General features: G+C 61.4%; 50 protein-coding genes and 3 pseudogenes (2 of these 53 running past the window's edge). 14 read left to right on the forward strand and 39 right to left on the reverse strand.

Annotation, left to right across the window (positions count from 1 at the left end):
- The 8 genes from QN085_RS13455 to QN085_RS13490 form a co-directional block, all read right to left on the reverse strand.
- On the reverse strand, nucleotides 1-198 hold the 5' end (the start) of the coding sequence (locus tag QN085_RS13455; protein ID WP_023660600.1) for a glycosyltransferase. The gene continues 1005 nt to the left of window position 1, outside the view; only the first 198 of its 1203 coding nucleotides appear in the window; the start codon lies at nucleotides 196-198; its stop codon lies off the left edge, out of view.
- 60 nt (nucleotides 199-258) lie between these two features.
- The gene (locus QN085_RS13460; RefSeq protein WP_023660599.1) at nucleotides 259-1263 is read right to left on the reverse strand and encodes a VirK/YbjX family protein; all 1005 of its coding nucleotides are present in this window, start codon (nucleotides 1261-1263) and stop codon (nucleotides 259-261) included.
- A 9-nt stretch (nucleotides 1264-1272) separates the two neighbouring features.
- Nucleotides 1273-2250, reverse strand: coding sequence for a glycosyltransferase family 2 protein (locus tag QN085_RS13465; RefSeq protein ID WP_023660598.1), 978 nt, complete (start codon nucleotides 2248-2250; stop codon nucleotides 1273-1275).
- Nucleotides 2251-2255: 5 nt separating this feature from the next.
- Nucleotides 2256-2780 (reverse strand): serine O-acetyltransferase, encoded by a 525-nt coding sequence (locus tag QN085_RS13470; protein ID WP_013972705.1) that lies wholly within the window; start codon nucleotides 2778-2780, stop codon nucleotides 2256-2258.
- A gap of 8 nt (nucleotides 2781-2788) precedes the next feature.
- Entirely contained in the window at nucleotides 2789-3745 is a 957-nt protein-coding gene (locus QN085_RS13475; protein ID WP_003259801.1) for a glycosyltransferase family 2 protein, read from the reverse strand.
- Nucleotides 3738-4355 (reverse strand): acyltransferase, encoded by a 618-nt coding sequence (locus tag QN085_RS13480; RefSeq protein ID WP_024087161.1) that lies wholly within the window; start codon nucleotides 4353-4355, stop codon nucleotides 3738-3740. The genes QN085_RS13475 and QN085_RS13480 overlap by 8 nt, the downstream gene beginning before the upstream one ends.
- 105 nt (nucleotides 4356-4460) lie before the next feature.
- Nucleotides 4461-5927, reverse strand: coding sequence for an FAD-dependent oxidoreductase (locus tag QN085_RS13485; RefSeq protein ID WP_013972708.1), 1467 nt, complete (start codon nucleotides 5925-5927; stop codon nucleotides 4461-4463).
- 236 nt (nucleotides 5928-6163) lie between these two features.
- Nucleotides 6164-7540, reverse strand: a complete 1377-nt coding sequence (locus QN085_RS13490; protein WP_023660597.1) for an oligosaccharide flippase family protein — start codon at nucleotides 7538-7540, stop codon at nucleotides 6164-6166.
- A gap of 96 nt (nucleotides 7541-7636) precedes the next feature.
- Here QN085_RS13490 and QN085_RS13495 point away from each other — a divergent pair, with 96 nt between their 5' ends.
- From QN085_RS13495 to galE, 3 genes are all read left to right on the forward strand, one after another.
- Complete coding sequence (locus QN085_RS13495) at nucleotides 7637-9163, forward strand: O-antigen ligase family protein (RefSeq protein WP_041505918.1); 1527 nt, start codon at nucleotides 7637-7639, stop codon at nucleotides 9161-9163.
- Nucleotides 9164-9168: 5 nt separating this feature from the next.
- The gene (locus QN085_RS13500; RefSeq protein ID WP_041505917.1) at nucleotides 9169-11784 is read left to right on the forward strand and encodes a cellulase family glycosylhydrolase; all 2616 of its coding nucleotides are present in this window, start codon (nucleotides 9169-9171) and stop codon (nucleotides 11782-11784) included.
- A gap of 79 nt (nucleotides 11785-11863) precedes the next feature.
- Nucleotides 11864-12841: a UDP-glucose 4-epimerase GalE gene (gene galE / locus QN085_RS13505; protein ID WP_013972713.1), complete on the forward strand. Its 978-nt coding sequence runs from the start codon at nucleotides 11864-11866 to the stop codon at nucleotides 12839-12841.
- A gap of 189 nt (nucleotides 12842-13030) precedes the next feature.
- On the opposite strand, the gene QN085_RS13510 is transcribed toward galE, so the two are convergent.
- The 9 genes from QN085_RS13510 to QN085_RS13550 form a co-directional block, all read right to left on the reverse strand.
- Nucleotides 13031-13837, reverse strand: coding sequence for a CpsD/CapB family tyrosine-protein kinase (locus QN085_RS13510; protein ID WP_023661897.1), 807 nt, complete (start codon nucleotides 13835-13837; stop codon nucleotides 13031-13033).
- A gap of 10 nt (nucleotides 13838-13847) precedes the next feature.
- Nucleotides 13848-15410, reverse strand: a complete 1563-nt coding sequence (locus QN085_RS13515; RefSeq protein WP_285686726.1) for a GumC family protein — start codon at nucleotides 15408-15410, stop codon at nucleotides 13848-13850.
- Between the two features lie 19 nt (nucleotides 15411-15429).
- Nucleotides 15430-16545 (reverse strand): hypothetical protein, encoded by a 1116-nt coding sequence (locus tag QN085_RS13520; RefSeq protein WP_024087164.1) that lies wholly within the window; start codon nucleotides 16543-16545, stop codon nucleotides 15430-15432.
- A 24-nt stretch (nucleotides 16546-16569) separates the two neighbouring features.
- A complete protein-coding gene (locus QN085_RS13525; RefSeq protein WP_015270418.1) occupies nucleotides 16570-17127 on the reverse strand; it encodes a polysaccharide biosynthesis/export family protein in 558 nt (185 codons plus the stop codon).
- Nucleotides 17128-17385: 258 nt separating this feature from the next.
- Nucleotides 17386-17562 (reverse strand): EPS-associated small membrane protein EppA, encoded by a 177-nt coding sequence (gene eppA, locus QN085_RS13530; protein ID WP_013972718.1) that lies wholly within the window; start codon nucleotides 17560-17562, stop codon nucleotides 17386-17388.
- A 250-nt stretch (nucleotides 17563-17812) separates the two neighbouring features.
- Nucleotides 17813-18355 (reverse strand): helix-turn-helix domain-containing protein, encoded by a 543-nt coding sequence (locus tag QN085_RS13535; RefSeq protein ID WP_015270419.1) that lies wholly within the window; start codon nucleotides 18353-18355, stop codon nucleotides 17813-17815.
- 87 nt (nucleotides 18356-18442) lie between these two features.
- The gene (locus tag QN085_RS13540) at nucleotides 18443-19861 is read right to left on the reverse strand and encodes a short-chain fatty acid transporter (RefSeq protein WP_013972720.1); all 1419 of its coding nucleotides are present in this window, start codon (nucleotides 19859-19861) and stop codon (nucleotides 18443-18445) included.
- 154 nt (nucleotides 19862-20015) lie between these two features.
- On the reverse strand, nucleotides 20016-20672 hold the full coding sequence (locus QN085_RS13545) for a CoA transferase subunit B (RefSeq protein WP_003260585.1): 657 nt from the start codon (nucleotides 20670-20672) through the stop codon (nucleotides 20016-20018).
- Between the two features lie 35 nt (nucleotides 20673-20707).
- Nucleotides 20708-21406, reverse strand: a complete 699-nt coding sequence (locus tag QN085_RS13550) for a CoA transferase subunit A (RefSeq protein ID WP_015270421.1) — start codon at nucleotides 21404-21406, stop codon at nucleotides 20708-20710.
- Nucleotides 21407-21546: 140 nt separating this feature from the next.
- On the opposite strand from QN085_RS13550, the gene QN085_RS13555 reads away from it, so the two are divergent.
- Nucleotides 21547-22452, forward strand: coding sequence for a LysR family transcriptional regulator (locus QN085_RS13555; RefSeq protein WP_013972722.1), 906 nt, complete (start codon nucleotides 21547-21549; stop codon nucleotides 22450-22452).
- On the forward strand, nucleotides 22440-23261 hold the full coding sequence (locus tag QN085_RS13560) for an aldo/keto reductase (protein WP_013972723.1): 822 nt from the start codon (nucleotides 22440-22442) through the stop codon (nucleotides 23259-23261). Before QN085_RS13555 ends, QN085_RS13560 begins: the two co-directional genes overlap by 13 nt.
- A 172-nt stretch (nucleotides 23262-23433) precedes the next feature.
- On the opposite strand, the gene QN085_RS13565 is transcribed toward QN085_RS13560, so the two are convergent.
- The 5 genes from QN085_RS13565 to QN085_RS13585 form a co-directional block, all read right to left on the reverse strand.
- The gene (locus QN085_RS13565) at nucleotides 23434-26514 is read right to left on the reverse strand and encodes an error-prone DNA polymerase (RefSeq protein ID WP_041505916.1); all 3081 of its coding nucleotides are present in this window, start codon (nucleotides 26512-26514) and stop codon (nucleotides 23434-23436) included.
- Entirely contained in the window at nucleotides 26511-27929 is a 1419-nt protein-coding gene (locus tag QN085_RS13570; protein ID WP_038409680.1) for a Y-family DNA polymerase, read from the reverse strand. Before QN085_RS13570 ends, QN085_RS13565 begins: the two co-directional genes overlap by 4 nt.
- A gap of 6 nt (nucleotides 27930-27935) precedes the next feature.
- On the reverse strand, nucleotides 27936-28556 hold the full coding sequence (gene imuA / locus QN085_RS13575) for a translesion DNA synthesis-associated protein ImuA (protein ID WP_041505915.1): 621 nt from the start codon (nucleotides 28554-28556) through the stop codon (nucleotides 27936-27938).
- The gene (gene lexA, locus QN085_RS13580; protein WP_013972727.1) at nucleotides 28556-29164 is read right to left on the reverse strand and encodes a transcriptional repressor LexA; all 609 of its coding nucleotides are present in this window, start codon (nucleotides 29162-29164) and stop codon (nucleotides 28556-28558) included. Before lexA ends, imuA begins: the two co-directional genes overlap by 1 nt.
- Nucleotides 29165-29254: 90 nt before the next feature.
- Nucleotides 29255-29863: a LysE family translocator gene (locus QN085_RS13585; RefSeq protein ID WP_024087167.1), complete on the reverse strand. Its 609-nt coding sequence runs from the start codon at nucleotides 29861-29863 to the stop codon at nucleotides 29255-29257.
- Between the two features lie 212 nt (nucleotides 29864-30075).
- Here QN085_RS13585 and QN085_RS13590 point away from each other — a divergent pair, with 212 nt between their 5' ends.
- From QN085_RS13590 to QN085_RS13600, 3 genes are all read left to right on the forward strand, one after another.
- Entirely contained in the window at nucleotides 30076-30975 is a 900-nt protein-coding gene (locus tag QN085_RS13590) for a LysR substrate-binding domain-containing protein (protein ID WP_013972729.1), read from the forward strand.
- Nucleotides 30976-31318: 343 nt separating this feature from the next.
- The gene (locus tag QN085_RS13595) at nucleotides 31319-31975 is read left to right on the forward strand and encodes an HAD family hydrolase (RefSeq protein WP_024087169.1); all 657 of its coding nucleotides are present in this window, start codon (nucleotides 31319-31321) and stop codon (nucleotides 31973-31975) included.
- A gap of 178 nt (nucleotides 31976-32153) precedes the next feature.
- Nucleotides 32154-33065: a LysR family transcriptional regulator gene (locus tag QN085_RS13600; RefSeq protein ID WP_003260483.1), complete on the forward strand. Its 912-nt coding sequence runs from the start codon at nucleotides 32154-32156 to the stop codon at nucleotides 33063-33065.
- Between the two features lie 497 nt (nucleotides 33066-33562).
- Here QN085_RS13600 and QN085_RS13605 read toward each other — a convergent pair whose 3' ends face one another.
- The 17 genes and pseudogenes from QN085_RS13605 to QN085_RS13685 form a co-directional block, all read right to left on the reverse strand.
- The gene (locus QN085_RS13605; protein WP_024087170.1) at nucleotides 33563-34336 is read right to left on the reverse strand and encodes an IclR family transcriptional regulator; all 774 of its coding nucleotides are present in this window, start codon (nucleotides 34334-34336) and stop codon (nucleotides 33563-33565) included.
- Between the two features lie 65 nt (nucleotides 34337-34401).
- On the reverse strand, nucleotides 34402-35856 hold the full coding sequence (locus QN085_RS13610) for an amidase (RefSeq protein WP_041505914.1): 1455 nt from the start codon (nucleotides 35854-35856) through the stop codon (nucleotides 34402-34404).
- Nucleotides 35856-37166, reverse strand: a complete 1311-nt coding sequence (locus QN085_RS13615) for a citrate-proton symporter (protein WP_013972735.1) — start codon at nucleotides 37164-37166, stop codon at nucleotides 35856-35858. Before QN085_RS13615 ends, QN085_RS13610 begins: the two co-directional genes overlap by 1 nt.
- A gap of 83 nt (nucleotides 37167-37249) precedes the next feature.
- Complete coding sequence (locus QN085_RS13620; RefSeq protein WP_013972736.1) at nucleotides 37250-38425, reverse strand: M20 aminoacylase family protein; 1176 nt, start codon at nucleotides 38423-38425, stop codon at nucleotides 37250-37252.
- A 282-nt stretch (nucleotides 38426-38707) separates the two neighbouring features.
- Nucleotides 38708-38962: pseudogene (locus tag QN085_RS25990) on the reverse strand (hypothetical protein); the annotation flags it as partial.
- A 91-nt stretch (nucleotides 38963-39053) separates the two neighbouring features.
- Entirely contained in the window at nucleotides 39054-39755 is a 702-nt protein-coding gene (locus QN085_RS13630) for an SMI1/KNR4 family protein (RefSeq protein ID WP_023662902.1), read from the reverse strand.
- A 45-nt stretch (nucleotides 39756-39800) separates the two neighbouring features.
- Complete coding sequence (locus QN085_RS13635; protein WP_023662903.1) at nucleotides 39801-40070, reverse strand: hypothetical protein; 270 nt, start codon at nucleotides 40068-40070, stop codon at nucleotides 39801-39803.
- Between the two features lie 288 nt (nucleotides 40071-40358).
- A pseudogene (locus QN085_RS13640) lies at nucleotides 40359-41783 on the reverse strand (type IV secretion protein Rhs); the annotation flags it as partial.
- Nucleotides 41784-41973: 190 nt separating this feature from the next.
- Entirely contained in the window at nucleotides 41974-42540 is a 567-nt protein-coding gene (locus QN085_RS13645) for a hypothetical protein (RefSeq protein WP_023662905.1), read from the reverse strand.
- Nucleotides 42540-46754, reverse strand: coding sequence for an RHS repeat-associated core domain-containing protein (locus QN085_RS13650; protein ID WP_285686756.1), 4215 nt, complete (start codon nucleotides 46752-46754; stop codon nucleotides 42540-42542). The genes QN085_RS13645 and QN085_RS13650 overlap by 1 nt, the downstream gene beginning before the upstream one ends.
- A gap of 6 nt (nucleotides 46755-46760) precedes the next feature.
- The gene (locus tag QN085_RS13655; RefSeq protein WP_003260502.1) at nucleotides 46761-47228 is read right to left on the reverse strand and encodes a DcrB-related protein; all 468 of its coding nucleotides are present in this window, start codon (nucleotides 47226-47228) and stop codon (nucleotides 46761-46763) included.
- Nucleotides 47229-47263: 35 nt separating this feature from the next.
- A complete protein-coding gene (locus QN085_RS13660; RefSeq protein ID WP_013972739.1) occupies nucleotides 47264-47848 on the reverse strand; it encodes a hypothetical protein in 585 nt (194 codons plus the stop codon).
- Between the two features lie 10 nt (nucleotides 47849-47858).
- Nucleotides 47859-49552 (reverse strand): annotated as a pseudogene (tssI, locus tag QN085_RS13665) (type VI secretion system tip protein TssI/VgrG); the annotation flags it as partial.
- A 132-nt stretch (nucleotides 49553-49684) separates the two neighbouring features.
- Nucleotides 49685-50404, reverse strand: coding sequence for a hypothetical protein (locus QN085_RS13670; protein WP_023663423.1), 720 nt, complete (start codon nucleotides 50402-50404; stop codon nucleotides 49685-49687).
- A gap of 7 nt (nucleotides 50405-50411) precedes the next feature.
- Nucleotides 50412-51632 (reverse strand): PAAR domain-containing protein, encoded by a 1221-nt coding sequence (locus QN085_RS13675; protein ID WP_082041833.1) that lies wholly within the window; start codon nucleotides 51630-51632, stop codon nucleotides 50412-50414.
- On the reverse strand, nucleotides 51629-52222 hold the full coding sequence (locus QN085_RS13680; RefSeq protein WP_023663421.1) for a DcrB-related protein: 594 nt from the start codon (nucleotides 52220-52222) through the stop codon (nucleotides 51629-51631). The genes QN085_RS13675 and QN085_RS13680 overlap by 4 nt, the downstream gene beginning before the upstream one ends.
- Before the next feature lie 20 nt (nucleotides 52223-52242).
- The gene (locus QN085_RS13685; protein ID WP_031325832.1) at nucleotides 52243-54084 is read right to left on the reverse strand and encodes a type VI secretion system Vgr family protein; all 1842 of its coding nucleotides are present in this window, start codon (nucleotides 54082-54084) and stop codon (nucleotides 52243-52245) included.
- Nucleotides 54085-54796: 712 nt separating this feature from the next.
- Between QN085_RS13685 and QN085_RS13690 the strand changes: the two genes are divergently transcribed.
- The 6 genes from QN085_RS13690 to QN085_RS13715 form a co-directional block, all read left to right on the forward strand.
- Entirely contained in the window at nucleotides 54797-56254 is a 1458-nt protein-coding gene (locus QN085_RS13690) for a polymorphic toxin type 46 domain-containing protein (protein WP_024087173.1), read from the forward strand.
- Nucleotides 56251-56547 (forward strand): immunity protein Tsi6 family protein, encoded by a 297-nt coding sequence (locus QN085_RS13695; RefSeq protein ID WP_003248391.1) that lies wholly within the window; start codon nucleotides 56251-56253, stop codon nucleotides 56545-56547. The genes QN085_RS13690 and QN085_RS13695 overlap by 4 nt, the downstream gene beginning before the upstream one ends.
- Nucleotides 56548-56884: 337 nt before the next feature.
- Entirely contained in the window at nucleotides 56885-57187 is a 303-nt protein-coding gene (locus QN085_RS13700; protein ID WP_024087174.1) for an immunity protein Tsi6 family protein, read from the forward strand.
- Between the two features lie 90 nt (nucleotides 57188-57277).
- Nucleotides 57278-57430, forward strand: a complete 153-nt coding sequence (locus QN085_RS13705) for a hypothetical protein (RefSeq protein WP_023661188.1) — start codon at nucleotides 57278-57280, stop codon at nucleotides 57428-57430.
- Complete coding sequence (locus QN085_RS13710) at nucleotides 57405-57560, forward strand: hypothetical protein (RefSeq protein ID WP_155252251.1); 156 nt, start codon at nucleotides 57405-57407, stop codon at nucleotides 57558-57560. Before QN085_RS13705 ends, QN085_RS13710 begins: the two co-directional genes overlap by 26 nt.
- Nucleotides 57557-57671, forward strand: partial view of a hypothetical protein gene (locus QN085_RS13715; protein WP_023661187.1) — the start only. Its footprint extends 149 nt past the window's final position; the window shows 115 of its 264 coding nt (coding positions 1-115); its start codon is at nucleotides 57557-57559; its stop codon lies off the right edge, out of view. The genes QN085_RS13710 and QN085_RS13715 overlap by 4 nt, the downstream gene beginning before the upstream one ends.

Here is a 57671-nt window from a genome sequence, read left to right on the forward strand (position 1 = left end):
CCCCTTGATGCCATGCTGCAGCACATAGCGGGTCTTGGCCCGTTCGCTCGCGTCGTCGGCATCCTGCAACTCGGCGTCCCACCCGCGCAGGGCAATACGCTGCACCTCTACCCCCTGGCGCTCCAGCGCCAGGATCTCGCGGCGGATGAAACTGTGGCTGACCTTCGGGTACTGGTTTATGAAGTAAGCAATGCGCATAGAAATCCAGATCAAGACCCGCGTAGTGAACATTCAGACCTGCCGCGGCAGGGCTGGCGATTACTTCAGGCTGTCGACTACCGGCGGCCGGGGCCCCGCCGATGCCATCTCGTCAGATACATCCCCCTGTTCCCCTTGTAGTCCAAGGTTGTGACCGCTGCCTGGCAACACGGCCTGCAAGCGGGCGAAAACATCGTCGAGCAGCACCTGGCGGCGGCGGTACATTGCCCGTTTCTTCGCCGGAATATCCTGTTCCGCCCGCTGTACCGCAGCCAGCGGAAGGGCGAAGAAGTCAGCATGGCTCGATGCAGTAGCACCGTGTTCCAGCCAGATCACATCATAATTGGCCGCCAGGTCCTGGCCCTTGTCGCTGCCAAAATACGCGTGCCGATGGTGGCGGCAAGCATCACTGACGGCATACAGGTGCACCACGTCCAGGGTCCTGGCCAGGCACTTCAATGCCTCGAGCAACAGGCTGCGCGGGCGCAGCCCTTCGAAGTCCTTGGTCAGGTCGCGATAGATGGCCAGTGAGGTTTCGCTGTCGATACCCTTGTGGATGCCCTGCACGGCACCAATGAACAGGCAAAGCTCGCCCCGGCTGCGGCACAGGCTGAATGCCAGGGATGCCACGCGCAGGTCGCTCTGGAACAGGTTCAACACCAACTCGCCTTCGCGCTTGAACCAGATCGGTCGGTCCAAAACCAGACGACAACCCGGCGAATGGCTGGACAGCTCGCACAACGTCAGGCTTTCGTCCCGCCCCAGCAGCAACAGCGCCGGAAACTGCCCGGCCAGCACTTCGAAGTGCGAAGCCACCACCTCCAGGCGCTGCGGGGCTTCCCAGCATTTGCTGAGGTAAGGCCACTGCACGACACCGATGCAATCCACCCCTAGCCGCTGCAAGCCTTGCTGGCCCAACGCCGCCGTCATGCGCTGCAGGAAGGCATTCAGTTCAGGCCATTGCCTGGCAATCTGCAGCGCCAACCTGTACTTGTTGTTCAGCGCCCGCAACGAGTAGCCCGGTTGCAAGGTAAACACGCTTTTGACGATCGTGCCGAGCATCATGGGCCTCTCTCACTTGTACTCGATCAACGTCGATTTGCCGGCCGCGATGCGGTGGCGCAGGAACTTCAGTTGCCCGAGCATTTCCGGGAACTTGCCCAATACCAGAAACACCGCCTGTAGCCAGTTCTCCCTCACCGACTTGCCACCACGGCGGGCCAGGCGTACGGCCTGCAGCGGGTAGACCGCCAGCAGCAGCAGGCCCCAGCCGCCCAGCAGCAGGCAGGCCAGCACGATTACCACGGGGATGCCCAGACCCCACAGCCAAGCCCGGCGCGATTCGCGCAACCAGTGCCGCTCGGGTGGCTGACCATGCAGGTAAGCCCCTTCGGCATAGGCGTGGCCAGCGCGCAGGCTACGCCGCCACCACTGGCTGAAACGGGTCATGCCGGCGTCGTGCAGGGTCATCTCGGCGTCCAGGCGCCAGACTTTCCAGCCCTTTGCCCGTAGGCGCACGCACAGCTCGGGCTCCTCTCCGGCAATCAGCTCGGGGCGAAAGCCGCCGACGGCGGCAAAGGCATCTGCTCGCATCAGGGCATCGCCACCACACGCCTTGGCCTCGCCAATGGGGGTGTCCCACTCCAGATCACACAACAGGTTGTACACCGACCGCTGGGGGAAGCGCTCGCGTCGGCGGCCACACACCACGGCCACGTCGGGGTGGTCGTCGAGAAACGCCTGCGCCGCGGCCAGCCAGCCGCCATCCACCTCGCAATCGCCATCGACGAACTGCACCCGTTGCAGCGACGGCAACAGCCGTTGCAAGGCGAGAAAGCCTTCGTTGCGCGCGCGTGCGGCAGTGAACGGGGTGTCCATGTCCAGCGCCAATACCTCTACCCCCAGGCTGCGAGCCAGGTGTGGTGAACCATCGGTAGAGCCGGAGTCGACGTACATGATCTTGTCCGTACCCTGTAGCAGCGAACGCAGGCAACGCTCCAGGCGCAGGCCTTCGTTGCGGCCAATCACCACCACTCCGATGCCGCTCGCCATGGGCCTCACTCGACGGGCGCCGTGGCGGCCGGTTGCCTGGCCTTAATGATGGCCGGCACCCCCACCGCCAGCGAATTGTCCGGCACATCCACCAGCACCACGGCGTTGGCACCGATGATCACGTCGTTGCCGATACGGATGCTTCCCAGCACCTTGGCCCCGGTGCCAATATCGACGTTGTTGCCGAACACTGGTGCAATCGGCTCATCGACGTTCTTCAGGCCCACCACTACCCCGTTGCGGATGCGGCAGTCATCGCCAAACCGGGCATAGCCGCTGACTACGATGCCGCCAAAATGGTCGATGACGAAGTTGCGGCCGATCACCACCTCGCACGGCAGCTCCACACCCGTGATGATCTGCACGAACTTGAACAGGACCTTGTAGATGAGCGAAAACAGTTTTCGCAGCAGTGCCGGGCGCACCCCATAGCGCCAGCGGCCGAAGCGGTACACCAGCAATACCCAGAAGCCCTGGGCGCCCCAATCGCCCCCATGGGCACGCAGGTCGGCACGTATATTCTCGAACATGGCTCCACCTACCTTGTCGGTTGGCTGGCGTACCGGGTCTTGAACAACAGAGACCAGGTCGCCCGGCAGTGACGCCAGCAGGCCTGTATTGCGCCCCGACCGCGTCGTTTCAACAGCGCCTTGAGCGCCAGTACCAGGTCGCCCAAGGTGACCAGCAGCATGTGCAGGGCAAGGCCCGCCAACCCATGATGCTTGCGGAAGTACAGCAGCTCGCTTTCGATCTGGTATGACGAGATCTGCCGGCTGGCCGCCTCCAGTTCGGCCACCGATCTGGAGCTTTCCCCTCCGATGTGCACCACCGTGGTATGCGGGTAGAACACCACCTTCCAGCCCGCCGCCTTCACCCGCTTGCAGTGGTCGACCTCCTCGTAATAAAGAAAGTAGCGCGGGTCGAACAGGCCCACCTGGTCGAGCACTTCGCGGCGCACCAGGTAGAAGCAGCCAGGCAGCCAGTCGCACTCGCGGACAGAAGCGTGGTCCCAATCCATTTCGTCGACCATTTTCAAGCCCGGGAAGAAACGCCCCAGCCCGGTACGCCCGACGAACACGTTGAACGGTGTGGGGAAGTAGCGGCAACTGGGCTGCAGGGCGCCGTCGCGTCCCTCCAGGCGGACCCCCAGCACACCGCACTCCGGGTTGGCTTCCATGTAGTCGAGGGTTTTCTGCAGTGAATCGGCGGCGACAAAGGCGTCGGTGTTCAGCAGCAAGGCGTACTTGCCCTTCAGGTGCGCCAGCAACTGGTTGTTGGCCCGGCCGAACCCCACGTTCTGCTTGTTGCTCAGCAGCAGCGCCTGCGGGCATACCTCGGCCATGCGCTGCAGCGAGTCATCGGCCGAGGCATTGTCCACCACCAGGTAGCTGGCCAGCCGTTCGCTGTCGGCCCGACGCAGTGCATCGAACATCGGCTGCAGCAGCCCGGCCGTGTTGAAGTTGACCACCATGACGTCCACAGGTTTGCTAGCCATTGTTGCCGTCCCCGAAGAAATACTGGCGCCTTTGCGCCATCAGCTGCGGCTCCAGTTGCGGGTCGTAGGCACCATTGCGCTGCTTGACCAGGTCGATCCATGGGTAGGCTTCGCAACGTGCCTCAACCCGCTTGATCAACGCCTCGGTGGTGCATATGAACTCAGCAGGGTTGCCACCGAACACCGTGCCCGGCGGCACATCCTTGGTCACCACGGCACCGGCGGCCACGATCGACTCAGGCCCGATGGTGACGCGAGGCATGACGATTGCACCGTGGCCGATGAAGCAGTTGTCCTTGATGTCGATGAAACCGACCGAATCCAGGTGCTTGCCGAAGCGATGTTCGATCAGCAATACCACCCCGTCATGACCGATCAGGGTGCAGTCGGACAGCCCCACACTGTTGCCGATGCGAACCAGCGAAGGGTCGAGGAACTTGCAGCCTGTATTGACATAGAAGTTGCTGCCTACCGAGTGGAAGTTGCCCCAACGGGCAAGGTATGCCCCCCACTCAAGCCCTGACGGCTTGCAGAACCTCCTGTAGAAGGAGCTTCCTCGCCCCGTTGCATGGACATAGTGCGCCACTGCCTTGCGTATCCATCCCTTCATTCTGCCAGCCTCGCAATCAAAGCCATCTGGACTGTCCCTGAGGCGCATCCGGTCTCGTTCTTGTGGGTGCTGACCGTCGCGCACTCAACCCGTTTACAACATGCATCACCCCACGGCGTCGCTGGCCGCGCTCAGCCTGGCATCGAGGTGGTCGGCCAGGCGTACCGCAAACTGCAGCAGCGGCATGGTCGGATTGCAAGCGCCGCCCGTGGCAAAGATGCTGCTGCCGGCGACATAAAGATTTTCGGTACCGAACACCTTGCAGTTGGTATCGACAACACCAAACTGCGCCGAAGACGCCATGCGCGTGGTACCCATGTGATGGGCATGTGGCGACAGCTTCAGCGGTATCGAGGTGTCGTAAACGAAGTCATTGAGCTTGATGTAGCCCAGGTCCATGGCAACCCACTGCTTGGCCAGCTCGCTTCCGATGCACTTGATGGTGTGCCGGTCATCAGCGGTCAGGGCCCAGTTGACATTGACCTTGGCCACGCCCAGTGCGTCCTTCTCCTCCAGCAGCGAAATACGGCTGTGCAGGTTGGGAAACTGCTCGATCATGGTGCTGATGACGCCATCACCGGGGCAGTTGAACTTGGCCACGAAGGCGATCTTGCTGGCGACTCCCATGTCGCAGACCAGGTTCTCCAGAAAATGCTTCACCTCGGCAGTACGACCATAGGTTTGCACATCAGCCAGCAAGGCGGCCCTGACGTTGCCCTTGCCTGCCTTGTACTCCTCAACGAAGGCATCGGTGGTGTAGTACTCGCGCGGGTCAGGGGCCAGCCCCGAGTTGAGGATGAAGGTGCCCAGGTCAATGTTCAGATGCTCCATGAAACACCCGCCGACCAGCCCGTCCTTGCTCACTATCCCCGCCGCCGCCAACGACTCGCTGTTGAGCAGTTGCCGGGCATTCTCGATGGCACCTGTAGCGAGTACGAAGTTTCTTGCAACCAGGCGCTGGCGATTGCACTCGTAATCGGAAAGCACGACTGCAGCCAGGTGACCGGAGGCCTGGTCGAACTCCAGGTTCACGCAATTGCAGTTGATGAATACGTCCAGGCCCTGGGTCTGCTCCAGGGCCGTGGCGTACTTCTGCGCAAAGCGCGTTGGCGGGCTGAGCAGAAAGCGGTCCGGTTCGAAGTCACCGCCGTCGAGGCCATCATTCAACGCGCGAAAGTCCGCCCCTGGCGGCAGGTCGACGATATCCATGGCAGCAGGCAGGTAGCCTGCGATCTCCGAATAAGGAATGGGCCAGCCAGGCAAGCCGCCAATGGGGGGAACGGCGAAGTCCGAGGGGCTGAACGGCCGGCAACGGCCGGCCCAATGGTTGGATGTGCCGCCCAGATAACGCAGGCGAGCTTCCCCGGCATACAGCTCCAGGCCAGTGGATGCACAGGCGTACAAGGCTTGCGAGTTCGCCGAGTACTCGCGCCCGCCACCTTCGGCAAGCAGGACGCTCCAGCCGGCGGCGGCCAGGCGCAGGCCCAGGGTGATACCGGCCGGGCCGGCGCCGATGATGCAGACATCGTAACTGTCGCGCAGCGCCTTCTGCTGCTGATAGTCCCTGATCATGCGTGCTCGTTCCGGAAGTAACGGGACGGCAGTACCCAGCCGTTGATCACCACGAACCCAGGCCTGCCTGCAGGTTGGCTGGTGATGGCTGGCGTAGCAGCGAACACCACACCACCTACACCCAGCAAGACACAACTCTGGAGAAACCCCCTACGACCCAATTGCGCAGTACAAAACGTAAACTTCCCCATGATCCAATGACCTGCACCTTTGAAAGTTTCACCCGACAAGCAGAATTACAGCCAGTTGAAAAAGGCTGTCAGCAGCGCCCCGCAAAGTGCCCCGACCAGTAGCATCGGCAGTACCACCAGCTCACGCCTCAGGCTGAACATATCCAGCTTGCGATTCACGTACACGATCAACACAAGGGTTGGCACGGTATGCAGGGCAACCCCCCAGATCGCCCAGTCAACTCCACCGATCGCCAGCAACAGTGGCAGCCCCCCCCACAACGAGACCAGGCGGATGATGTTATCCATGGCCTGGTACCTGGTCAGGCCCAGGGCAATCCACACCTGATGAGCCAAGGTATAGCGCAATGTGAGGAACGACAGCGAAAGAATGGCCATCATCGGGCCAGCTTCACGGTAACGATCGTCGTACAGCCAACCGATCAGCAAAGGGCTGGCGGTCAGGAAACCGCCACAGATGAACAGCACCAGCAGGTCGACCAGCAGGCGGAAGCGGTAATACAGCGCCTTGAGGCGCTCCTTGTCATCGGCCCGTGCCGCTTCGCTGAAGGCGGGCAGCGCCACCGCGCCGAAAACCTTCATCAGCGCGGTCTGCACGGCCCCCAGGATCAACACGGCAATCGAATACACACCCAGTTGTGCCGCCGTCATGCTGGCGCCAAACCACATGCGGTCACCGTACATGGCCAGCACGCCGACCATCGACGACAACAGGATCCAGCGGCCGAACACGATCAGTTCGGTCAGCGCGCTACGGTCCCACTGCAGGCGGTTGTCATGCCCCTCCAGGGCGGTGTGACCGAGCAGGGTCCAGGCCACGGCAGACACCAGGCCGGCGATCACCAGTGCCCACACTGAATGGGTCAGGTAGCCCAGCACCAGCATCACCACCAGGCCGACCGCCTGCGAGGCCAGGTCCACCAGCACCACGCGCTTCTGTTGGAAAGTCCGTACCGCGACATCTATCTTGGTGGACTGGAAGCCCCAGATCACCGCCGACAGCCCGGTTGCCGCCAGCACCATCGGCAACACCGGTGCGGCATAGGTGGAGTCCGCCGGCCACAGCTCGGCGAGCTGGGCGAACCAGGCCCCCAAGGCCAGCAGCAAGGTCAGGGCGAACAGCACGAAGCCGCGGATGATCTGCACGGTCCATGCAGTATTGAGAAAATCCGGGTCGTCACCGCGATGGCTCTGGATGATGTTCTGCCGCAGGCCGACATCGGACAGTAGATGCAGGAGTACCGAAACGGTGGTGGCGATGACCATCACCCCGAACATTTCCGGCAGCAGCAAGCGGGCCATGATCAGGTTGCCGCCAAGGCGCATCAACTGTGACGCCACTTGTGCAACCAGGTTCCATGACCCGGCCCTCAGGGCCCGCTTGCGCAGGCTCGCGGTGGCAGACACATCAATCGACGGCATGAGTACAATCTCTGACTGACAGGCTAAAAGGTCACTATAGTTTCAATCAGCCACGACGCTAGCCGTTGCCCACCGATGCAAAGGTGCACATAGCCAATGCCTGAACATTTTCGTGCGTTGATCGTCATCCTTTTTCTGGCGAGCGTGGTCTTCCTGCTGGCGCGGCGGCCTGCCACCGACCTGATTCCGCTGAGCGACTTCAAGCGCCGACGCAACCTGTGGTTCCTGCTTACCCTGCTGGCCTTCTTCTCGCATAGCTTCTGGCTGTACCTGGGTGCTGGCGCCGTCATCCTGTATATCGCCGGGCGCCGCGAACACAACCCCATGGCGCTGTTCTACATGCTGCTGTTCCTGATCCCGCCGGCTTCAGTGCAGGTGCCCGGGTTTGGCGTGGTCAATTACCTGGTCGACCTCAACCATATCCGCCTGCTGGCCCTGTGCGTGCTGTTGCCGGCGGCGCTGGCCCTGCGCCGGCAAGGCGACACCCTGCGCTTCGGCCGCACCTGGCCCGACAGGTTGTTGGCGGCCGGCCTGCTGCTGATGAGCGTGCTGTACCTGCGCGAGACCACCCTGACCGACACCCTGCGCCAGACGCTGTACCTTTTTGTCGACGTGTTACTGCCGTATTACGTGGCCAGCCGTGGCCTGCGCCAGATCAGCGACTTCAAGGACACCCTGCTGGCCTTCGTGCTTGCCTCATTCGTTCTGGCCTTGATCGGCGTGGCCGAGTACGTGCGCCACTGGCTGCTGTACAGTGCCCTGGTCGACGCCATGGGCGTGCCGTGGAGCATGTCCGGCTACCTGAGCCGTGGCGGTTCGCTGCGCGCCAGCGTCACCACCGGGCAGGCGATTGCCCTGGGCTATGTGATGAGCGTGGCCATCGGCCTGTTCCTGTTCGTCCAGGGTTACGTGCGCCGCCCCCTGCAGCGGGCCCTGGGCGCCCTGCTGCTGGCCGCAGGGCTGTTCGCGCCACTGTCCCGCGGCCCGTGGATCGGTGCCGTGGTCATCGTGGTGGTGTTCATCGCCCTGGGCAAAGGTGCGGTCAGGCGCCTGGCGCTGCTCGCTGCGGCCGGCATGCTGGCCCTGCCCTTGCTGACCATCGTGCCCGGTGGCGACAAGGTACTGGACATGCTGCCGTTCATTGGCAACCTCGAGAAAGAGAACATCACTTACCGCGAACGGCTGATGGACAACTCGTGGATCGTCATCCAGCGCAACCCACTGTTCGGCTCGTTCGACTTCCGCAACACCCCGGAAATGCAATCGATGATCCAGGGTGACGGCATCATCGACATCGTCAACACCTACATAAACCTGGCACTGCGGGTCGGGCTGGTCGGGCTGGGCCTGTTCGTGGCGTTCTTCGCTGCCGTACTGCACGGTATCCGCAAGGCCATGCGCAGTTTCCCCGACAAGGACGACGAGCGACGCCAGCTCGGCCGGGCATTGCTGGCGACACTGATCGGCATCCTGGTGATCATCTTCACCGTCAGCAGCATCACCTTCATCCCGGTGGTGTACTGGACGGTCGCCGGACTGGGCGTGGCCTATGTCCAGATGGTTCGCCAGCTGCACGACAGCCAGGCCATCGCGCTGGCCGACCCCGCCCTTCAACCCAGGTGACGCCTATGAACCTGCTCCCCCTGCGCCGCTGGGGTTTTCAAACCCTGCTGCGGGTTTCGGCCATCGCCGGCCTGGCCTCACTGCCGCTCACCGGCTGGGCCTCAGCGTGGCAAGTCAGTGTCGATGAACAGAACGGCCTGCCCTTGGTGACCCGCGGTGGTGGGCCAGTGATGAAAGCCAAGTTCGACTTCTGGGCGGCCAACTGGAGCTGGACCGGTTTTTCCACCACGTTCAAGGTAGTTGGCCCCGACCACTACACGCTGCAGGGCAAGAACAAGGAACTGGACTTCGATCTGGCGGCGGATATCCGCAAGGAGCAGGCGCAAACCCTGGGCTGGGCCTTTGACCTCGAGGCCCACAGTCGGCAGGCCGGAGTAATGGGCGGTGGCATGGTGTTCGAGTTCGACCCTGGGCAAATTGCCGGGGGCATGGGTGCACCGCAGCTGCTGCCCGGCAACCGTGGCTGGTCATGGGGCAAGGCTGACCAGGGCCGACGCATCGAAATGCGCTTCGACCCGCCGCTGGCCAAGGTATATTTCGAGCGCGGCAACCCGTCCGAACTGCGTGCGTTCATTTACAGCGACCCGATCAACGCTGGTCGGCAGCAGATCAAGGCGGTGCTGAACATCACCGGCGACATCGACCTGGGTCCCACGCCCAGCGAACGCTTCGGCCTGGCCGACCCCGCCGGTTGGCCCGACGACCAGCTGGACTGGCGCACCTCGCCCGTGGACCTGTCATTCCTCAACGCCCCGGAAAAGCCTGCCGGCAAGCATGGCTTCGTCAAGGCTGTCGGCGAGCAGCTGGTGTTCGAAAACAACACCCCAGTGCGCTTCTGGGGCACCAACCTGTCCGCCTATTCGCTGTTCAAGAGCCCCGACGAAGAAATCCGCCAACAGGCCAAGCGCCTGTCGGCACTGGGGTTCAACCTGGTGCGTTTGCATCACCACGACTCGCCCTGGGTCAGCCCGAACGTGTTCGGCGACGGCACCCTGGTGCGCGATACCCAGCAGCTCAGTGCCGAATCGCTGCGCAAGCTCGACTTATGGATCAAGGCGCTCAAGGACGAGGGCATCTATATCTGGCTGGACCTGCACGTGCAGCGGGCGCTTACTGCCAATGACAATATCGATGACTTCAAGGAACTGGCCAAGGGTGAGAGCCATGTCGACCTGAAGGGTTACGCCTATGTGAACCGAAGCATCCAACAGGCGATGAAACGCTTTGCCGAGCAGTACCTGACTCATGTGAATGAATACACCGGCCTGGCTTACAAGGACGACCCCGCCATCGCTGCCGTACTGCTCACCAATGAGAACGACCTCACCCAGCATTACGGTAACGCCCTGATGCCGAACAAGGATGTGCCGCGCCATAGCGAGCGCTACATGGAAGCGGCCAAAGCCTTCGCCAAACAATATGACCTGCCCACCGACCTCACCTGGCGCGCCTGGGAGCATGGCCCTTCGAAGCTTTTTCTCAACGACCTGGAACAGCGCTTCAACACCGACATGATCACTCACCTGCGCGGCCTCGGCGTGAAAGTGCCGATCGCCACCACCAGTACCTGGGGCGGCAATGGCCTGAGCGCGCTGCCGGCACTGACCACAGGCGATGTCATCGATGCCCATGGCTACGGTGCCAATGGCCAATTGGAGAAGAACCCGTTGACCAGCGACGGCGTGATCGACTGGCTCGCTGCCGCCCAGGTAGTCGGCAAGCCGCTGACCGTCACCGAGTGGAACGCCGAACCCTTCCCGCTGCCCGACCGCCACTCGCTGCCGCTGTACGTGGCCGGCACCGCCGCCCACCAGGGCTGGGACGCCATGATGCAGTACGCTTACAGCCAGCAGGCCTTCAACCCTGGCTGGCGCACGGCGGATAACTGGCACGCGTACAACGACCCGGCGATGATCGCCACCCTGCCCGCTGCCGCCCTGCTCTATCGCCGTGCGGATGTGAAGCCGGCCACTACCCGATACGTTTTCGCGCCGACGCCCGCCACCCTGTACAACCAGGAGATCACCCCGCGCAACTCGCCACTGCTGCGCACGGCCATGGAAAAGGGCCAACTGCAGATCGCCCTGCCACAGACGCCGGAGTTGCCCTGGCTGAAACCCGCCGCCATCCCTGTCGGTGCGCAGGTACTGCAGGACCCGGAGCAGTCCTTGCTGCCGGCCGACGCCACGGAAGCGGTCAGCGATACGGGCGAACTCAAGCGCAACTGGCAACAGGGCATCTATACCATCGATACACCGCTGACCCAGGCCGCCACCGGATGGCTGGGAGGTCGCTTGATCAGCCTGGGCGACATCCAGGTGCAAGCACGAACGCCGTACGCCAGCGTCGTGGTGCAAAGCCTGGACGGCAACCCCCTGGGCCAGTCGCGTGAACTGCTGCTGTCGCTGGGTACCCGGGCCGTGCCCAAGGCCGATGACAAGACACCGTTCAACGTAGAGCCGTTTGCCGGCACCTTGAACATCAAGGCGCCTGCTGGCCTGAAGCTGTTCGCCCGGGATGCACAGGCCCAGTTGAAACCCTTGCCGATGGCTTACCAGGATGGACGCTATAGCATCACGTTCGACGGCAAGTACATGTCCAACTGGCTGTTCTTGAAATAGGGCATATGGCCATCTACCCTCACAACAGTCCTGTAGCTGAAAAGCGCAGCTGTACAACAGCAGAGTCCAGGAGGCATGGATGAAGTTTCTGGTTGTCGGTGGCGCAGGCTACATTGGCTCGCACATGGTCAAGCACCTGCTCGGTACGGGCCATGAGGTGGTGGTGGCGGACCTCGTCTCGCCCGGCCCCGGCGTCCAGTGGGCGAAACTGGACATCGCCGACGAGCCCGCCCTGGATGTGCTGTTCGGTGTTTGCCGCTTCGATGCCGTGTTCCACTTTGCCTCGTTCATCCAGGTGGGCGAGTCGGTCAGCGTGCCCGGCAAGTACTACCAGAACAATGTCGCGGCCACCCTTTCCCTCCTGCAGGCCATGGTGAATGCCGGTATCAGGCACCTGGTGTTTTCTTCCAGCGCAGCCGTCTACGGCAACCCGCAGTACGTGCCGATCGACGAAGCGCATGCCAAGGGGCCGATCAACCCGTATGGGTTGAGCAAATGGATGGTCGAGCAGATTCTCGAGGACTTCGACCGGGCCTATGGCTTGAAGTCGGTATGCCTGCGTTACTTCAACGCAGCGGGCGCAGACCCGGAGGGCCAGCTGGGAGAGCGTCATGACCCGGAAACCCACCTGATCCCGCTGATCCTGCAGGCCGCTTCGGGCCGCCGTGATGCAGTAACGGTTTTTGGCCGCGACTACGACACGCCGGATGGCACCTGCATACGCGATTATGTGCATGTGGCCGACCTGGCGGCGGCTCATGCACTGGCGGTGGATTACCTGCTGGCGGGTGGCGAGCGAACCGCGTTCAACCTGGGCAACGGGCTGGGCTTTTCCGTGCAGCAGGTGATCGATACGGCCCGGGCGGTGACTGGCCGGCAGATCCGCACCCTCGACGCCCCCCGCCGCCCCGGCGACCCGCCCCGGTTGGTGGCGGATGCTGGCAAGGCCATGCACATGCTGGGCTGGCGGCCGGAGTTTGCCACGCTGGAGTCGATTGTGCGGCATGCGTGGCAGTGGGAGTTGCAGTACCCCTGGGCTCGCTACCCCACCCGCTGAAAGAGTGCGCCATACCTGTGGCAGCAGGCGCGTCCGCGAACACCGGCGCAGCCGGTGCCATCCACCGCGTCGCCTGCTTCGCGGGTAAACCCGCTCCCACAAAGACCCCACCAGCTGAAGGAATGTGCTGTACCTGTGGGAGCGGCCTTGTGTCGCGATGGGCTGCGAAGCAGCCCCAGAATACGAGACTCAATAATAGGTTCGAGGCTGCTCGTCAGCTTTGTTCAATACCGTTCCCACCAGGTTCACCCTTGCCAGGTGATGCAGGCAATCCTCGATCTCCTTCCTGTTGTTCATACCGTTGGCCACCACCAGCAGCACACAGTCGAACTTGGGTATCACGGTGATCGCATCGTCAGAACTGAGCAATGGCGGCAAATCGAAAATGCAGATGCGCGACTCGTAGCGGTTGCGTAGTTCGCTGATCAGGTTGCTCACTTTGGGCGACGACAGCATTTCGGTGGACAACGGCACCGGCACCCGCGTGGGCAGCACCACGAACCGAGGCAAGGTCGGGTTGACCAGGCAGTCCTGCAACTCGGCCTTGTCCGTCAGAAACTCGTTCAACGCCTGGTCCATGGGCAGGCCCAGGCTGCTGCCGACCTTGGGTCGACGCAGGTCGAAGTCCACCAGTAAAGCGGTCTTGGTGGTGTGGTGGGCGATGCTCATGGCCAGGTTGATCGCCAGCACCGTCTTGCCCGCTTCAGGGGTTGGCGAGGTGATGGCCAGGGTTCGCCAGCCATTCTCGTCCATGGTCCTGAGCACCTGCGTGCGCAGCAGGTCGATCGGCCCGTTCATGTTGGAGTTCTTGTTGTAGGCGACGATACGGTGACGCTCCAGGTGCTCCGCGCGCAGCAGCACCACCTTGGTGTTCACGTAATCGAACTGGCCAGGCACTTCCGCCAGTGCCGTACCAGGGGCGGGTGACAAGGCCTGCGGGGTACCCGGGGTAACCTGGTGAAGATTATTGCCGACAGCCTGCTTGGTCCTGTCCATCACTGCTTCCCTATGCAAACCGAGACATGACTTTGAACAACAGCACATCCAGTGGCATGTAGAACACGTGCACCAGCACTACCATGATAGCCGCCAGCGCCAGTGCCGCCACGATCAGCCAGTTGCGCCAACGCTTGCGCCTGGCCACATCGGCCTTGGTATCGATGTATGGCAGCGCCACCAGCACCCGCCTGCCCAGCAGGTTCTCCAGTGCACCGACGCCGCGAATGCGCTGGTTGAACATCTCCAGCAGCATCACCAGCGCACCGCCACCTGCCGGTGCCAGCACCAGGCCCAGCGCAGCGATCTTCTTGCGGTTGGGCTTGATCGGTTTCTCGGGCATCAGTGGTGGCTCAAGCAGTACAAAGCGCTCGGCCTTGTTCTCCTGCTCCAGGCTTTCGGTAATCTTCGCGCCCATTTCCTTGGCGCGGATTTCCTCGTACTTCTTGCGCGCGTTGTCGTGGTCACGCATCAAGGTCACCAGGCCACGCTCGACCTGCGGCGCCTCGAGGATCTCAGCCTCGTAGCCTTCCATCTTGCGGGTCAACTCGCGCTTCTGCTCGGCCAGCGAAGCAATGCGCTCCTGTGCCGCGCTCATCTTGGCGCGCACGCGGGCGACATCGAGGCCGACCGTGGAGGCCGCCGCCGTGCGATTGCCACTGGCTTCGAGCGCCTGGATCCTGCGCTTGACCGCCACCACATCGGGGTGGGCTTCCTTGTAGCGGCTCAGCAGCCGGGCATATTCGGCCTTCAGGCTGGGCAGGTCCTGGGGCTGCTCGGCACCGGCCACCCTGAGGCCTTCGCCGGCCTTGGTTGCCAGCCCGGCATTGGCCGCGGACAGTTCCAGCTCAAGGTAACGCAGTTCTTCCTGGGCGGCCTTGTAATCACGGTCGACCTCGCGGAACTCCAGCTCCGATCGTGACAGCATGTTCATGCGCAAGGTCTGGTGCTCGGGCAAGGCGTTGGCGTGGGCCTGCTTGAAATCCGCCAGCTGGTTTTCCAGGTTGGCCAGCTCGGCACCCAGCTTGTTAGCCTCCTGAGTGAGGAACTCGGTGGTTTCGTTGGCCCGCTCGGTACGCTGCTTGAGGTTCTCGTTGAGGAACAGCGTCACCAACTCGTCGGCGACGTCCTTGGCCACCTCGGGCTGCTTGTGCTCGAAGGACACATTGAACGCCACGGTCGCTTCACCCCGCCCGCGCACGTATGTGGTAAGGGTTTCGACGACGATGGCGCTGCGCATGTGGTCGATCTTGTCGCTATCGCTGAAGCGCTTGTCGGGAAACAGGTTGTACTTGTCGATGATGCGCAGCAGGTTCTCGCGGGTCATCACCCGCTGGCGAATCACTTCGATGCGTTCATCGGCAAAGCTGGTGTTGTTGGTCGACACCAGCTCAGGGGAAATCTGCTGCGACTCCACCAGGATGGTGCCGGTCGATTGGTAGATCGGCGGCACCATCACCGCGACTGCGACGGTCGCGGCCAGGATGACTACGATGCTCACCCCCAATAACAGGGCCCTGTCCTTGATTATGGCAATGTAATCTCTGAGGGAGAGCTCGTAGTCAGACTTCATGGGGCCACCTGCCTGAAGTTCAGATGTCGGGGTACCTGTACGTCAACGTCAAACCCACGATCGTAGCGTTCGCATCGGCTTCGTTATCCTGCTGCCGTTCCTTGTACATCAGCGACAGGCGCAGGTCCCAGTACGGCGAAAACTCGCGGCTGGCCCACACGCTGTAAGTCTGCAGGGTGTTGGGGGTCTGCCCTTTGCTGTCTTGCCAGGCAGCGTCCGCGCCCACCCGGGTCAATTCGCTGACGGCGTAACTCCACACACCGCGCACCTGGTCCAGCTCGGCGAAGCCGCCTTCGGCGCTGGCTACCGTGCTGCGTTCGGCGGTGAAGCTGGCGACGGCGCGCGCACCGGTGTACAGCAGCGCAACCCCACCCTCCCCGCGTCGGCCACCTTCGTCACCGGAAACCTCGGTGACACCCACATGCGCATCGGCGCTGAGGCTTTCGGAAAACTGGTACTTGACCCCGACCGCGGGGCTGTAGCTGTTGGACGCCGTCGCCGTCTGGTCCTCCTCGGGCTCATAGCGCCGGGCACCAAAGCGGCTGTACAGATCGGCTCGCTCGCTCCAGGCGTAGGTCCAGGTGAACACGTTGCCCAGTTCTTCGTACCCCGTCAGCGTACTGATGTCATAACGGGCACGGTTGTACGTGGTTTCGTTGCTCAAGGTGCTACGCTCGGTAACCGCCTGGCTCCAGTTGCCGGTCAGCGTATACAGCTTTTGCGTGCCATCGGTGGTGACCACACCGGTATCCAGCACCGTTCCCGACAGCGTCGAACTTTCGTTGTAACGCGCCAGCAGGCCAAACCGCCCGCGCTCGGTCTGACGCTGCCAGCCCAGGCTCACGTCAGGGTCCTCACGGTTGTCGACCACCGCCGTGTCGGACGAGCGCAATACATTCATGCCCAGCCCCAACCTCAGTTCGTCACGGTCGAAGGTACCGATCAGGGTGTAATCCGGCGCGATGATCGTGCGCGTTATGCCCTTTTCACCCGACGACAGCAGCAAGGGGTTGCTGTCATGTTCGACGGATGTCGGTACCACTACCGTAGACTGCCAATTTGCTGCCAAGACCGTGTTCGTAAACGGCAACACCAAGATTGCCGTTGCAATACTAGTTGTTCTGAGAAGAGGCATTAAGTGTTCTTATTAAAGGCATGATCAAGGGACGACCAGCGTATCGCCAGCCTGAAGTTGGATGTTGGTGGACATATCCCGGCCAGACACCAGGTCTCTATATCGCACGGGCAGGATTTTTTGGGAAGCGCCAGTGCCGCGCACCACTTTGATTTCGCTTTCATCTGCAAACTTGTCCAGGCCGCCGGACATGCTCAGGGCCTGCAACACTGCGGTAGGGCCAGCCATCTGTACCGGCCCGGGCTTTATCACTTTGCCTTGTACATAGACCAGGTTGCCGGCGATGCTCTTGACGACAACGCTGACGTTCGGGTCGGGGAGGAATTTCTCGAGTTTGGCAGCCACTTGTTTTTCAACGGTCGTCACATCCAGCCCGGCAACATCGATGCGACCTGCCAGGGGGAACGTGATACTGCCATCGGGAAGTACGGTGGCTTCCTGGCGCAGGCTATCTTCCTGCCACACCGAAACCATCACCACATCGCCAGGGCTGAGCAGGTAGGTAGCACTGCTCGGGTCGGCCTTACCGGCACCAGACCACACCATCAGCATGCAGAACGCGGCAAACATTGAACGCACCATGAGGGTCCCTCCGGCCGAAAAGGCCCGACAAAGAGCACTGAATGAGAACAGCACACCAACTCTCGCTCCGCTTCGCGGTATACGCCAACCGCGATGACCTCGATCTTTACGAGGCCTTGCCTTGACGCTGTGCAGCCTGGGCTTTGCTGCCTGCAACCGTGGACCTGCACGGGCTACTGGCAATATAGCAACGGCTGGGGAATTGACAAGCGAGGCCCCGGGCCGCTGGCGTCAAGGGTAGAACCCAGGCTGGCGGATTCAGATCTTTCTCCTGTTGGCGACAGCTACAAAGCCAACGACAGCAAATGCAAAGAACCACCCTGCCGTTGAAACAGGGACGATACTGTTCTGATTGATATACATATCCGCCGCACGCGCTGCGCCACTTAACAGCGCCAGCAAAGACATCGATTTGATAATCAGAGCCGTGCGCATACGCCCCTCCTGAAGAGGAAAATCAACTGTTTGTTGGCGAGGTGTTCGGGAGTTGTTTCACCGTTGAGATGAGCTTATGAACACAATGACATTGCGTCAACGATTCGACACTATAATAAAATTCAATGGGCGCCGGACAATATAGTCAAAATATCGACGCGCAAATCGAGCATAGGGCGCTGCATTGGTGGCGCCATAGTTTCATCGCTGAGAAAGGCAAGGCCGTGGGGCGCTTTGGCGCCCCGGCATGTTATTCGTCTGTGTGATGCACCACGACCAGCAACTGCGCCGGCAGCGGCCCCACCGACCTTAGCCGGTGTGGTGTCTGGGCATTGAAATGCAAGGCATCGCCTTGCTCCAGCAGTACCCGCTCGCTCATGAAGTCCACTTCCACCTGGCCGGCGTGGACGAACAGGAATTCTTCGCCCAGGTGCTCCTTGAACGTAGGGTCGCTGAACTCGGTCGGCGGCTGGATCAGGAACGGCAACAGGCTGCGCTGCCCGACCTGGCTGGTGAGGGCCGAGTACCCCGGCCCTGCCCCGTCACCCACCAATGCCTGGCGCTCGCCATGGCGTACCAGGCTGTAGCGGTTCTGGCCGGTCTGCTCTTCGGCGAACAGTTCTTCGACATTGACATTCAGTGCCCGCGCCAGCTTCAGCGCGGCGGCGATCGAGGGGGTGTTCAGGCCACGTTCGACCTTGGACAGGTAGCTCTTGGTCATGCCGGTCTTGTCGGCCAGCAGCTCCAGGGTCATCCCCAGTTTCTTTCGCAGCAGTTTCAATCGGATAGACATGTGACGCGGATTTCCCAGGCGAAGGCAGCCCGGCCATCATACGTGGACTGCCAGGGAAATGCTGGGGCTGCTGTGCAGCCCCCGACTTTACGGCATCACCGGCGGCAGGTACTGCAACGTCGTACCCAATGCCCACAGCAACACCAGCACCAGCGGCACATGCACCAGCAACTGCACGAACGAGAAGCCGATCAGGTCGCGTGCCTTGAGCCCCAGTACCCCCAGCAGCGGCAGCATGTAGAACGGGTTGATCAGGTTCGGCAAGGCTTCGGCGGCGTTGTAGATCTGCACTGCCCAGCCCAGGTGGTACTGCAGGTCATTGGCCACCAGCATCACGTACGGGGCCTCGATGATCCACTTGCCACCACCCGATGGGATGAAGAAGCCCAGCACCGCCGAGTAGACGCCCATCAGCACGGCATAGGTGTCATGCGTGGCGATCTGGGTGAAGAACAGTGAAATGTGGTGGGCCAAAGTCTGCTCGTCGACGCCCTTCACCTGGGTGAGAATGGCAGCGATCGAACCATACAGCGGGAACTGGATCAGCACCCCGGTGGTGGTCGGAACCGCACGCGCCACCGCATCGAGGAAGCTGCGCGGGCGCCAGTGCAGCAAGGCACCGAGCATGATGAACAACAGGTTGTAGGTGTTCAGCCCGGAAATGGCGGTAATCGCCGGTTTGGTGGCGAACTCCTGGTACAGCCAGCCGGCGGCCAGGGCCACCAGCAACAGGATCAGGATGGGGCTGTGTTCCAGCCACTCGCCCGGGCGGGTGCGCTGGGGTGCCGGTGGCGCGGTGAAGCTGGGGTCGACCCCACAGTCCTGGGCGCTGCGCGCGCTGTTCGGGCCCGGCGCCGTGGCGTAGGCGATCACCAGCGAGACCACTACCAATGCCGCCAGCATCACGCCGGACTGCCAGAGGAAGATGGTTTCGGTGAACGGGATCACCCCGGTAATCGACAGGATCGACGGTGGCAGGCTGGCCGGGTTGGCCTGCAGTTGCGCCGCCGACGAAGACAGGCCCAGCGCCCACACGGCGCCCAGTCCCAGGTAGGCGGCGGCGCCGGCGGCGCGGTAGTCCATCTTCAGTTCGGTGCGTCGGGCCAGGGCGCGCACCAGCAGGCCGCCGAACACCAGCGACAGGCCCCAGTTGAGCAGCGATGCCAACATCGAGATCAGCGCCACCCAGCACACGGCCGAACGGCCATTGCCGGGGATGCGCGCCAGGCGGTCGATCAGGCGCGCGGCGGGCGGCGAGCTGGCCACCACATAGCCGCCGATGACTACGAAGGCCATCTGCATGGTGAAGGGGATCAGGCTCCAGAAGCCATCGCCAAAGGCCTTGGCGGTGTCGGTCGGCTTGGCGCCCATGGCCAGGGCGCCGATGCAAACCAGCAGTACTGCCAGGGCGGCAAACACCCAGGAATCGGGGAACCAGCGTTCGGCCCAGTTGGAGCAGCGCAAGGCAAAGCGCGCGGAACGGCTGTCTTGGATTTCAGCGGCCACAGTTCAATTCCTTTTATTGGTTTTATGAGGTAAAGCAGTATTGCCAGACAACGCAAAAACCCTGTGGGAGCGGGCGTGCCCGCGAATGCGTCGGTAAATTCACCGCAGCATTCGCGGGCACGCCCGCTCCCACAGGGTAGGATCACATGATGCGTTAGAAGGTCATTTCCTTCACATCATCCGGCACGATCAGCTTGCCGGCGGTTTTCTCGATGATTTCCTCGATGCTCACCCCAGGCGCGGTCTCGCGCAGGATGAAGGCGCCGTCTTCGATTTCCAGGTAGGCCAGGTCGGTCAGCACCTTGCGGATGCAGCCAGCACCGGTCAATGGCAGGCTGCACTGCGGCAGCAGCTTGGACTCGCCGTCCTTGGACGCGTGGGTCATGGTGACGATGATGTTCTCGGCACCGGCCACCAGGTCCATGGCGCCGCCCATGCCCTTCACCAGCTTGCCCGGGATCATCCACGAAGCGATGTTGCCTTGCACATCCACTTCGAAGGCGCCAAGCACGGTCAGGTCGACGTGGCCGCCACGGATCATGGCGAACGACTGCGCCGAATCGAAGATCGAGGCACCGCGGCGGGCGGTGACGGTCTGCTTGCCGGCGTTGATCATGTCGGCATCGATGGTGCCTTCGGTGGGGAATTCGCCCATGCCGAGCAGGCCGTTTTCCGATTGCAGCATCACATCCATGTCGGCGGGTACGTAGTTGGCCACCAGGGTCGGAATGCCGATGCCCAGGTTTACGTAGTAGCCGTCCTTCAGTTCACGGGCGACGCGTTGCGCCATCTGTTCGCGGGTCAGTGCCATGGTCAGGATCTCTTTGTTGTTCTGGTGGATGGCGCTCAGGCCTTGACGGTGCGCTTTTCGATACGCTTTTCGAAGGTGCCGACGATGACGCGGTCCACGTAGATGCCCGGTGTGTGGATCTCGCTGGGCAGCAGCACGCCAGGTTCGACGATCTCTTCCACTTCGACCACGGTGATCTTGCCGGCGGTGGCCGCCAGCGGGTTGAAGTTTTGCGCGGTGTTGCGGTACACCACGTTGCCGTAGTGGTCGGCCTTCCAGCCCTTGACGATGGCGAAGTCGCCGGTGATGGATTCTTCGAGGATGTACTTGCGGCCGTTGAACTCGCGCACTTCCTTGCCGTCTGCAACCGGGGTGCCGTAGCCGGTGGCGGTGTAGAAGGCCGGGATGCCGGCGCCACCGGCGCGCATTTTCTCGGCGAGGGTGCCTTGCGGGGTCAGTTCCACTTCCAGCTCGCCGCTCAGCAGCTGGCGTTCGAACTCGGCGTTCTCGCCCACGTAGGAAGCGACCATCTTGCGGATCTGCCGGTCTTCCAGCAGCACGCCCAGGCCAAAGCCATCGACACCGCAGTTGTTGGAGACCACGGTCAGGCCCTTGACGCCACGGCGCTTGATTTCGCTGATAAGGTTTTCAGGGATACCGCACAGGCCGAAACCACCAGCCAGTACCGTCATGTTGTCGGTCAGGCCTTCGAGTGCCTGTTCATAGGTTGCAACGCGCTTGTCCAGTCCGGCCATGCTGATCCGCCTTTTGTAGTTGTTGAACCGACGAGGCTGTCGGTGAGCGTGTGGGGACATCTTCACCGCAAGCGACTGATTTGTTAATTTTGTTTTCATCATCGATTCATAACTTTTGCAAAACAACCAACAGGCCTGTCATGAACGTCAAGCAACTGCGCGCCTTTGTCGCTGTGGCCAAGTACCAGAGCTTCGCTCAGGCCGGTGAACACCTGCATGTCTCGCAACCGGCACTGAGCCTGACCATCAAGGCCCTGGAAGAAAACCTTGGCGGCGCCCTGCTCAGCCGCACCACGCGCAGCGTCAGCCTGACTGCCGAGGGCGAGGTGCTGCTGCCGCTGGCACGGCGCCTGCTGGCCGACTGGGACGACACCGAAGAAATGCTGCGCCAGCGTTTCACCCTGCAACTGGGCCGGGTTTCGGTGGCGGCCATGCCGGCCTTTGCCGGCAACCTGCTGCCCCACTCGCTGAAGGTATTTCGCCAGCGTTACCCGAAGGTCAACGTCACGGTGCACGATGTGATCAACGAACAGGTGCAGGAACTGGTGCGCCATCGCCGCGTCGAACTGGGCATCGGCTTCGAACCCGACAACAACGATGGCCTGGATTTCCACCCGTTGTACATGGACCGTTTCGTCGCCGTGGTGCCCGCCGATTCGCCCTTGGCGCAGCTGCCTCAGGTCAGCTGGGCACAGTTGCTTGCCGAAGACTTCGTGGCCCTGCAACGCCCTTCGGCGGTGCGCCTGCTGATGGAGCAGAACGTGGCCGCCCGCCACGGCAAACTCGCGGTGGCTTTCGAGAGCCATCAGTTGTCTACCGTCGGGCGCATGGTCGCCAGTGGGCTGGGGGTCAGTGCCGTGCCGGCACTTTGCATCAATCAGATGCAGGAGCTTGGCGCCCGCTGCGTGCCCTTGGTCGAGCCCACGGTCGAGCGCCGCATCGGTGTGATTGCTCTTAGCGAACACAAGCTTTCCACGGCAGCGCAAGCGCTGCTCGAGGTACTGCTTTCCAATACCCGCATCCCGGAGGTGACATGCGTTACGTGAAACTGGCAGGTTCGAGCGTTCCGGCCATCGGCCAGGGCACCTGGTACATGGGTGAAGATCCGGCTCGCAAGGCGGCCGAGGTGGCGGCCCTGCAACAGGGTATCGAACTTGGGCTGAGCCTGATCGATACCGCCGAGATGTATGCCGAAGGTGGCGCGGAAGAAGTGGTTGGCCAGGCCATTGCCGGGCGCCGCGACCAGGTGTTCCTGGTCAGCAAGGTGTATCCGCACAATGCCAGCCTGCGCGCCATGGCCGCCGCCTGCGAGCGCAGCCTCACCCGCCTGGGCACCGACTGCATCGACCTGTACCTGCTGCACTGGCGCGGCCAGCACCCACTGGAAGAAACCGTCGAAGCGTTCGAGCGCTTGCGCGAGCAAGGCAAGATCAAGCGCTGGGGTGTTTCCAATTTCGATGTCGACGACCTGCGCGAATTGCACAACCCCGATTGCGCCACCAACCAGGTGCTGTACAACCCGGCCCAGCGTGGCATCGAGTTCGACCTGTTGCCGTGGTGCGAAAAGCGTGCGCTGCCGACCATGGCCTACTGCCCGCTGGCCCAGGCCGGGCGCCTGCTGCAGCACCCGGTGCTGGCGGAAATCGCCGAGCGCCATGGGGCCACGGTGGCCCAGGTCAGCCTGGCGTGGGTGACACGCAATGACGGGGTGATAGCCATCCCCAAGGCCGTGACGCCCGAGCATGTGCGGTTGAATGCCGCTGCGGGTGCGCTGACCCTGACCGGCGAAGACCTGCGGGCGATCGACCGGGCGTTCCCGGCACCGACGCGCAAGCAGCGGTTGGCGATGGTGTAGCGACTGTCGCGAAGAGAACTGAATTCGCAAGTAATCCTCATATCCTGTGGGAGCGGCTTTAGCCGCGAAGAATCCAGCGCGGTGCATGGCACCGGCTGCGCCGGTGTTCGCGGCTAAAGCCGCTCCCACAGGGACCGCGCAAAAATCAGGGTTTTGCGTGAGGTGCCGGGGATCAATGGAAATCCCGGCTGCGTACATCCAGCCCTTGCAACAGCGGGCTCACATCCTCCAACCGCCGTGCTATCAGGTGGCGCACGCCATTCTCCTGCTCCAGCCGCCCGCTGACCTTGAGCAACTGCGCCCCCACCAGTGCCCGCCGCTGCCGTTCGGCAAGATCCCGCCACACCACCACATTGACCATGCCGTGCTCGTCCTCCAGGGTGACGAAGGTCACGCCGCTGGCGGTCTGTGGCCGCTGGCGGCCCGCCACCAGCCCGGCCACGGCAATGTTGTCACCATGCCCGACATCTTGCAGCTCGCGCGAACTGCGACAGCCCAGGGCCCGCAGGCGTGAGCGCAACAAGGTCAGGGGATGCGGCCCAAGCGTGGTACCCAGGGTCTGGTAATCGGCCATCAGGTCCTCTGCCACACTGGGGACGGGCAGTTCGACGGTACTTTCCGGCAAGGCTTCGATATCGGCGAACAAAGGCAGCTGCGGCTGCACCGCCGCCACCTGCCAGCGCGCCTGGTGCCGGTCCCTGGCCAAGGCGCGCAGCGCGCCGGCATCGGCCAACTGGGCCCGGGCTCGCGAATCGAGCCCGGCACGCAGGCACAGGTCTTCGACATCGCGCCATGGCCGCTGCGCCCTCGCCTGCTCCAGGCGCCTGGCGTCGGCCTCGGCAAAGCCGCGTACCAGGCGCAAGCCCATGCGAATGGCCAGCACCTCTCCAGGCTCAGGCTCGAGCGTGCAGTCCCAGTCACTGTGGCACACATCGACCGGCCTGACCTCGATACCCTGGCGCCGGGCCTCTTGCAGCAACTGGTCGGGGCTGTAGAAACCCATGGGCCAGCTGTTGACCAGCGCGCAGGTGAAAATCGCCGGTTCATGGCACTTGAGCCAGCTGCTGGCGTAGCACAACAAGGCAAAACTGGCCGCGTGCGATTCCGGAAAGCCATAACTGCCAAAGCCCTTGATCTGCTCGAAGATGCGCTCGGCAAACGCCAGGTCATAACCATTGCGCAACATGCCCTGCACCAGCCGCTCGCGGTGCGGCTCCAGGCCGCCGTGACGCTTCCAGGCGGCCATGCTGCGGCGCAACTGGTCGGCCTCGCCCGGGGTGTAGTCGGCCGCGACCATCGCCAGCTCCATTACCTGCTCCTGGAACAGCGGCACACCCAGGGTGCGCTCGAACACTGCCTTCAGTTGCGGCGAGGGATAGGTCACCGGTTCCTGCTTCAGGCGCCGGCGCAGGTAAGGGTGGACCATGTCGCCCTGGATCGGCCCGGGGCGGACGATGGCCACCTCGATGACCAGGTCGTAGAACTTTTCCGGCCGAAGCCGCGGCAACATGGCCATTTGCGCGCGCGATTCGATCTGGAACACGCCCATGGTCTCGGCACGGCTGATCATCGCGTAGGTAGCCGGGTCTTCGGCGGGGATGGTCGCCAGGGTCAGGTGCCGGCCACGGTGGCGTTGCAGCAGGTCGAAGCAACGGCGCAAGGCGCTGAGCATGCCCAGCGCCAGCACGTCGACCTTGAGCAGGCCTACCATGTCCAGGTCGTCCTTGTCCCACTGGATCACCGTGCGCTCCGGCATCGCGGCATTCTCCACCGGCACCAGCTCGTCCAAGGGTTGCTGCGAGATGACGAAGCCGCCCGGGTGCTGTGACAGGTGCCGAGGGAAGCCGATCAGTTCGCCGGCCAGCACCAGTACCCGGCGCAGCGAAGGGCTGCCCGCCTCGAAGCCGGCCTCGGCCAGGCGCTGGTCGTCGGGTATGCGATCGCTCCAGCGGCCACAGCACTTGGCCAGGGCGTCCACCTGGTCGGCGGGCAGCCCCAGCACCCGCGCCACATCCCGCACCGCACCGGCGGCATGGTAGGTGTTGACCACCGCAGTGAGCGCCGCCCGGTGCCGGCCATAGCGACGGAACACATACTGGATCACCTCCTCGCGCCGGTCGTGCTCGAAGTCCACGTCGATGTCCGGCGGCTCGTTGCGCTCGCGCGACAGGAAGCGCTCGAACAACAGGTGGTGTTGCATGGGGTCGAGCTCGGTGATGCCCAGCACGAAGCACACCACCGAGTTGGCTGCCGAGCCCCGCCCCTGGCACAGAATGCGCTGGCTGCGGGCGAAGGCGACAATGTCGTGCACAGTCAGGAAGTAGCTTTCGTAGCCCAGCTCCTCGATCAGCGCCAGCTCCTTGGCCAGCACATCCCGCACCTTGCTGCTCGGCCCGGCTGGCCAGCGCAACGGCAAACCCTGCTGGCACAATTCGCGCAACCAGCTCGCCGGGGTATGCCCCTGGGGCACCAGTTCGCAGGGGTACTGGTATTTCAATTCGCTCAGCTCGAACTGGCAGCGCGCAGCGATGGCCAGGGTCTCGGCCAGCAGGTCGGCGGGATAGAGCTCGCCCAGTTGTGCCTGGCTGCGCAGGTGCCGCTCGCCATTGGCAAACAGGAAGCGCCCGGCCTCGGCCACCAGGCAATGCTGGCGAATGGCGGTCATGCAATCTTGCAGGGCGCGGCGACCGCGCACGTGCATGTGCACGTCGCCACAGGCCACGGCGCGGATGCCGACCCTGGCCGCCAGGCCGCGCAAGCGTTCAAGACGCAAGGTATCGTCACTGCCGCGGTGCAGGTGCACCGCCAGCCACAGACGCTCACCGAACACGCCGTGCAGCCACTGCCCGGGGGTGGCATCGCCGCTGTCATCGGCTACCCACAATGCCAGCAGGCCCTGATGGTGCTGCTGCAGGTCATCGCGAAACAGTTGGTACTCGCCCTTCTGCGCCCGCCGCCGGGCCCGGGTGATCAGCGCGCACAGGTTCTGGTAGCCGGCCAGGTCCTGCACCAGCAGCACCAGCCTGGGGCCGTCCTGCAACTGCACTTCACTGCCCACGATCAGCCGCAGCTGGTGTTCCTTGGCCGCCTGCCAGGCACGGACGATACCGGCCAGGGTGCATTCGTCGGTGATCGCCAGCGCCTGGTAGCCCTGTTCACGCGCGCGCCGGAACAGCTCGTCGGCGCTCGACGCGCCGCGCTGGAAGCTGAAGTTGGACAGGCAGTGCAGCTCGGCATAACCCGGGGTGTTCATGCGAACCAGCCCTGCAGCCACAACGGGCCGGCCTTGCCCAGGTCGCGGTAGGCCCAGCCGCGCAGGCCGTCGCGGGTTTCGATGCGGTAATAGTCGCGGCGCACATCGCCGCCATCCCACCAGCCCGACTCGATGCGCTCGGCATGGCCTTGCAGGCGATAGCCGCCTTCGTCCAGCGCCATGGGGGCCGACAGCAGCCAGCCAGGGCGGCTGCCAGGAACGACCGGCATGTTGCCCTGGGCACCCTGCTCTACCGCTTGCCAGGCGCATTCGGGGCGATGATCGGCTGCCGCGCTCAGGCCCTTGACCGCCTCATCCCCCAGGCGGGCGCGTAGCCGTTCGCGCAATTGTTCCCAAGGTTGCGCCTGCTGCGCACGCGGGTCGAACAATGCCTGGTGTTGCGGCACGAAGGGTGGCAGGTCCTCGGCAACCAGCCGCAGGTTGCGCACAGGTGCGGGAATGCGTAGCGGCTCCAGGCGCCCGCGCGCCAGTTCGAACAGCATCGCAGCATCGCGTTCGGCGGCCAGCAGGCCTACCTTCAGCAAGGTATCCGGCCCTTCGGCATGCTCCAGGTGCAGGCAGAAACGCTGCACGCCACAGTCACGCCCGGCGAGGAACGCGGCAAGGTCGTTGAGCATGCGCCGCAGCGGAAACAGCAGGGCCTGGTGTGATTCGACGTCGAAGTTCAGCTCCAGCCGGGTCTCGAAACGGTCCGGGGGCTGGTAAAAGCCCAGCCCCAGGTTGCGCAGGCCGAGCAACTGGTCAAGGTGCAGCTGCACCTGGGCCGGAAAGCGCCTGGCCAGGCTGTCGCGGGGCAAGGCCAACACCTGGCTCAACTGGCGCAGGCCCATGCGGGCAAAGGCCTCGGCAGCCTGCGCAGGCAGGCCGATACGCTCGATGGGCATGCCCAGCAGCGCCGCACGGGTGGCATCGGCATCCATCACGGCCAGGCCATCGTGAGCATTGGCGAGCATGCGCGCCGCCACCGGGTTGCTGGCCAGGACGATGCGTTGGCGCAAGCCCAGCTCCGCCAGCTCCTGGCGCAGGCGGGCCTCGAACAGCGGCCAGGGGCCGAACAGCTGCAGGCTGGAACCCACCTCCAGCAACAGCGCCCGTGGGTAGTGCAGGCTGACCTGGGCACTGAAGCGGTAGGCCCAGGCTGCCAGCAACTGCTGCACCTGGTCGATGCGCCTGGGGTCGGCTTCGACGCAGCTGAAGCCATCGGCCAGCGCACGCGCCGCCGTCAGGGTTTGCCCGGCCCGCAGGCCGAGCGCCGCCGCCGCCGGGTTGACCGCCTGCAGCACACGTCGCTGGGTCGGCCCGCCAAGCAGCACCAGGGGGGTATCGGGGTCGTCACGCTCACGCAGGACCGTGTCCAGCGCCAGCTGCGGAAGCAGGATGCAGGCCCAGAGCATGTTGCATCAGCCCCGCCCCGGGCAGGCGATGGGCAGCGCCGGTGGCATGCCGCCACGGCTTTTCAGCACGCGCCATTGTGCCGGGCGGGTGTCGACGGCAATGCGCAGCGCTGCGGGCGAAGGGTTGTGCGCCGCCTGTTGCGGCCGGCAGGCGAAGGCCAGCGCCTGGCCGGTTTCGGCAGCCACCTGCAGGCGCCGCAGGGCGCGGTCATCGGCACGTTCCGGCCAGCACAGCACCGCCGCGCAACTGCCGGAGCGCAGACATTGCTCGGCGGCCCACAGGGCATCGGCAGGTTCGGCGTCCACCTGTACCAGCCAGCGCAGGTCCACCCCCGCGGCCTGCCAGGCCGGGGCGTAAGGAATGAATGGCGGTGCCACCAGCACGATTCGGCTGGCTTCAGCGCTCAAGCGGGCCAGGGTTGGCCACAGCAGCTGCAATTCGCCACAGCCGGGGCTGGCCAGCAACAGTTCGCTGAGCGCAGCCGCCGGCCAGCCACCTTCCGGCAGGCATTGGTCAAGGGCGGCATGGCCCGTGGGCTGCAGGCCGAGCGGCCGCGCCTGGGCCTGCCGGCCGCGCCATACCCGGCGCTGGTCGAGCAACCTGTCGAGGTCGACCACCGCGCCCATCAGTCACGCCTCAGCAAGCCGCAGAACACGCCTTCGATGAAGAACTCCTGTTCAGGCCGCACATCGATGGGCGCATAGGCCGGGTTGCGTGGCAACAGCCGGTAATTGCCACCCTGGCGCTGCAGGCGCTTGATGGTCACCTCGCCGTCCAGGCGCGCGACCACGATCTGGCCATCGCGGGCGTCGGCCTGCTGGAGGATGCCGACCAGGTCGCCGTCGAAAATGCCGTCGTCGATCATCGAATCGCCACGCACCTTCAGCAGGTAGTCGGGGGTACGGCGGAACAGGCTGGGGTCGAGCAGCAGTTGCTCGTGAATGTCGAGGTCCGGGCCGATGGGGGCGCCTGCCGCCACCTGGCCCAGCACCGGCACTTCGAGGATTTCCGGGCGGCGCAGCCGTTCGGCCAGGCGTATGCCCCGCGCCTGGTTCGGCGTGACGTCGATGTAGCCGGCCTGGCACAGGGCGGTGATGTGCTTGCGCGCCACGCTGCGCGAGGCAAAACCGAAGCGCGTGGCGATATCGGCCAGGCTCGGCGGCTGGCCGTGGTCGGCGATGCGCTCACGGATGAACTCGAAGATGGCGCGGCGTTTTGGGGTAAGATTGTCCATGGAGCACATTTGTACTCTTTTTAGAGCACGCTGAACAGCCCCCTTCGTCGACGGCTTGGCGGCTGCGATGCAATTGTGACGGGCAGCAGTTCATTTGCTGGCCGAGGCCATCAGAACACCAAAACAGAAAAAGGTGATGCCGGAGATTTTGCCGACAATTCGCGCACCGCGGTCGCTCGACAGCCAGCCCCTGGCGCTATTGGCCATCAGCGCATAACCGGTGTGTACCAGCACGACCAGCAACGCGTAGGATGAAACCAGCAGGAAGAACTGGCGGTAGTAGTTGTCCTGGGGACTGATGAATTGTGGAAACACCGCCAGGAAGAAGAAACCAGCCTTGGGATTCAGCAGTTGGATCGACAACGCTTCGACCAGGCGCCGCCAGGGTTGCGTGGCGGTCACGGTAAACTCCGGAATGAAACGCTGGGTGCGCCACATTTTTCCCCCCAAGTACAACAGGTACAACGCGCCGACGTACTTGAGCACGGTGAACGCCGTTGCCGAGGTCGCCAGGACCAACCCCACGCTGCTGGCCGAGAGCCCGGCGACGATGAAAGCGCCCAAAGCGATGCCAAAGATCCCCGGCAGCGCTCCGCCCCAGCCGTGGCGCAGGGCGTTGGAGAGGGTCAGCACTACCCCGGGACCGGGGCTTAACACGGTGAAAGTCGCGAGGACAAGGAACAATCCATAGCTAGCCATGCAAAATGCCTCCTGGCATTGAACTGAAGAGCGTTAGGGCCGCCAACGGCACCCGAGGATCAATGCCGCACACAGCGAAGTCCGATCAGCAAAGAAGCGGATACTTGTTGCGCACATGGACGAAGACCAGAACAGAGCGGCGTCAGAGTGGCGTGAAACACCATCGCTGACAAACGCTTTATTTGCGCCCCTGATGTGACAAAATTAGACATATGATCAGCGACCTCCCACCCTTGAATGCCCTCCGGGCCTTTGCCTCGGCCGCGCGACACCAGAGCTTCAGCCGTGCCGCCGAGGAGCTGCACGTCACCCACAGTGCTGTCAGCCGCCATATACGCCTGCTCGAAGAGCACCTGGGCATAATGTTGTTCGAACGCCGAAATCGGCAGTCGGTACTCACCCCGAGCGGCCAGGCTTACTATGAACAGATCAGCCTGGGCCTGGCGCAAATCGCCAACGCCACTCAGGCCCTGGCCCGAAGCAGTGCATCGCGCAAGGTGATCATCAATGTGCGCCCGTCCTTTGCCGTGCGCTGGCTGATCCCTCGGTTACCCGAATTCATGACGCAGTTTCCAGAGATTCAGCCCGAGATTGTGACCAGCATCCTGGCCCCTGACCCCTCGCGTGAGGCCTTCGATCTGGTGGTGCGCCGTGGCAGCGCAGGCTGGGCGGCCAATCTGGAACCGAACATGCTGTTCGAGGACGAGCTGCTGCTGGTTGCCGCGCCTTCTCTTCTGGAAGCGATACCGGTTCAGGCGCCGTCGGATGTGCTGCGCCATACCCTGCTCTCGGGCAGGACACGTAATGGGGATTGGCAGGCCTGGTGCAAGCTGGCCGGTGTCAGCCAGGCAAGACAACGGCCAGCGCTGCAGTTCGATCACATGCACCTGGTGCTGCAAGCTGCCGTCGACGGCCTTGGCCTGGCGCTGTGCCCGGCCACGCTGCTGGGCAAGGATCTTGCCACCGGCCGACTGCACAACCCGCTGCCTCATCTACGACTGCCCCTGACTCGCTACTACTATGGGGTATCGAAAGATGCGGTCGCCGAGACCCAGGTATTTATCGACTGGATGCTCTCTCGGCTCCAGCATGACACCTGTGCACTTCCTTGATCGGTGCGCGGCAAACATATCAGCCCTCGCGGCGATCCACACAATATTTGCGGCTATGCAGCGCTCCAATAGAGAAGATCAGCTACCTGCGCCCAGCCACCTACGCCAACCAGAACTGATGACCAAACTTCGAAAGCCGGAGCGTGCCAACGGCCGGTTACTCGGTTGGCTTTCCAGCTTTGGCAGTTGCTGACTTGACGCGCAGGCGTCAACCTCGCGTTCGAGCACAGCTCTGCCAAGGCTGCCGTACTCCAGTACACTCAGGAAGTCGCGTAGTTGACGTGACTCCAAAGGCAAAGAATCTCCCTTCTGGCCCGCCCATGATTTTGGACCTGGATACCCAATGCTGACTGCCCTGCTGTTCGACCTCGACGGAACCCTCACCGACACTGACACCTTGCATCTGCAGGCCTTTCGCCAACTGCTGCGCGAGCATGACGGCCGCGAGCTGAGCCAGGCGCAGTTCGATGCCCAGGTCAGCGGCCGCGCCAACGGCGAGCTGTTCGCCGAGCTGTTTGCCGGTGCCAGTGCCGAGCAGTGCCAGGTGCTGGCCGACCGCAAGGAGGCGCTGTTCCGCGACATGTCGCCGGCTCTTGAGCCGATGCCGGGCCTAGTGCGCCTGCTGGAACATGCCCAGGCTCGTGACATCGGCATGTGCGTGGTGACCAACGCACCGCGGCTGAACGCCGAGCACATGTTGAACGCCATGGGCCTGGGCCAGCGCTTCGCGCACGTGCTGGTGGCAGAGGAACTGGCACGGCCCAAGCCGGACCCGCTGCCTTACCTGACCGGGTTGCAGCGGCTGGGTGCCGAGGCCGGGCAGGCACTGGCCTTCGAGGATTCGCTGCCGGGGGTGGCGGCCGCGAGTGGCGCTGGGATCTTTACCGTGGGCGTGGCCACTACGCAGACGCCGGAGCGGTTGCTGGCGGCGGGGGCGAAGCTGGTTGTCCGTGACTTCAACGACCCAGCGTTGTGGACCTTGATCGGATCCATGCAATGAGCATACGGGGCCGCTTCGCGCCTCATCGCCGGCAAGCCAGCTCCCACCTCGACCGCATCGGCCTCAAGCCGTGCGCTGTCCCTGTGGGAGCTGGCTTGCCGGCGATGGGCTGCGAAGCGGCCCCAAAATTTCAAGGCAATATGCATGCCCCAGCCATTGTGCACACCCAGGTCAACCCATGCTGATCGACGAAGAACTGACCCTCAAGAAGCTGGAAACCTTCCTCGCCTTCATGCGCACCGGCAACCTCGGCCGCGCCGCCGCGGAGCTGGCCACCAGTGCCGTCAGCGTGCACCGCGCCATCCACTCGCTGGAAAGCGCACTGCGCTGCCCGCTGTTCAAGCATGAAGGCCGCCAGCTGATCCCGCTGGAAAGCGCCTACGTGCTGGAAAAGAAAGCCCGCCAGCTGATCCAGGACGCCGAGCAGATGGTCCGCCTTACCCGCGAGGCCGCCGGCTTCTACGCCGAGCGCTTCCGCCTGGGCGCGCTCTACTCGCTGACGGTGAAAACCGTACCCAAGCTAGTCATGGGCCTCAAGCTGCGCCGCAGCGAACTCAACATCGACCTGACCCTGGGCTCCAACGTCGACCTGCTGCAGCGCCTGAAGAACCACGAACTGGAGGCCATCCTCGTGTCGCTCGACGAAAGCGTCAGCGACCCGGCCTGCGAGCAGTTACCGCTGTTCTCCGACGACATCTTCCTTGCCGTGCCCATCGATTCACCCTTCGCCGAGCAGGCCGAGGTGGACCTGGCCGACCTGGCCGACTCCACCTTCATCACCCTGACCCAGGGCTTTGCCACCCACCGCGATGGTGCCCGGGTGTTCCAGCAGGCCGGCTTCGAACCCAAGGTAGCCATGCAGGTGAACGATATCTTCACCCTGCTGAGCATGGTCAGCTCGGGCGTGGGCTTTGCCTTGCTGCCTGGGCGGATCGCAGCGGTGTATGAAAACCGGGTCAGGTTGATTGCCCTGAAGCCGCAATATCGCTTGCAGCAGCATATTGGCGTGGTGTTCCTCAAGGCGCGGGAGCGGGAGCCGAACCTGCTGGCGTTGCTGGCAGAGTGCCGGATGTACAGCCTGGAGCGCTGAAGGGCTGCGGACACAGCTTCTTTTGTTGTTTGCTGCACTGGCCTCTTCGCGGGTGAACCCGCTCCCACAGGTACCGAGCAGACCTCGGGCAATGCACATTCCCTGTGGTTTTGTTGTTTGCTGCACTGGCCTCTTCGCGGGTAAACCCGCTCCCACAGGTACCGAGCAGGCCTCGGGCAATGCACATTCCCTGTGGTTTTGTTGTTTGCTGTACTGGCCTCTTCGCGGGTAAACCCGCTCCCACAGGTACCGAGCAGGCCTCGGGCAATGCACATTCCCTGTGGTTTTGTTGTTTGCTGCACTGGCCTCTTCGTGGGTAACCCGCTCCCACAGGTACCGAGCAAGCCTCGGGCAATGCACATTCCCTGTGGTTTTGTTGTTTGCTGCACTGGCCTCTTCGCGGGTAAACCCGCTCCCACAGGTACCGAGCAGGCCTCGGGCAATGCACATTCCCTGTGGGAGCGGGTTTACCCGCGAAGAGGCCGGTACAGGCTGACTCAAGCAATCAGGGCCCGCTGCACCTCCCCCACCGTTGTAGCCAGGCTGTTCAGGTGCAGGTTCAACACCCGCTCCACCGGCGCCTGGTCCAGCGGCCAGTGCAAGGCAATGCTCCCGGCCAGGCGCCCTTCGGCATGCACCGGCAGGGCAATGGCGCGGATCAGGAACGGCAAGCGCACCGGGTACTCCCAGTGCCCTTCGGTGCGCTGGCCGAACCCCTTGTTCGCTTCCTCCTCGATATCGCGCAGCACCGTCTCGTCGCCCACCCGCTCATGGGCCGCCAGGCGCTGCACTTCATCGACCGCCAACTCACCCAGGCATGCCCGTCCCATCGCCGAGTGGAACAGGCTGGCATGATGCCCGACGATCTGGCAGGTGTGCGGGTAACGCTTGCGCAATACTTGGGGCACAGCGCTTTCCATCACCTCCAGCCGCTCGCCGTCGAAACACGACAGGTCGGCCACCAGCCCGGTGCGTTCGCTCAATTCCAGTAGCATGGGCGCGGCGTGTTCCACCAGGCGCCGTTTGAAACGCAGCTGGCGGTCACCGAACAGGCGCCGCGCGCACAGCCGGTAACGCCTGTCGCTGAGGCCGCGGTAAACCCAGCCCTGCTCCTGCAAGGTGGCGAGCATGCGCGACACCGTGGCCTTGGGCAGCGCCGTCAGGTAATGCAGTTCTTCCAGGCCCAGCGCCTGGTGTTCGCCAAGCAGGTCGACGATGGCCAGCGCCCGTTCCACCGAACGCACGCCGCCACTGTCTGCCGTGATGCCCATGAGTGTGACCTCCCTGTAACTGGATGGTCAGGATAGCCAGCAAGATCCGCGCCTGCCCAGTGGTTTCATGGCGCTTGCAGGCTCCGGGGTGCGCGCCGCGCTACCCAACGGGTGAGCTGTTCATGGGCATGGGCCAGCTGCAACACCGCATGGTCGGCCTGGGCCGGGCCGATGATCTGCAGGCCCATGGGCAACCCGGCAGCGTTGAAACCGACCGGTACGCTGATGCTCGGCAAGCCGGCCAGGGTCGGCCCAATCACCACTTCCATCCAGCGGTGATAGGTGTCCATCGCCCGACCTCCGACCACCGTTGGCCACGGTTGCCGTGCATCGAATGGGAACACCTGGGCCGATGGCAACAGCAGGTAATCGTAACGCTCGAACAGCTTGCCCAGCGCGCGGTACCAGTCGCTGCGGGCCACCGAGGCCTGGTACACCGCCGCCGCGCTCAGTTGCAGGCCACCCTCCACCTCCCACTGCGCCTCGGGCTTGAGCAGCGCGCGCTTGCCCGGGTCGGCATAGGCCGCAGCGAGGTTGCCGTGCACCAGGAAGTGGCGATGGGTCAGCCAGCACTGCCACAAACGCGCCATGTCGAACGCCGGCTGGCAGGCCTCGACCCGGCAGCCAAGTTCGGCGAAGTCTGCCAGGGCCGCTTCGCACAGGCCCAGCACCCCGTCATCCATCGCCAGGTAACCGTCGTAGTCGCCCAGCCAGCCAACCCGCACGCCGCGGAAATCGCGCTGCAACCCGGCGGCAAAATCGTGCCGGCCATCGCCCAGCGACAACGGCGCCCGCGCATCGAAACCCGCCTGGGTCGACAACAGCCGTGCCACATCCACCACACTGCGGCCCATCGGCCCCTCGGTGGCCAGCTGCTGCACGAACAGTTCCGGCGCCGGCCCGTGGGGTACCCGGCCCTGCGACGGGCGCAGGCCATACACGTTGTTGAACGCCGCCGGGTTGCGCAGCGAGCCCATCATGTCGCTGCCATCGGCGACCGGCAGCAGGCGCATGGCCAGCGCCGCCGCCGCCCCACCGCTGCTACCCCCGGCCACCTTGCCCGGGTCGTAGGCGTTGGTGGTGGTGCCGAACAGGGTGTTGTAGGTCTGCGAACCAAGGCCGAATTCCGGCACATTGCTCTTGCCCACGATCAGCGCACCACTGGCCCGCACCCGCGCCACACTGATCGCGTCCTGCTCGGGCACCTGCTCGGCGAACAGCGGCGAGCCCAACGTGGTGCGCAGCCCGGCAGTGGCAGCCAGGTCCTTGATCGCCTGGGGCATGCCATGCATCCAGCCGCGCGAATGGCCCCGGCCCAGCTCGCGGTCACGCTCATCGGCCTCGGCCAGCAGCGCCTCGGCCGGGCGCAGCGACACCAGCGCGTTTACCTGCGGGTTGAAGCGTTCGATGTGCGCCAGATAAGCCTGCATCACCTCCCGGCACGATATCTGGCGGGCATGGATGGCCCGGGACAATGCCTCGGCATCGAGGGCAACGATGGGGTCGATGGCTAGCGGCATCACGGTTTCACTCCAAGGTTGAAAGCGGCAGGCTTGCCCGCGCGTGGGGCTTCTTTCAGGCAATAGGTGCCCAGCAGTGTCAGCAGGCAGGCGAACAGCACGTAGAACGACGGCGCCACCGGGGTACCGAGCACCTTGCTCAGCCAGGTGACGATCAACGGGGCGAAGCCGCCGAACACCATCACCGCCACGTTATAGGCCACCGACACACCGGTAGAACGCACCTCGACCGGGAACTGCTCGGCCAGGGCCGTGGGCGCCGGCCCGAAGAAGCCACCGATGGCGGTGCACAGCAGCAGTTGCATCACCAGCAGGCGCTCCAGCGACGGCGCGGCAGCCACCCACACATACAACGGGTAGACCATGACGAAGAACGCCAGGGTGAAGGCCATCAGCACCGGGCGCCGCCCCAGCCGGTCAGACAACGCCCCGGACAGCGGGATCACCACGGTCATCAGCCCAACCGCAAGCATCTGCACCAGCAGCACCTGGTCCAGCGGCAGCCCGAGGTTCTTGTGGGCGAAGGTCGGCATGTTCACCAGCACCACGTAGAACGACACCGTCGCGCCACAGGCCAGACCCATCGATACCAACAGGCTGCGCCGATGCTCACGCAGCACCTGCCACAGGCTGGGCGACTGGCCCTTGGCCTGGCGGCGCGCCTCGATGAATTCCTCGGGCTCTTCCATGTGCTTGCGAATCCACAGCCCCACCGGGCCGATCAGCAGGCCAAGCACGAACGGGATACGCCAGCCCCAGCTGTCCAGCGCCGCTGGCGTGCACAGGTGGGTGACCAAGGCCACCATCGCCGCCCCGGAGAACACCGCCAGGCACTGCCCCACCAACTGCCACGAGCCATACAGGCCCTTGCGGTGGGCCGGCGCGCTCTCCACCAGAAAGGCCGTGGCGCTGGCGTACTCGCCGCCGGTGGCAAAACCCTGCAGCATGCGCGCCACCACGATCAGCATCGGCGCGGCCATGCCGATGGCCAGGTAGTCGGGTGCAAAGACGATCATGGCAATGGAGACGGTCATCAGCCGGATGATCATCTGCATCGCCGCCTTGCGGCCCTTGCGGTCGGAATACATGCCCAGCAGCACGCCGCCCACCGGGCGCATGAAAAAGCCGACGCCGAAGGTGGCCAGGGCCATCAGCAGCGAGGCGTATTCGTCGTCGGAGGGGAAGAACTGCCGGGCGATGATGCTGGCCAGAAAGCCGTACACGATAAAGTCATACCACTCCAGGGCGTTGCCGATGACGGCGGCGACCACTTGCCGGGTACGCGACACGCCGGTGCTCGAAGTCTGCATAGGAAACACTCCACACAATGATTGGGTGATCGCCCAGGCGCGGTCGCGCCCGGGTTCCAGCGGCAGTCGTCAAAAAGGAAAGGTCAGGCGGGCGCGAGCCAGCGCTCTGCCAGCGCACCCCAGTAGGCGGCGCCGGTCAGCAGGATGTCGTCGTTGAAGTCGTAGGCCGGGTTGTGCACCATCGGCCGCGATACGCCATTGCCGATGAACAGGTAGGCGCCCGGGCAGCGTTGCAGCATCCAGGCGAAGTCTTCGCTGCCCATCAGCTTGCGGGTGTTGCCATCCACGGCCTCGGCACCGAGCAATTCCACCCCCACCTGCCGGGCGAAGGCGTTTTCCGCGGCGTGGTTGACCAACACCGGGTAGGCCGGGCGGTGTTCGATGGTGGCGCGGCAGCCAAAGCTCTCGGCCTGGCTGACGATGATCGCCCGCACCCGCTCCAGGGTCTGCGCCCGCACCTCGGCGTTCAGCGCGCGCAGGCTCAGGCGCAGCAGCGCCTGTTGCGGGATCACGTTGGCCGCTTCGCCGGCCTGCAAGGCGCCCACGGTAACCACGGCTGCCTCCTGCGCATCGATATTGCGCGCCACCACGGTTTGCAGGGCCATCACCACACTGGCCGCCGCCACCAGCGGGTCGACGGTCAGGTGCGGCATCGAGCCATGGCCGCCAACCCCGTCGAGGGTCACCGTGAGCAGGTCTTGCGAGGCCATCATCGGCCCCTCTCGAAAGCCCAGGTGCCCGGCCGGCAGCCCGGGCATGTTGTGCATGCCGAACAGTGCATCGCAAGGGAAGCGCTCCAGCAGGCCGTCGGCCAGCATCGCCTCGGCGCCACCCTGGCCCTCCTCGGCCGGCTGGAAGATCAGCGTCAGCGTCCCGTCGAACTGCCGGGTCGCCGCCAGGTAGCGCGCGGCGCCAAGCAGCATGGTGGTATGCCCGTCATGGCCGCAGGCGTGCATGCAGCCCTGGTGCCGGCTGCTGTACGCGGCGCCGGTAGCCTCGTGGATGGGCAGCGCGTCCATGTCGGCGCGCAGGCCCAGGCGGCGTGGGCTGCTGCCATTGCGCAGTACGCCGACCACGCCGGTCTTGCCGATACCGGTGTGCACTTCATAGCCCCATTCTTCGAGCAGCTGGGCAACCAGCGCCGAAGTGCGGCTTTCTTCGAAGCCCAGTTCCGGGTGAGCGTGGATATCGTGACGGATTGCGTGCAGGTCGCTGGCCACATCGTTCAGCCAGGCCAGGATGTGCTGATGTCGGGACATGTAGAGTCTCCTCGCGCGGGTGATTTCCCGTTCTTGTTGTTCGCCTTGAGGTCACGACGGGTGAGGCAGGTCGTGCTTGGCTGACAGATAAGCGCGAGGAGCGATGAAGCACAATCGAATCTGGTTTCGCACGGTGGAACCGAAACGTGGCTTGCCGGGGAGGTAGTCACTTTGGCGGCCCTACCTGCTGGCCGTAACCATCTCATCCAGACGCACGAGATGGCCGCCAGTGTTCCAGCTGAAGCGCCGCGCCACTTTTGAACCCCCAAGGCATGGGCAATCCAGGGTGTTCCACCACAGGTACTTGGACTTGTAAGTCGCATCGATGATGGTGTGCGGCAGGCCGTCATCGCTGTTCAGGTACTCGGTCATCTGGCCGCGGGCATCGAATTCGGCGAGCAGGTTGCCCTTGTCGTCATAGCGCGCTTGCCAGGTGCTGCCATCCGGTTAGCTGACCTGGGTCACCAACGTGGTCAGGTGGTGATATTCGTAGGTGGTCTTGCGGCCCAGCGGGTCGGTTTCTTCCAGCAGGCGGGCTACCCAATTTGAAATCTGTGCGAATCTCAAACCGGCAAGTAAAAAGTTTAACCAATACCTCGGCAAAGCCCCATTCGAAAAGCCCCAATGCTCAACGAAGCTTGGCAATTAACTCATCACGAGGTTTGGTGTCTTCCAAAAATGTTGCCATCCAAGTATCCATTACCTCAAATATATCAATCCCCAACTCTGGAACCATAGGATCTTCATGCCACCAAATCAAACCCTCTGTATCATTATCCTTGTCACCATCTACCGCGACATAGTCTCCGCCACCGTTTGAAAACACCGTAATCCAACGTTCAGCAAAAGAGTCATCCTCCTCATCAACCAAATTCGAAACACGTGATTGGTCACCAAGACTTTGCGGCCCCATTGAACGAGCAGGAAAAAACGTGTACCCATTGTGCACGTCCCGATAAAAATCTTGAAACCTGGCTGGAAGATGCTTGAACTCTCCATTATCAGTAGCGCCACCCTCCACAGGCACCCCGCCCACGTAATAATAGAAGCCGTTTACATCGTGAAAAACATATACTAATTCAATACTATCACCTAGCATCAATACCGTGCCCAGCAAGCTATCGTTGAGCAGCGAAATTACGGACGGGAATTCACTTGAAAAAGACTTCCAACCTTGAGGATATACAGGCGAACCCTCAAGGGCCAACCCAAACTGCTCCCAGCTTTTAGGCAATGCGACATCTGAGGGAACATCCATGCGACTAAAGCATATTTTATAATCAGAAAAAGTATTGCCGATGTCTTGAACAATATCATTAAGCGTAATCATTTCATTCTCCTAGAAGAACCCAGAAATCATTTCTTGCAATTCAACCTATAATTTCGCAGCCCGCTCCATCATACTACTTCTGAAGCCAAAATGCAGGAAGTGGCCGAGGGCGTTTTCGATGCGTTGCAGCGGCACTTCGCTGTTGGTGTCTGGCACTTCGCCGAAGTAGAAGAACAGGTTGTCGAGGGTTTGCAGGATGTAGTGGCCACCCTCGGCGCACACCAGGTACACCTGCTTGTGCGGGTTGTAGATGCGTTTGCCGGTATATGCCGTAAAAATATTGGCTCCGCCAGCACTTTGGCAGAGCCAGTCCATTTTTAACTGTTAAAGATCACGCCATCAAAATCTTACAACACAAATTTACGCAGAAAATAATTCTCGGGAAAACTCGAAGACACAGACATTTAATCCTTAAACTGCAGCCCGCGAACCAAGCCATTCTCAAAAACAGACTTGACGCGAGCAGTCACCACAATCGTAGGGCTTTCCTCTTCAGCCCTAACGACATCACTAGAAAGTATCGCCTCATTATCCAAAACTATCTTACTGAACCACCTCGGACCATCTGGCATATAGCTAAGTAACGGCTCACTAACAGACTCCGCAGTCATAGCTAAAGCTCTGCAGCTTGCTGTGCCCCGAGCGCTTCTCGATCAGGTTGCCCCACGGATCGTAACGGTACTCCTGATCCCGCCACTGTTTGATCCGGTTGTCCTTGACCTTGTCGAACTGCCGCGCGTTGAAGTCCAGACGGTTGGATGCTGGGTCGTAGCGAAACTCTTCGCTGCCCACCAATGATCCAGTATCGCGGCCACGCAACTGCCCGTTCGCTTCGTATTCGTACTTGATCTCGCCACGCAGCTTGTCGAGCGTGCGCACCAGTTCACCTGCCGGGTCGTACTGATAGCGACGGTGGATCGGGTTGTAGGCGTGCTCCACCAGCAACGAGGTATTGATGCCAGTGTTGTGCACTTGCGACAGCTTGTCCGCCGGCAGCATCGATGCGTATTGCCAGGCCTTGCGCCCCATGGCGTCATAACCGAAGCAACTGGTGAGCTTGCCTTGGGTCCGGTACACCTCGCGGTGCAGGTCGTCACGCTCCATGTCGCTGATCACCTGACCGTCCAGGTTCAGCTGGTGCAGATGCCCACTGCCGTAGTACAGGTGGTTGACCTTGCGGCCATCCGGCAGGGTCAATGTGGTCAGGTTGCTGAGCGGATCGTACTCGTAGCCGAGCGTGCCGTCGGGGGTAATTTCTTTGGTCAGCCGCCCCAGCAGATCGTAGGTGTACTCCAGCTTCTCTTCCGTGATCCCAAGCTGCTTGCCGATCCCGGTCGGTTGCCGCTCGATGCTCAGCAACCGGTCGCCGTCGTCGTACGCATAGTCTTGACGCGCATCGCGGTTGATCTTGGCGACCAACCGGCCAATGCTGTCACGCTCGAACAGCGTATGCCGCTCCGGCCGCTCGGCATTTTCGCCATAGCCAATCTCATCCAGTCGGGTCAGATGGCCACCGACGTTGTAGCTGAAACGCCGGGTCAGGTTATCCACCCGCACTTCTTCAGTCAGCCGGTCCGAAGCGTCGTAGGCAAAGCTGTACGTGGCGTTGTTCTCATTGACCAGCGCGATCAGGCGCACGGCCTTGTCATACTCGTAGCGTACCCGCTGGCCCTTGGCATCCTGGCGGCTGCTCGGCAGGCCACGGGCCGTACGCATCAAACGGGTGGTCTGGCCTTTGCCGTCGGTGTGGCTGATTACCTGGCCGTAGACGTTGTAGGTGAAGGTTTCCGCAGTACCGTCCGGGTGGCTGATACGCAGCACTTCGCCGTCGGGCTTGCGCTCCAGGGTGGTGGTCTGGTTCAGCGCATCGGTCACCGCAACAAGGTGCTGACGCTCGTCGTAGCGGTACCAGGTGCTCTTGCCCGAGCAGTCCTGATAACGCTCGACCTGTGCCAGGGTGCTCCACCGTAGGTACTTGGACTGGTAGGTCGCGTCGATGATGGTATGCGGCAGGCCGTCATCGCTGTTATGGCTCGGTCAATAGATCGGACAAACCCAATGCCCCAGGTCATTTGCCTTTATAACTAAAAAGAAATGGGGCTAAATCAGCCCCACTGAATCGATCATGTTTTTAAAGATCTATGCCCTCGAAGCATTAAATCATCAGGAAAAATAACGACCACAGCCCAGCTCAAGCAGCTCAATCACATTTTAAAACTCAACAAGCAACCAGTTCAAAATCAAGATGACTCACATCGGAACCATCAGCAACTACTGGCAGAACTGGGACAGAGATAAACTCGAGTCCATATCCGTATTCCGAACCATATTCACGAAGCCCTGCATATCCCTTGATGGACAAACTATAAATACCAGGCTCAACATCAATATAATCATTACTCGGAAGTCGAGAAGCATACTCGGCTTTGTAATTTAGGAAAAAATCTTCATCCCAGTCAAATAGCGCATTGAGATCCGAAACAATCAGGACACCAGAAACTATTACCAAAGGAAGTCCTGAATACTCGAATACCGGCTCAGGCAAATCATCCACCCCCACATTTTGACACTCTGTAAAAACAGAGTATTCTTGCTCCGAAATTTGGTATATAGGAAAAACCACCCCCTGTTCAATCGCCTGCCGCCCAAGCGCTTCGTCTTTCAAAAAAGCATTAAAGATATTTGCATCTGTTAACCCTTTGCTTTTTATGAAAGCCGCAAATTGTACCGGATCAAACAATACTATTCCTGGAGCATACAGCTCTATCAACGCACTCCGTTTCATTACCCGCATCCTCCTGCAGAATTGTTACCACTGCCTTTGCCAAGCGACTTAGTTAGGGCCTCACCAATAGTTACATCTTTCGCAAGCACTTGTCCGGTACGAGGAATTTTTAACGTGCCCTTTTGAGGGAACCCCTCGTAAGCCTTGTTTAGCTTCTTAACCAATTCTTCAGACGTCCCTTCAAACTTCTTGTTAAACGGTACACCTTCTTTCTTTATTGCATCATGGAATTGCTGATGTAGCTTATCAGAACCTTCAATCTCATTGGGGAACCATGATGGCGAGTCGAGCTTGGTACCTAGCTCTGGGAACCCATGGGTGTTTGCATGAGCACGGGGGAACGGATGGTGCCCCATACCGTCAGGTTTCAAGGGCTTCCAAAATGGCATCCACCCCCAAGGATCGATCCAGGATAGTGGATTTGGGACATATTGATATAAATTCAGACCACCATTGAGGCCAATAGGATCCTGAGTGCAAAACCTACCTATTTGCGAATCATAATAACGAAAAGTATTATAATAAATTCCCGTTTCAACATCATAGTATTGACCTTGAAAACGTAGGTTCTGCTCAACTCTATTGACGGTTATCTGCTCTATCTCACCCCATGAGCGATACGTCGCCTGCCAGACGATCTTGCCGTCACTGTTCGTAAGCTCCAACGGCGTACCAATCTGGTCAGTATGGAAGTAATAGAGCTTCTGCTCTTCCCCCTCCACCTGATCGATCCGCGCCAACGGCGCATAGCTGCCCGGCTCATACAGGTACAGGATGCTCTGCCCCGGCGTCTCCTCATGCAGCATCCGCAAGCATTGCCAGAGGAAGCGCTTCTGTTCGACCTGGCCATTGATCTCCGCCTGCTTGGCCACCCGTCGCCCAAGGCTGTCGTACCGGTACTGCCCGGTACTCTCCAGCTTGCCGTTGACCACAGTTTCCGCCCGCACCAGCCGGTTCTCGCAGTCATAGCTAAAGCTCTGCAGCTTGCTGTGTCCCGAGCGCTTCTCGATCAGGTTGCCCCACGGATCGTAACGGTACTCCTGATCCCGCCACTGTCTGATCCGGTTGTCCTTGACCTTGTCGAACTGCCGCGCATTGAAGTCCAGCCGGTTGGCCGCCGCGTCGTAGCGGAACTCCTCGCTGCCCACCAGCGAGCCGGTATCACGGCTGCGCAACTGCCCGTTGGCTTCGTACTCGTATTTGATCTCACCCCGCAGCTTGTCCAGCGTGCGCACCAGTTCACCCGCCGGGTCGTACTGATAGCGACGGTGGATCGGGTTATACGCATGCTCCACCAGCAACGAGGTATTGATCCCGGTGTTGTGCACCTGCGAAAGCTTGTCGGCCGGCAAGTTCGAGGCAAACTGCCAGGCCTTGCGCCCCATCGCGTCATAACCGAAGCAGCTGGTGAGCTTGCCCTGGGTCCGGTACACCTCGCGGTGCAGGTCGTCGCGCTCCATATCGCTGATAACCTGGCCATCCAGGTTCAGCTGGTGCAGATGCCCACTGCCGTAGTACAGGTGATTGACCTTGCGGCCATCCGGCAGGGTCAATGTGGTCAGGTTGCCGAGCGGATCGTACTCGTAGCCGAGCGTGCCGTCGGGGATGATTTCTTTGGTCAGCCGCCCCAGCAGATCGTAGGCGTACTCCAGCTTCTCTTCCGTGATCCCAAGCTGCTTGCCGATCCCGGTCGGTTGCCGCTCGATGCTCAGCAACCGGTCGCCGTCATCGTACGCATAGTCTTGACGCGCATCGCGGTTGATCTTGGCGACCAATCGGCCAATGGTGTCACGCTCAAACAGCGTATGCCGCTCCGGCCGCTCGGCATTTTCGCCATAGCCAATCTCATCCAGCCGCGTGAGATGGCCTCCGACGTTGTAGCTGAAACGCCGGGTCAGGTTATCCACCCGCACTTCTTCGCTCAGCCGGTCCGAAGCGTCATAGGCAAAGCGGTACGTGGCGTTGTTCTCATTGACCAGCGCGATCAGGCGCACGGCCTTGTCGTACTCGTAGCGTACCCGCTGGCCCTTGGCATCCTGGCGGCTGCTCGGCAGGCCACGCGCCGTACGCATCAGGCGTGTGGTCTGGCCCTTGCCGTCGGTGTGGCTGATTACCTGGCCGTAGACGTTGTAGGTGAAGGTTTCCGCGGTACCGTCCGGGTGACTGATGCGCAGCACTTCGCCGTCGGGCTTGCGCTCCAGGGTGGTGGTCTGGTTCAGCGCATCGGTCACCGCGACGAGGTGCTGGCGTTCGTCGTAGCGGTACCAGGTGCTCTTGCCCGAGCAGTCCTGATAACGCTCGACCTGGGCCAGGGTGTTCCACCACAGGTACTTGGACTTGTAAGTCGCATCGATGATGGTATGCGGCAGGCCGTCATCGCTGTTCAGGTACTCGGTCATCTGGCCGAGGGCATCGAATTCGGCGAGCAGGTTGCCCTTGTCATCGTAGCGCGCTCGCCAGGTGCTGCCGTCCGGATAGCTGACCTGGGTCACCAGCGTGGTCAGGTGGTGATATTCGTAGGTGGTCTTGCGGCCCAGCGGGTCGGTTTCTTCCAACAGGCGGGCGTATTCATCGTACTTGAAGGCGAGCCGGTTGCCGTCCGGCAAATCCAGGCCAACCATGTTGCCCTGCTCGTCCAGCTCGATGGCGTAGCGTTCGCCACCGTAGTCACGGCTGGCGAGCACGCGGTGGTCGGCGTTGTACTGCACTTCCAGCTCGCGGCCGAGCACGTCGGTGGCCCAGCTGGTGCGGGCGTCGAGGTCGTAGCGGAAGTGGTAGTGCTCGCCATCGCTGGTCCAGTGCTCGACCACGCGCGGCTTGTCGCCGAGGGTTTCCCAACGGTAGTGGCAGCCCAGGCCCAGCGCGTTGCTGTGGGTTACCATCAGGCCTTCGGCGTAGCTGAAGCTGCGCACCGTGTCGCCGTTGCGGTTGATCACCGCGCTCAGCTGGCCGTGTTCGTCATAGCGGTACTGGGTGAGCGTTTCCACCGCTTCGTTGTTCACCACGCGTTTGATGTCGGTCAGGCGACCCAGCGGGTTGTCGTAGTGCAGGTGCACGCGGGTACCGCCGGTGGCGCTGATGTCGGTCAGCGTACCATCGGGCGTGCGGGTGAAATGCAGGAAGTGGCCGAGGGCGTTTTCGATGCGTTGCAGCGGCACTTCGCTGTTGGTGTCTGGCACTTCGCCGAAATAGAAGAACAGGTTGTCGAGGGTTTGCAGGATGTAGTGGCCGCCCTCGGTGCATACCAGGTACACCTGTTCGTGCGGGTTGTAGATGCGCTGGCCCGGTTGCAAGGTCACGAACGGGATTTCGCGGCCCTGGTTGTCGGTGAGGTAGATGAACGAGCCCTGGCGGCGCAGGCTCTGCTCCCAAGGCAGCACCCAGCCGCGACCGAGCACGCTATCGACAGTCAGGTCGCTGGCGTAGAAGCGTGACCACTCGATCGGCATCAGGCCAGGCAGGCTGAAGTCGATTTCGTCGGGGATCAGTTTGCGGCCGGTGGTGAGGTCGACCGGGTTGCCGACCAGGCCGCCGATGGCCCTGCGGGCGACGGGTTCGACCACGTAGCGGCTGGCTACCTCGCCAGCGACGAAGCCGGCGGTGAACTTCAGGGCGCAAGGCATTATGGCTTTCATGCCGGCTTGCGTACCGGCCTTGATCAACTGCGCGATACCACCCGCGGCACCGGCGATGGCCATCAGCACATCCACGGTGGTGCGCAGCCACTCCGGGATCTCGTCATCCACTGGCAGATAGCGGTAGGTGCCACCGCCGATGATGACGTTGTCCGACCCACCGGAAATGGTCGCGCCGCAGGTCAGCTTGTCGCCCTTGCGTGCAGCCGCGACGCTGTTGATGAAGACATTGGTCGAGCCTTCGGCGATCTGCACCGGGCCAGGGTGCTTGTCGCAGGCACCGATGCTTTTTTCGACGCGGGCGGCCTTGCGGCTGTTGATGAAAACGTTGGGTGAGGCAGTGGTTATCGTCCCTGAGGGGGACGAGAACATACTGCCTATCGCCTCTCCGGCGGCGGTCAGCAAGCTGCCTCCGATGCCGGCTGCGAGGCCGGCCAGCAAGGCCACGCCGAACCCACAGGTGAAGGTGGCGATGGCCACCGTGGCCACCAGCGCGATGCCCAGGGCTGCCCCGATCAGGAAGCCCCCCAGCGCGCTGGTGTGCGATATCTCGTCGCCGAACCTGGCCGCTTCGAACATGAGGGATTACTCCTGTTCGCCGGACTCGGCGCTGGTTACGGACGGGGCTCGCGGCGTGAAGCTGGCCAGCAAGTTGTCCCAGTCCTGGTTCTGCTGGGCACTGAAGTCGGCCTGTGCGGTGGTGGAAAAGATCAGGGCACGCCCGGGGCTGATGATGAAAGCGGCCTGGCGCTGATACAGCGGGCGGCCCTGGTTCATGTAGTAGGCGTCGATCTGGATGCCGGCAATGGGTGCGGTAGCCGAGAGCGAGACGGCCTTGTTGCCCATGCGGGTGTAACCACGCAGCTTGGAGGTGAGCATCTTCACCTGGCGATCGACATAGGCCTGCAGCGCTTCGTCCGGCAGCAAGGTGTCACGCGAGATGGTGATGCTCAACGGTGCTGGAACACTGGCACCCAAGACGAACATGTTGACCGTGCGGTCCTCGAAACCTGCCGGCAGCGCGATGCCGCCTTCCTGCAACTCGTAATCCATGCGATGAAAATTCCTGATAGCGAAAAAATCGGGTGTCAGCCCTGCGCGAAGCCATCGAGCATGCGGTCGAACTCGGCCAGCCACTGGCTCAGGCCCGGCTTGCTTGGGTCGATCACGCTGGAAATATCCAGCCATTGCAGCGACTGGCTGCCGGCGATGGGCACCAGCGCGCCGACCAGGCGACCGTGCCGGGGCTCGTGGCCAGCATTGAAGTGGAAATCCAGGACCTTGGCCGGGTTGCCAGCCAGGAGGCAATCACGTTGACGAATCACGCGCAGTTGCGGGTTCAATTCGCGCAAAGCCTGGATCGCGCCGTCGAACAATTGCTCCAGCGGCTGCCTGGCGCGTACATCACGGCGGCGGATGCTGAGGCTGATCGGCTCGCCTTCATGCTCGATGGTGGTCTGGATGTCGCGAAAGCGAAAGCCGATCGGAAACTGCAGAGTGAAACCTGCGAAGGTGAAACCGCTGCCCACATCCTGCAACGCGGCTGGCACCGGTTCCGGCTCGGGCACAGGCTCAGGCACATGAGCGGCTTCCGCCAACCTGGCCAGCCGCGCAGCCTCCTCTTGCGCTTCGCGCCTGGCAGAGATGCGGTCGTAGATCGAGGGCTTGTACATGAACCTTGCCTCAGTCGTTGATCCGCACTGCAGCGCCAGTGATCTGGGTGGTGTCGGTGCTGGTGGTCACGATGACCTTGCCTTTGATCTCGATGCCTTCCGGGGTCAGCGTGATGCTGCTGTCGCCCACCTGCAGGATGATGTGCTGCTTGGCAGCCACCTGTATGAACTGGTTGTCGACCTGCAGGGTGTAGGAACCTTCGGTCACTTGCACCATGGTGTCTTTCTTGACCGTTTCGGTGTGCGTGCCACCCACCGTAATCGTGCGGTTGTTCCCCACATCATGGGTCTCATCCAGCTCGATCTCGGTATCCATGTTGCGCTCGGCATGCATGATGATCTGCTCGGCGCCGGCCTTGTCCTCGAAGCGGAAGAAGTTGGCGGTACCGCCGTCGCCCTTCATCGACCGGGTCAGGAAGCCACTCTGGGTCTTGTTCGCCGGCAGCGACCATGGCGGGGTGTTGGTGCTGTTGTACAGGCTGCCCATGATCAGCGGGCGGTCAGGGTTGCCGTCGAGGAACACCACCACCACTTCGTCGCCTACACGTGGGATCTGGATGCTGCCGAAGCCGCCGCTGGCACCGGATTGGGCGACGCGTACCCAGCACGAGCTGTGGTCGTTGTACTTGCCATTGCGGTCCCAGTGGAACTGGATCTTCACCCGGCCCAGCTCGTCGGTGAAGATCTCCTCACCCGGTGGGCCGACGATGATCGCGGTCTGCGGGCCGGCGATGGTCGGCTTGGGCGTGCTCAGCTGCGGGCGGAACGGGATCTTCTTGCGCACGCAACTGAAGGTGTTGAAGTAGCTGGCCTGCTGGCCGGTAAGGTAGTTGTTGTGGCCTTCGCTTTCCACGCTCATCAGCAGGAACTGGCGGTCTTCTACCGGGCCCTGGTCGTGGATGTAGTGCTGCAGCAGCTCGAAGGTGTAGCCCGGCTTCATGGCCCGACAGTTACTGGCACCTTCGAATTTCTTGCCGCGCAGCTCCAGCGCCTCGATGCGCAGGCGCAGCAGGGTTTCGCCCTCGTCGTAGGTGCCGTGGGTGTACTGGCCGGGGAAGTCGTAGATCTCGAAGTTCTCGACATCGCCCTGCTTGTTCACGCTGTTCAGCGCCACCGGCAGGCGGTTGTTGGGCTGGCGGTAGTCGAAGGTCTGCGTGGCCATCTTGCCGGACTGCAACTGGCGGTTGCCGCTCCACTGGGTGATGGAGTCGGCAGTCTCGGTGACCGAGGCGCTGTGGAAGCGGATTTGCGGTTGCTCGGGGATGTCCACCAGCGTGCTGGAGTCATCGCAAATGATCATGGTGTGGCCTTCGGCGGTGTGCTCGAAGTAGTAGAACATCCCCTCTTCCTCCAGCAGGCGCTGGACGAAGTTGAAGTCGGTTTCACGGTACTGGGTGATGTAGGTGTAGCGCTTCTGCGGACGGGTCAGGCGGAACTCGTGACGAGAGAACGCCGGGCACAGGGCGAACACTCGGTAACCACTTCCTCGACCGTGTTGCCCTGGAAGATCCGCGTGTCGAAGCGGTTCTTCAGCATCGAGAACCACGGGTTGAGGGTTGCGGTATAGCGCGCCATGCCGCCGTCGCTGCCGATGCTGGCAAAGCGTGTGAGGTAGCCGGTTATGTAGCGCGGGCCACCTTCGGCCAGTTCGATCTCGATGCTGACATGCTGGCCCAGCATCGACTTCAGCGGCACGCCGGAGTTTTCGGCAATCTCGCCAGGGCCAGTGTTAAAATAGAAAGCAAAACATACGACTGCCTCAAAGCCAGCGGTCGTCACCTAGAATTTACATTTTAATGACCGCCAAGCCCAGAACCTTCTGCCTAGTAAACTCCATCATCCAGCAAGAACAAAACCATTCAAAGCCTCGACCAATTTAGAATGCGTGAGCACTTCTTCATCTTTCCGGTTACGAATTAGAGTAAACACCTCTTTTTTTGGAGAAAGGACTTCTACCACCTCGCCCTTATAGTTTGTAATCTCAACAAACCCACTAACTACACCATTAAGATTCTCTATCTCCGACAGGAGTGTAGGGTACTTCATCAACACGCCAGACTCATCAGTGCCGGCTTCAGTCCCCGGGTTATCAAAATACACTTTAATTTTAGGGCAAACGCTCCTATTCCAATGAAAGATAGGAATCATACGCTGAATCATTTCTTTAAACTCACCCTCAGATTCGTCTCCCGAAAATTCACAGCGATGTATAGGAACACAAAGATACAAGTTCTCTCGCTTACCGTCCAGCCGCCCTTTCAAACTTCCGTGATAAGTATTGGGCACAACCAACACATGAGTAAAGCCATACTTATTCGGCGCTATATCGAATATTGTAGTCTTATCCTGACTCAAAGAGTCAGGCGCCTGCTCAACAACCTCCACAGAAAACGCCCTGTCACTTACGCCCTCAGATATAACCAGCAAATCTTTCCTATCTGTACTTTTCAAACAATATTCATAAACCACTTTTGGAAGCTTGTGCTGAAAAAAATAGCAACCAGCGTATTCGTCCACGCAAGCAAAGGACTGCAATAAGTCATCTTTAGAGAACATACCAACCTCATTCATAATCAGGCCCTACGTCCTGCCTATACCTCACGCCGTCCGCAGCCATTTTAGCGCCATCGGAACTGTTAGCAGAACGCAATCGAATACTCATATTATCTACATCATTGTAAAAATCATTCCGTGCAGCGCGAGTAGAATTATAGCCTTGTTCGTTCCAGTGTTCAACGACTGGCTTGTTGTGTTCAATTGTGATTCGGGGATCGTTCCTATGGACAACATCCATATCAGCTGTAAGAATTTTTCCTGCATCTGGTCCATCTTGGATAGTATTAGCATCCAAGACCTTATCTTTAACACCCGTACGATAACCACTTGGATATTGGGATTTTCGATTATACTGAACAGGGTTCTCACTGGTCCTAACAAACCTACCATCCGCCCCCCGCAATGGTGGACTAGCCTCAGGGCTATCCACGGGTACTTTCTTTGGCACTACCTTAACGTTTCCAAGGTTAGAACCAAAACCTTGCACTTTAATTTCGTAACGGGCATCAAAGGCTTTGCCACCCTTTGCGCCAATCCCCCCCCCAAGCAAAGCCCCACCAAATGCCATCAGTTTCTGGCCATCAGAACCTTCACCAAATAGCTCGCCGCCAGCCCAATGCCCAGCCATTCCGCCCGCAATACCACCTGCCAATCCCGCCATCACCAGCACTGGACTTGCCAATACAAAAGCACTAGCCAGCCCCAACGCCATCACCGAACGCTCAAGCCAAACAGGAACTTCCGGGTCAATTGCATCAGTCGTCGCTGTTCCCCCTCCTATACACACATTAGGGGAGCCAGCACTTATTTTTGCATCACAAACTGTCCGGTCACCGACTCGAGCCGCAGGTTGACCATTGATATAAACCGAGTCACTACCCTGGGCCAATATCTTAGGTCCCCCTGGATGATCCGAACACTCGGCATTATCCAGATGAGCCCTCGCAGCAGGCTTCCCATTTATATAAACGTTACTTGAGCCTGATCGTATTTGCCCCGTTTCACTACAAGCGAAAGATAGGCTACCAATCAGTTGACCGATTCCAGCGCCAGTAGCTGCTCCCGCACCAACCATCGCGGCTAGCGCTACAGCCCCAAGCCCGCCGGTTCCGATAACGGCAATACCTATGAGTACCGCGCCAGCACCAATTGCTAAGCCAGCAAGCAATCCACCTAAAGCGCTGGAGTGCTCGATTGGATCATCTAATCTCGCAGCAGCCGCAGTCATGCTGATTCGGCCTGTTCAGCATCCCCCTCGTTCGCAGGCAGATAGCGCAGTTGAAGACTTTCAACCAACGTATCGAAAGCACTACGCTCCTCCGCCGTCATGCCTTTGGGACTGTTGCTCGTACCGGTAATTTGCATGAGCAAAGGCCGCTTGTGCTCATCCTGGTGCAGAAAAATCAGCTGTACTTGATGAACCGGTTGGCCTTGTTGTCGCCAACGGAACTCGACACGTCGTGCCTCCAATCCAGCTACCTCTACCGGGGAAACCGGCTCGATCCACTGAACATGGGACAACGTCTTTTTCAACTCACCAAGCAGTTGTTGCGCAAGCGTCTCCAAGTCCGCATCCGGCTCCACTGGCGAACGCCCCACGACGAACGAGAACGGGCTAGGTCCGATGTCCGTCAGCGTGAAGACGTGAAACGTCTTGTCTTTTAAATTTTCTGGACGAACGAAACTCAATTCATTTGTAAGAAAACGCTCTGGTGGAGGGGACTCTGCATTGCGAGCCTCCTCTTCTAGACGCTCACGCTCCAGGCGCTCTTCGCGTTCGCGCCGTTCAGATAATCGGTCGTAGATGTTTCGACGCATGGGACTTTCCTTGTCACTAATCAAGACTTGTTCAAATTGATTATTTTGCTGCCTGCAACGTCCACGGAGATGCCTGACAGGGTAATCGTGCCATCCGATTTCATTTCCAGCTTGCTGCTTCCGACCTCCAACGTGATGGACGTTGCAGCCTTAATTTTCACTGCCCCTTGATCCACCGTCACAAAATACGAACCCTCCTCCACCGCAATACTGGTCTCCAGTTTGATCGTTTCGGAATGTTTGCCTTCGACGTTGATCGTTCGATTCCCGCCCACCTTGAGACTGTCATCTGCCTCAACCTCAGTATCCAGATTGCGCTCGGCGTGCATGATGATCTGCTCGGCACCAGCCTTGTCTTCGAAGCGGAAGAAGTTGGCATTCGACCCTTTGCCCTTCATCGACCGGGTCAGGAAGCCACTCTGGGTCTTGTTCGCCGGCAGCGACCATGGCGGGGTGTTGGTGCTGTTGTACAGGCTGCCCATGATCAGCGGCCGGTCGGGGTTGCCGTCGAGGAACACCACCACCACTTCGTCGCCTACACGTGGGATCTGGATGCTGCCGAAGCCGCCGCTGGCACCGGATTGGGCGACGCGGACCCAGCAGGAGCTGTGGTCGTTGTACTTGCCATTGCGGTCCCAGTGGAACTGGATCTTTACCCGGCCCAGTTCGTCGGTGAAGATTTCCTCACCCGGTGGGCCGACGATGATCGCGGTCTGCGGGCCGGCGATGGTCGGCTTGGGCGTGCTCAGCTGCGGGCGGAACGGGATCTTCTTGCGCACGCAACTGAAGGTGTTGAAGTAGCTGGCCTGCTGGCCGGTAAGGTAGTTGTTGTGGCCTTCGCTTTCCACGCTCATCAGCAGGAACTGGCGGTCTTCTACCGGGCCCTGGTCGTGGATGTAGTGCTGCAGCAGCTCGAAGGTGTAGCCCGGCTTCATGGCCCGACAGTTACTGGCACCTTCGAATTTCTTGCCGCGCAGCTCCAGCGCCTCGATGCGCAGGCGCAGCAGGGTTTCGCCCTCGTCGTAGGTGCCGTGGGTGTACTGGCCGGGGAAGTCGTAGATCTCGAAGTTCTCGACATCGCCCTGCTTGTTCACGCTGTTCAGCGCCACCGGCAGGCGGTTGTTGGGCTGGCGGTAGTCGAAGGTCTGCGTGGCCATCTTGCCGGATTGCAACTGGCGGTTGCCGCTCCACTGGGTGATGGAGTCGGCAGTCTCGGTGACCGAGGCGCTGTGGAAGCGGATTTGCGGTTGCTCGGGGATGTCCACCAGCGTGCTGGAGTCATCGCAGATGATCATGGTGTGGCCTTCGGCGGTGTGCTCGAAGTAGTAGAACATCCCCTCTTCCTCCAGCAGGCGCTGGACGAAGTTGAAGTCGGTTTCACGGTACTGGGTGATGTAGGTGTAGCGCTTCTGCGGACGGGTCAGGCGGAACTCGTGACGAGAGAACGCCGGGCACAGGGCGAACACCTCGGTAACCACTTCCTCGACCGTGTTGCCCTGGAAGATCCGCGTGTCGAAGCGGTTCTTCAGCATCGAGAACCACGGGTTGAGGGTTGCGGTATAGCGCGCCATGCCGCCGTCGCTGCCAATGCTGGCAAAGCGTGTGAGGTAGCCGGTTATGTAGCGCGGGCCGCCTTCGGCCAGTTCGATCTCGATGCTGACATGCTGGCCCATCATGGATTTGAGCGGCACGCCGGAGTCTTCGCAGACCAGCAGCAGTTCGTAGTTGAACGCCCGCGACAGGGCTTCGGTGCCCTTGAAGGTTTCCAGCAGCAGTTCCTGCTCGGGGTTGGCCAGGTTGTGAAACTTGAACAGGCGGCGGTTCTGCGGCGACAGCAGCGCGGAGGCCAGGTCCATGATCATGCGAAATCTCCTTGAAAACACGGCCAGCACGCGCTTGCGATGCTCAGCTGCAACCCTGATCTTGCGGGCGTATTCTGCATGCGCGCATAACACGCGTGCTCTGCGGAATCATGCGACTGCCTGCAGAAAGGAAAGTGCCATCATGCATTGAAATTAATGCGACATGGTTCACATTCCCGAATGCCAGGCAGGCAGAAAGGCCCAAAGGAAACACCGGCAAAAGCTGCCCTGTCAACTCACTACAGGCCTAGAAAAACCGGGCGATTCCGCCCTGCAAGGCAATGTCATATCGCCATCTTTAATATTCCTCACTGGCGCCCGGAAGCGCCCCGGCTACCGCCGAACGGCCCGTCGCAGAAGGTTCTTGAGGTGTCGATCAGAGCCTATGCCTGACGGCTCCAACTCGAACTGTCTCGCTACCTGACGCATCAGCTCCACTGGCGGAGAAAAATGTTTCGTAACGTGGATTGGTTCAAATTTTTCGCCACAGACCAATTCCGGCAAATGGCCATCGCAAACGCGGCCGTAATGGCACTTGCGGGATGCGGCCAGCCACGAAACCGTGCAGCGATGCTCAATTGCCATCATTGCCGCGCACGCCTGTCATGAGAACAATGGGCTCTCCGCCGGACTTCGCCCCCATCCTGAGGTCTGACGCGACATGCTGCGCTCGCCGCCGAGCGCCGCCACTTCCATGGACAGTGAAGCGAAAATGGATCTTTTAGCCAACATCCCCAGTTGGGGAGACATCGAACGCAATCTCGAGCAGAAATTCAGCGAGCTCAACCAGAGCGTCGATAGCGGCCTGAACAGCGCCCATGAGGCCTGGGACGGTTTCAGCCGGCGAGTGAGCAATGGCGCCAACCAGGCCTATGGCTACCTCGGTGGCCAGCGTATCGACAACGTGCGCCAGGCCATGGCCCTGTCCTACCCGATCATTCAGGACAACCTCAAGCGCAAGTGGTCCTCGATAGGTATCGAGCAAATCCTGCCGGTGCTGCTGCAACTGGTCAAAGAGGTGTCGATGATCCTCGGTGGCAGTGTGGCGGTCGGTACACTGGCCGGCGGCGTGGCCGGGGCGTTCGCGTTCGGTGTTGGCGCGGCACCTGGGGCCGTGGCCGGCGCCGGCATTGGCCTGCAGGTCGGCAACCTGATCCTCATGGGCCTGGGGCTGTCGGCGATTGCCGAGTATTTCTACCAGGGCCTGCCGGCCTGCCTGTCGACCTTGCAGCAAGGGATGGCCACGGCCTGGTTCGCCGAGGATGGCCTCAAGCCTGCTGGCCTGGACCCGAGCGGCGGTTCCGCGGCGCAGGCCCAGGAGCGTGTCGAGCGTGCGGCGCGCCAACTGGCTCGTGGGCAGGAGCAGTTGGTGCTGCTGTTGTTGACTGCAATCGTTACCTATCTGACTCGAGGGCAGATGAAGGCTGGCGTGATGAGCAGCATGGAAAGCATTGCCGCCCGGAGCGCTCGGCTGCAGGCCGAGATCTCCAACAAGCAGCTGGCGGCCTGGTTGGCGAAGAATGAGCAGAAGCTGTTGGCGCAGCCAGATTTGCAGCCCAGAGAGGCCGCACCGATCTCTCGTGCACAAGCGCAACCGGAGCCATTGCGACCACTACCCGATCGACCGCCCATTGCTCAGGCACCGGATAAGCCAGGCTTAACGGAAGTTTCCCGTAGGGAGTACCTGAACAAGAAGTTCGCTCGAACGGGTAACTTGGCACAGGACATCAACATACGAGGCAACCAGGAAACTGCTGTAAACTTCTTCAAGTCACAGGGCTATAAGCCTGCCGACTACGAAGGCTACATGAACGGCTTGGACTTCACTCAACCAGTCTTCACGGAAACAATCAACCGGGGCAAGACACTTTGGCAATTCCAGGTGCCCGGCGGCCGGCAAGGCATGTGGTACTCTCCTACCCCAGACGTGGTGCCAGGGCAACTGGGGATCAACCCGCTTGGCCAAATCTACAAAACGGAAACCATCGTGCCCAAGATCGTGAACGTCTACCAGAGCACTGAGAAGGTCACGCTGCTGAGGAGCACCTCGGCACCGGTACTGGATACCTGGTCCGTCCCTTCCCAACCCTATAACGCCATTGGCGGTGCTCGGCAGATGACCTCTGGCCAACGCGAGCTCTTCAAACTGATAACACCAGGTGCATTATGAAACCCACAACCCCCCTCGGCTATGTACAGAAGGCTATCGACATCACCGCGCAGCGGAACAAGGCCTGTCCCGCTTACCCCATTTATGGGATGCTACTAAACCAACTTGACTATGTGAAAGCCGTGTTCGAAGGGCGTGAGCAAGATAAATCGAAACTCCACCAACTCAGTATCGGTGCCATTGCCTCAAAAGAATTCGAAGAAAATGACCCCGAGTTGGCCAGAGCACTGAAAGACGCCTATTACGTAGCCATCCAGTCGGCTCGTGGCCTCAAAATTCAACTGCCCGATTGATTGCCTACGTTCAATCAGGCCAGCCACTGTACATCGAGCGCAGTCACTGACGAAAGCTACAGACCCTACCCCCAGCAGGCTGAGCCACGATGGACATTAACCCACTCCGGCAAAAATCGTAGCGCTCCATAAACCCCACCTTTTGGAAGCCGGGGTGGTGCGTCAGCGATGCATACGATTAAGCCAAGAGGTGGGTCATCCGCAAGCTGCGTCCCGACGGAATAGACTTGCCTACCTGGCCAAGCGCCCCCAGGCTGCAGTTGTTCTGGGTCAATGATGACCGGGTGTGCTTCAAGCCGGATCACTACATTCAAGTTGGTAAGCCCAGGTGATTAACTTGAAACCTACTACACCACTCGAGTATGTAGACAAAGCGCTCGCACTCGCCATTGACCGCCAAAATCGCATCCCTGGCTTTCCTGTCTACGCCACCGTCATCGATCAGTTAAAGTACATCAGGGCCGTGTTCGACGGTACGGAGAAGGATAAATCGAAGCTGCACAGACTGACGATTGGTGCTATCGCGGCTAAAGAATTTGAACCCACGGACGAAGCCCTCGCCGAGGCATTGCTTCATGTTTATTACATTGCAGAGCAATCCGCCAACGGCCTAAAGATTCGCCTGCCTGGAGAAAAATAACTACCGTGGGGACGCCGACCGCCAAACGGCTGAGGTTTCCACTGCGGCCGTGGGAGGTGTACCACAACCTGATATGACAGGAACCCCACCATGAATCCAGCTGCACTGAAACACGCGGCTATGGCGCTGCGCAAGTTGCTTGAGCACTATCAACATCAAGAGCGCGTTGCGGCCCTATTGCTTGAGGAACTGGATGGCCTGCTCAAGCGTGCCATGAATGAAGAAATCACCATCAGGAAATGAAGCCGGTGCTAACGAATTCTGGATCCCTGGTGGCAAGCTACCTGACGGCAACAGTGAAGCCGTCATAGACGCGGCGGGTATTGCCGCCAAGATGTTCAATACCGCTCCCCTTTTTGAAGGCACCCTATGAAATTCAAAGATCTTTTCATCAGTCGTCAACACATGTTCTCTGTCGGCATCGAAGAAGACGCTGGTCAGTATTACGTTTCGTTCCCCGTCAGCAACGGCATGGTTGACTACG

Origin of the sequence: Pseudomonas sp. M2(2023) (assembly GCF_030263955.1) — a bacterium.
Taxonomy (GTDB): Bacteria; Pseudomonadota; Gammaproteobacteria; order Pseudomonadales; family Pseudomonadaceae; genus Aquipseudomonas; species Aquipseudomonas asiatica.

Coding starts and splice junctions, on each gene's coding strand:
- QN085_RS13460 (WP_023660599.1), bottom strand. CDS start 1,263: ATGATGCTCGGCACGATCGTCAAAAGCGTGTTTACCTTGCAACCGGGC.
- QN085_RS13465 (WP_023660598.1), bottom strand. CDS start 2,250: ATGGCGAGCGGCATCGGAGTGGTGGTGATTGGCCGCAACGAAGGCCTG.
- QN085_RS13470 (WP_013972705.1), bottom strand. CDS start 2,780: ATGTTCGAGAATATACGTGCCGACCTGCGTGCCCATGGGGGCGATTGG.
- QN085_RS13475 (WP_003259801.1), bottom strand. CDS start 3,745: ATGGCTAGCAAACCTGTGGACGTCATGGTGGTCAACTTCAACACGGCC.
- QN085_RS13480 (WP_024087161.1), bottom strand. CDS start 4,355: ATGAAGGGATGGATACGCAAGGCAGTGGCGCACTATGTCCATGCAACG.
- QN085_RS13485 (WP_013972708.1), bottom strand. CDS start 5,927: ATGATCAGGGACTATCAGCAGCAGAAGGCGCTGCGCGACAGTTACGAT.
- QN085_RS13490 (WP_023660597.1), bottom strand. CDS start 7,540: ATGCCGTCGATTGATGTGTCTGCCACCGCGAGCCTGCGCAAGCGGGCC.
- QN085_RS13495 (WP_041505918.1), top strand. CDS start 7,637: ATGCCTGAACATTTTCGTGCGTTGATCGTCATCCTTTTTCTGGCGAGC.
- QN085_RS13500 (WP_041505917.1), top strand. CDS start 9,169: ATGAACCTGCTCCCCCTGCGCCGCTGGGGTTTTCAAACCCTGCTGCGG.
- galE (WP_013972713.1), top strand. CDS start 11,864: ATGAAGTTTCTGGTTGTCGGTGGCGCAGGCTACATTGGCTCGCACATG.
- QN085_RS13510 (WP_023661897.1), bottom strand. CDS start 13,837: ATGGACAGGACCAAGCAGGCTGTCGGCAATAATCTTCACCAGGTTACC.
- QN085_RS13515 (WP_285686726.1), bottom strand. CDS start 15,410: ATGAAGTCTGACTACGAGCTCTCCCTCAGAGATTACATTGCCATAATC.
- QN085_RS13520 (WP_024087164.1), bottom strand. CDS start 16,545: ATGCCTCTTCTCAGAACAACTAGTATTGCAACGGCAATCTTGGTGTTG.
- QN085_RS13525 (WP_015270418.1), bottom strand. CDS start 17,127: ATGGTGCGTTCAATGTTTGCCGCGTTCTGCATGCTGATGGTGTGGTCT.
- eppA (WP_013972718.1), bottom strand. CDS start 17,562: ATGCGCACGGCTCTGATTATCAAATCGATGTCTTTGCTGGCGCTGTTA.
- QN085_RS13535 (WP_015270419.1), bottom strand. CDS start 18,355: ATGTCTATCCGATTGAAACTGCTGCGAAAGAAACTGGGGATGACCCTG.
- QN085_RS13545 (WP_003260585.1), bottom strand. CDS start 20,672: ATGGCACTGACCCGCGAACAGATGGCGCAACGCGTCGCCCGTGAACTG.
- QN085_RS13550 (WP_015270421.1), bottom strand. CDS start 21,406: ATGGCCGGACTGGACAAGCGCGTTGCAACCTATGAACAGGCACTCGAA.
- QN085_RS13555 (WP_013972722.1), top strand. CDS start 21,547: ATGAACGTCAAGCAACTGCGCGCCTTTGTCGCTGTGGCCAAGTACCAG.
- QN085_RS13560 (WP_013972723.1), top strand. CDS start 22,440: ATGCGTTACGTGAAACTGGCAGGTTCGAGCGTTCCGGCCATCGGCCAG.
- QN085_RS13565 (WP_041505916.1), bottom strand. CDS start 26,514: ATGAACACCCCGGGTTATGCCGAGCTGCACTGCCTGTCCAACTTCAGC.
- QN085_RS13570 (WP_038409680.1), bottom strand. CDS start 27,929: ATGCTCTGGGCCTGCATCCTGCTTCCGCAGCTGGCGCTGGACACGGTC.
- imuA (WP_041505915.1), bottom strand. CDS start 28,556: ATGGGCGCGGTGGTCGACCTCGACAGGTTGCTCGACCAGCGCCGGGTA.
- lexA (WP_013972727.1), bottom strand. CDS start 29,164: ATGGACAATCTTACCCCAAAACGCCGCGCCATCTTCGAGTTCATCCGT.
- QN085_RS13585 (WP_024087167.1), bottom strand. CDS start 29,863: ATGGCTAGCTATGGATTGTTCCTTGTCCTCGCGACTTTCACCGTGTTA.
- QN085_RS13590 (WP_013972729.1), top strand. CDS start 30,076: ATGATCAGCGACCTCCCACCCTTGAATGCCCTCCGGGCCTTTGCCTCG.
- QN085_RS13595 (WP_024087169.1), top strand. CDS start 31,319: ATGCTGACTGCCCTGCTGTTCGACCTCGACGGAACCCTCACCGACACT.
- QN085_RS13600 (WP_003260483.1), top strand. CDS start 32,154: ATGCTGATCGACGAAGAACTGACCCTCAAGAAGCTGGAAACCTTCCTC.
- QN085_RS13605 (WP_024087170.1), bottom strand. CDS start 34,336: ATGGGCATCACGGCAGACAGTGGCGGCGTGCGTTCGGTGGAACGGGCG.
- QN085_RS13610 (WP_041505914.1), bottom strand. CDS start 35,856: ATGCCGCTAGCCATCGACCCCATCGTTGCCCTCGATGCCGAGGCATTG.
- QN085_RS13615 (WP_013972735.1), bottom strand. CDS start 37,166: ATGCAGACTTCGAGCACCGGCGTGTCGCGTACCCGGCAAGTGGTCGCC.
- QN085_RS13620 (WP_013972736.1), bottom strand. CDS start 38,425: ATGTCCCGACATCAGCACATCCTGGCCTGGCTGAACGATGTGGCCAGC.
- QN085_RS13630 (WP_023662902.1), bottom strand. CDS start 39,755: ATGATTACGCTTAATGATATTGTTCAAGACATCGGCAATACTTTTTCT.
- QN085_RS13635 (WP_023662903.1), bottom strand. CDS start 40,070: ATGGACTGGCTCTGCCAAAGTGCTGGCGGAGCCAATATTTTTACGGCA.
- QN085_RS13645 (WP_023662905.1), bottom strand. CDS start 42,540: ATGAAACGGAGTGCGTTGATAGAGCTGTATGCTCCAGGAATAGTATTG.
- QN085_RS13650 (WP_285686756.1), bottom strand. CDS start 46,754: ATGTTCGAAGCGGCCAGGTTCGGCGACGAGATATCGCACACCAGCGCG.
- QN085_RS13655 (WP_003260502.1), bottom strand. CDS start 47,228: ATGGATTACGAGTTGCAGGAAGGCGGCATCGCGCTGCCGGCAGGTTTC.
- QN085_RS13660 (WP_013972739.1), bottom strand. CDS start 47,848: ATGTACAAGCCCTCGATCTACGACCGCATCTCTGCCAGGCGCGAAGCG.
- QN085_RS13670 (WP_023663423.1), bottom strand. CDS start 50,404: ATGTTCTCTAAAGATGACTTATTGCAGTCCTTTGCTTGCGTGGACGAA.
- QN085_RS13675 (WP_082041833.1), bottom strand. CDS start 51,632: ATGACTGCGGCTGCTGCGAGATTAGATGATCCAATCGAGCACTCCAGC.
- QN085_RS13680 (WP_023663421.1), bottom strand. CDS start 52,222: ATGCGTCGAAACATCTACGACCGATTATCTGAACGGCGCGAACGCGAA.
- QN085_RS13685 (WP_031325832.1), bottom strand. CDS start 54,084: ATGATCATGGACCTGGCCTCCGCGCTGCTGTCGCCGCAGAACCGCCGC.
- QN085_RS13690 (WP_024087173.1), top strand. CDS start 54,797: ATGGATCTTTTAGCCAACATCCCCAGTTGGGGAGACATCGAACGCAAT.
- QN085_RS13695 (WP_003248391.1), top strand. CDS start 56,251: ATGAAACCCACAACCCCCCTCGGCTATGTACAGAAGGCTATCGACATC.
- QN085_RS13705 (WP_023661188.1), top strand. CDS start 57,278: ATGAATCCAGCTGCACTGAAACACGCGGCTATGGCGCTGCGCAAGTTG.
- QN085_RS13710 (WP_155252251.1), top strand. CDS start 57,405: ATGAAGAAATCACCATCAGGAAATGAAGCCGGTGCTAACGAATTCTGG.